44 protein-coding genes and 1 pseudogene are annotated in these 42,788 nt (G+C 31.9%); 33 read left to right on the top strand and 12 right to left on the bottom strand.

Annotated features, from left to right (window positions below):
* From B4I81_RS11145 to B4I81_RS11105, 9 genes are all read left to right on the top strand, one after another.
* The coding region (locus tag B4I81_RS11145; protein WP_291110652.1) for an adenylosuccinate synthase at positions 1-1,131 on the top strand (1,131 nt) is incomplete at its 5' end.
* Positions 1,132-1,194: 63 nt separating this feature from the next.
* A complete protein-coding gene (locus B4I81_RS11140; RefSeq protein ID WP_291110650.1) occupies positions 1,195-1,773 on the top strand; it encodes a hypothetical protein in 579 nt (192 codons plus the stop codon).
* A gap of 93 nt (positions 1,774-1,866) precedes the next feature.
* Positions 1,867-3,558, top strand: a complete 1,692-nt coding sequence (locus tag B4I81_RS11135; protein ID WP_414655103.1) for an OstA-like protein — start codon at positions 1,867-1,869, stop codon at positions 3,556-3,558.
* 84 nt (positions 3,559-3,642) lie between these two features.
* Positions 3,643-4,833: an aspartate aminotransferase family protein gene (locus tag B4I81_RS11130; RefSeq protein ID WP_291110648.1), complete on the top strand. Its 1,191-nt coding sequence runs from the start codon at positions 3,643-3,645 to the stop codon at positions 4,831-4,833.
* Between the two features lie 184 nt (positions 4,834-5,017).
* Positions 5,018-6,412, top strand: coding sequence for a tetratricopeptide repeat protein (locus B4I81_RS11125; RefSeq protein ID WP_291110646.1), 1,395 nt, complete (start codon positions 5,018-5,020; stop codon positions 6,410-6,412).
* A gap of 132 nt (positions 6,413-6,544) precedes the next feature.
* Entirely contained in the window at positions 6,545-7,513 is a 969-nt protein-coding gene (locus B4I81_RS11120) for a DUF368 domain-containing protein (RefSeq protein WP_291110644.1), read from the top strand.
* An 87-nt stretch (positions 7,514-7,600) separates the two neighbouring features.
* Entirely contained in the window at positions 7,601-8,356 is a 756-nt protein-coding gene (locus B4I81_RS11115) for a shikimate dehydrogenase family protein (RefSeq protein ID WP_291110642.1), read from the top strand.
* A 372-nt stretch (positions 8,357-8,728) separates the two neighbouring features.
* Positions 8,729-10,612 (top strand): DUF349 domain-containing protein, encoded by a 1,884-nt coding sequence (locus B4I81_RS11110; protein ID WP_291110640.1) that lies wholly within the window; start codon positions 8,729-8,731, stop codon positions 10,610-10,612.
* Positions 10,613-10,657: 45 nt separating this feature from the next.
* Positions 10,658-11,584: a hypothetical protein gene (locus B4I81_RS11105; RefSeq protein WP_291110638.1), complete on the top strand. Its 927-nt coding sequence runs from the start codon at positions 10,658-10,660 to the stop codon at positions 11,582-11,584.
* 377 nt (positions 11,585-11,961) lie between these two features.
* On the opposite strand, the gene mazG is transcribed toward B4I81_RS11105, so the two are convergent.
* From mazG to ruvX, 4 genes are all read right to left on the bottom strand, one after another.
* Complete coding sequence (gene mazG, locus B4I81_RS11100) at positions 11,962-12,735, bottom strand: nucleoside triphosphate pyrophosphohydrolase (RefSeq protein ID WP_291110636.1); 774 nt, start codon at positions 12,733-12,735, stop codon at positions 11,962-11,964.
* Positions 12,736-12,856: 121 nt separating this feature from the next.
* Positions 12,857-13,288 carry a DUF5606 domain-containing protein gene (locus B4I81_RS11095; RefSeq protein WP_291110635.1) on the bottom strand — a complete coding sequence of 144 codons (432 nt, stop codon included), beginning with the start codon at positions 13,286-13,288 and terminating at the stop codon, positions 12,857-12,859.
* Between the two features lie 103 nt (positions 13,289-13,391).
* Positions 13,392-13,979 carry a peptide deformylase gene (gene def, locus B4I81_RS11090; RefSeq protein WP_291110634.1) on the bottom strand — a complete coding sequence of 196 codons (588 nt, stop codon included), beginning with the start codon at positions 13,977-13,979 and terminating at the stop codon, positions 13,392-13,394.
* Between the two features lie 55 nt (positions 13,980-14,034).
* Complete coding sequence (gene ruvX, locus B4I81_RS11085; protein WP_291110632.1) at positions 14,035-14,448, bottom strand: Holliday junction resolvase RuvX; 414 nt, start codon at positions 14,446-14,448, stop codon at positions 14,035-14,037.
* A gap of 115 nt (positions 14,449-14,563) precedes the next feature.
* Here ruvX and B4I81_RS11080 point away from each other — a divergent pair, with 115 nt between their 5' ends.
* The 4 genes from B4I81_RS11080 to B4I81_RS11065 are packed head-to-tail and all read left to right on the top strand — an operon-like array spanning position 14,564 to position 18,553.
* Positions 14,564-15,379, top strand: coding sequence for a 2,3,4,5-tetrahydropyridine-2,6-dicarboxylate N-succinyltransferase (locus B4I81_RS11080; RefSeq protein ID WP_291110629.1), 816 nt, complete (start codon positions 14,564-14,566; stop codon positions 15,377-15,379).
* A complete protein-coding gene (locus tag B4I81_RS11075; RefSeq protein ID WP_291110627.1) occupies positions 15,380-16,447 on the top strand; it encodes a glycosyltransferase family 9 protein in 1,068 nt (355 codons plus the stop codon). It begins immediately after the preceding gene.
* A 1-nt stretch (position 16,448) separates the two neighbouring features.
* A complete protein-coding gene (locus B4I81_RS11070; RefSeq protein ID WP_291110625.1) occupies positions 16,449-17,504 on the top strand; it encodes a UDP-N-acetylglucosamine 2-epimerase in 1,056 nt (351 codons plus the stop codon).
* A gap of 29 nt (positions 17,505-17,533) precedes the next feature.
* Positions 17,534-18,553, top strand: coding sequence for an NAD-dependent epimerase (locus tag B4I81_RS11065; RefSeq protein ID WP_291110624.1), 1,020 nt, complete (start codon positions 17,534-17,536; stop codon positions 18,551-18,553).
* On the opposite strand, the gene B4I81_RS11060 is transcribed toward B4I81_RS11065, so the two are convergent.
* Together B4I81_RS11060 and B4I81_RS11055 are read right to left on the bottom strand one after the other, a co-directional pair.
* The gene (locus tag B4I81_RS11060) at positions 18,550-19,362 is read right to left on the bottom strand and encodes a glycosyltransferase family 2 protein (RefSeq protein WP_291110622.1); all 813 of its coding nucleotides are present in this window, start codon (positions 19,360-19,362) and stop codon (positions 18,550-18,552) included. The two genes, B4I81_RS11065 and B4I81_RS11060, sit on opposite strands and share 4 nt — an antisense overlap.
* Positions 19,363-19,386: 24 nt before the next feature.
* Positions 19,387-20,151, bottom strand: coding sequence for a lipopolysaccharide kinase InaA family protein (locus tag B4I81_RS11055; protein WP_291110620.1), 765 nt, complete (start codon positions 20,149-20,151; stop codon positions 19,387-19,389).
* Between the two features lie 83 nt (positions 20,152-20,234).
* Between B4I81_RS11055 and B4I81_RS11050 the strand changes: the two genes are divergently transcribed.
* The 7 genes from B4I81_RS11050 (at position 20,235) to B4I81_RS11020 (ending at position 25,029) form a co-directional block, all read left to right on the top strand.
* Entirely contained in the window at positions 20,235-20,588 is a 354-nt protein-coding gene (locus B4I81_RS11050; RefSeq protein WP_291110618.1) for a hypothetical protein, read from the top strand.
* Positions 20,589-20,690: 102 nt separating this feature from the next.
* Positions 20,691-21,128, top strand: coding sequence for a polysaccharide pyruvyl transferase family protein (locus B4I81_RS11045; RefSeq protein ID WP_291110616.1), 438 nt, complete (start codon positions 20,691-20,693; stop codon positions 21,126-21,128).
* A 1-nt stretch (position 21,129) separates the two neighbouring features.
* A complete protein-coding gene (locus tag B4I81_RS11040) occupies positions 21,130-21,696 on the top strand; it encodes an L-threonylcarbamoyladenylate synthase (RefSeq protein ID WP_291110614.1) in 567 nt (188 codons plus the stop codon).
* Between the two features lie 38 nt (positions 21,697-21,734).
* Entirely contained in the window at positions 21,735-22,118 is a 384-nt protein-coding gene (locus B4I81_RS11035; protein ID WP_231842060.1) for a GxxExxY protein, read from the top strand.
* Between the two features lie 26 nt (positions 22,119-22,144).
* Positions 22,145-23,560, top strand: a complete 1,416-nt coding sequence (locus B4I81_RS11030; protein WP_291110611.1) for a CCA tRNA nucleotidyltransferase — start codon at positions 22,145-22,147, stop codon at positions 23,558-23,560.
* Positions 23,561-23,634: 74 nt separating this feature from the next.
* Complete coding sequence (locus B4I81_RS11025; protein WP_291110609.1) at positions 23,635-24,654, top strand: COX15/CtaA family protein; 1,020 nt, start codon at positions 23,635-23,637, stop codon at positions 24,652-24,654.
* Between the two features lie 6 nt (positions 24,655-24,660).
* Complete coding sequence (locus B4I81_RS11020) at positions 24,661-25,029, top strand: hypothetical protein (protein WP_291110607.1); 369 nt, start codon at positions 24,661-24,663, stop codon at positions 25,027-25,029.
* A gap of 3 nt (positions 25,030-25,032) precedes the next feature.
* Here the strand turns inward: B4I81_RS11020 and B4I81_RS11015 are convergent, their stop codons facing one another.
* From B4I81_RS11015 to B4I81_RS11000, 4 genes are all read right to left on the bottom strand, one after another.
* Entirely contained in the window at positions 25,033-25,785 is a 753-nt protein-coding gene (locus B4I81_RS11015) for a LytR/AlgR family response regulator transcription factor (protein ID WP_291110605.1), read from the bottom strand.
* A 66-nt stretch (positions 25,786-25,851) separates the two neighbouring features.
* Complete coding sequence (locus B4I81_RS11010; protein ID WP_291110604.1) at positions 25,852-26,220, bottom strand: 2TM domain-containing protein; 369 nt, start codon at positions 26,218-26,220, stop codon at positions 25,852-25,854.
* A gap of 25 nt (positions 26,221-26,245) precedes the next feature.
* Complete coding sequence (locus tag B4I81_RS11005; RefSeq protein WP_291110603.1) at positions 26,246-27,583, bottom strand: 2TM domain-containing protein; 1,338 nt, start codon at positions 27,581-27,583, stop codon at positions 26,246-26,248.
* 10 nt (positions 27,584-27,593) lie between these two features.
* Complete coding sequence (locus B4I81_RS11000) at positions 27,594-28,214, bottom strand: hypothetical protein (RefSeq protein ID WP_291110602.1); 621 nt, start codon at positions 28,212-28,214, stop codon at positions 27,594-27,596.
* A 200-nt stretch (positions 28,215-28,414) separates the two neighbouring features.
* Here B4I81_RS11000 and B4I81_RS10995 point away from each other — a divergent pair, with 200 nt between their 5' ends.
* From B4I81_RS10995 to B4I81_RS10935, 13 genes are all read left to right on the top strand, one after another.
* Positions 28,415-29,329, top strand: coding sequence for a glutaminase (locus B4I81_RS10995; protein WP_291110601.1), 915 nt, complete (start codon positions 28,415-28,417; stop codon positions 29,327-29,329).
* A 10-nt stretch (positions 29,330-29,339) separates the two neighbouring features.
* Positions 29,340-30,227 carry a tetratricopeptide repeat protein gene (locus B4I81_RS10990; protein WP_291110600.1) on the top strand — a complete coding sequence of 296 codons (888 nt, stop codon included), beginning with the start codon at positions 29,340-29,342 and terminating at the stop codon, positions 30,225-30,227.
* Between the two features lie 81 nt (positions 30,228-30,308).
* Positions 30,309-30,860 carry an IS1096 element passenger TnpR family protein gene (locus tag B4I81_RS10985; protein ID WP_291110599.1) on the top strand — a complete coding sequence of 184 codons (552 nt, stop codon included), beginning with the start codon at positions 30,309-30,311 and terminating at the stop codon, positions 30,858-30,860.
* Positions 30,861-30,961: 101 nt separating this feature from the next.
* Positions 30,962-32,020, top strand: a complete 1,059-nt coding sequence (locus tag B4I81_RS10980) for a nucleoid-associated protein (RefSeq protein ID WP_291110598.1) — start codon at positions 30,962-30,964, stop codon at positions 32,018-32,020.
* A 142-nt stretch (positions 32,021-32,162) separates the two neighbouring features.
* Entirely contained in the window at positions 32,163-32,822 is a 660-nt protein-coding gene (locus B4I81_RS10975; protein ID WP_291110597.1) for a TetR/AcrR family transcriptional regulator, read from the top strand.
* A gap of 11 nt (positions 32,823-32,833) precedes the next feature.
* Positions 32,834-34,144 carry an ABC1 kinase family protein gene (locus tag B4I81_RS10970; RefSeq protein WP_291110596.1) on the top strand — a complete coding sequence of 437 codons (1,311 nt, stop codon included), beginning with the start codon at positions 32,834-32,836 and terminating at the stop codon, positions 34,142-34,144.
* 246 nt (positions 34,145-34,390) lie between these two features.
* On the top strand, positions 34,391-35,287 hold the full coding sequence (locus tag B4I81_RS10965; protein ID WP_291110595.1) for an ABC transporter ATP-binding protein: 897 nt from the start codon (positions 34,391-34,393) through the stop codon (positions 35,285-35,287).
* A gap of 7 nt (positions 35,288-35,294) precedes the next feature.
* Positions 35,295-36,146, top strand: coding sequence for an ABC transporter permease (locus B4I81_RS10960; RefSeq protein ID WP_291110594.1), 852 nt, complete (start codon positions 35,295-35,297; stop codon positions 36,144-36,146).
* 16 nt (positions 36,147-36,162) lie between these two features.
* Positions 36,163-38,184, top strand: coding sequence for a T9SS type B sorting domain-containing protein (locus B4I81_RS10955; RefSeq protein WP_291110593.1), 2,022 nt, complete (start codon positions 36,163-36,165; stop codon positions 38,182-38,184).
* A 44-nt stretch (positions 38,185-38,228) separates the two neighbouring features.
* Positions 38,229-39,239, top strand: coding sequence for a DHH family phosphoesterase (locus B4I81_RS10950; RefSeq protein WP_291110592.1), 1,011 nt, complete (start codon positions 38,229-38,231; stop codon positions 39,237-39,239).
* 5 nt (positions 39,240-39,244) lie between these two features.
* The gene (gene gldI / locus B4I81_RS10945) at positions 39,245-39,802 is read left to right on the top strand and encodes a gliding motility-associated peptidyl-prolyl isomerase GldI (protein WP_291110591.1); all 558 of its coding nucleotides are present in this window, start codon (positions 39,245-39,247) and stop codon (positions 39,800-39,802) included.
* A gap of 6 nt (positions 39,803-39,808) precedes the next feature.
* A complete protein-coding gene (locus tag B4I81_RS10940; RefSeq protein WP_291110590.1) occupies positions 39,809-40,903 on the top strand; it encodes a peptidylprolyl isomerase in 1,095 nt (364 codons plus the stop codon).
* 1 nt (position 40,904) lies between these two features.
* Entirely contained in the window at positions 40,905-41,915 is a 1,011-nt protein-coding gene (locus tag B4I81_RS10935) for a peptidylprolyl isomerase (protein WP_291110589.1), read from the top strand.
* 42 nt (positions 41,916-41,957) lie between these two features.
* On the opposite strand, the gene B4I81_RS10930 is transcribed toward B4I81_RS10935, so the two are convergent.
* Complete coding sequence (locus B4I81_RS10930; RefSeq protein ID WP_291110588.1) at positions 41,958-42,392, bottom strand: hypothetical protein; 435 nt, start codon at positions 42,390-42,392, stop codon at positions 41,958-41,960.
* Positions 42,393-42,437: 45 nt separating this feature from the next.
* A pseudogene (locus B4I81_RS10925) lies at positions 42,438-42,788 on the bottom strand (translational GTPase TypA); the annotation flags it as partial.

Here is a 42,788-nt window from a genome sequence, read left to right as displayed (position 1 = left end):
ATCAAACACGTTTTAAGAACGATTCCTTCTGGAATTTTCCACAAAAACGCAATTAATATCATTGGAAATGGAGTGGTAATCGACCCGGTAGTTTTCCAAAAAGAAATTGAAGGTTTAGCAAAATTCAACATGGATGTTACAGCTAAATTATTCATTTCAAGAAAAGCCCACTTAATTTTACCAACACACCGTTTGTTAGATGCCGCTTCTGAAGCATCAAAAGGAAAAGCAAAAATTGGTTCTACTTTAAAAGGAATTGGTCCAACATATATGGACAAAACGGGTAGAAACGGACTTAGAGTTGGAGATATCGAATTAGAAGATTTCAAAGAAAGATATAGAGCATTAGCAGATAAGCATGAAGCAATGATAGCTTTCTACGATGTAGAATTACAATACAACTTAAAAGAAATGGAAGATGAGTTTTTTGCAGCAGTAGAAGACTTGAAAAAATTAACTTTCATTGATAGCGAAGAATATTTAAACAAAGCTTTAAAAGAAGGAAAATCAATCTTAGCAGAAGGAGCGCAAGGTTCTTTATTAGATGTTGATTTTGGAACGTATCCATACGTAACTTCTTCTAATACAACAGCAGCTGGAGCTTGTACAGGTTTAGGAATTGCACCTAATAAAGTAAAAGATGTTTTCGGAATTTTCAAAGCGTACACAACACGTGTAGGTAGCGGTCCTTTCCCTACAGAAGATTTCGAAGAAGCTGGACAAACAATGGCTAAAGTGGGTAACGAATTTGGTTCTGTTACTGGACGTGCACGTCGTTGTGGTTGGTTGGATTTAGTGGCTTTAAAATATGCCGTTCAAGTTAATGGTGTTACGCAATTGTATATGATGAAAGGTGACGTACTTTCTGGATTTGACACCTTACAAGTTTGTACAGGTTACAACTATAAAGGACAAAAAATTCAACATTTACCATATAATATTGAACCTGAAAATGTAACTCCAATTTTCACCGAAATGAAAGGTTGGAAAGCCGATTTAACAGGCATGACAAGATATGATGAATTACCACAAGAATTAAAAGAGTACATCGAATTTATTGAGAAAGAAGTTGAAGTGCCAATTAAAGTAATTTCAGTTGGACCAGACAGAAAACAAACGATAACAAAATAATTTCTTAAAAACGCTTTCAATTGAAAGCGTTTTTTTTATCTTTACAAGAAAGCACTTTAAATCATGAAGAAAATAGCCGTTTTATTTCTTATTCTTATACTTGCATCATGTTCAGATGACGCAGATGATAATGCAATTCAAAATCCAAATCGAGAATTATCAATCTTAAAAGTTGATTTTTTAACCCATACTTTTGAAGGTGGTAATAGCTTTGAATTTAACAACATTGCTATGACAAACACTTTACCTATCGAAGAAATTTATGTTGCTCCTGGTGATTTTGGAAGTTATACCCTAAAATTTACACCTACAAACGAAGTTATTTTTGATGGTCCAATCGCATGGATGGGAGGCTCTTACGACTTACCATTAGACTATAATCCATCTGATTATGAAACCACTACGTTTAATCCAACTATAAATTTAGATGAAATTGAATATTTCTTGCCTACTGCAGATATTTTGGCAGGTGAAGGATACACAAACTTTGATTATACGAGCGTTTGGAATTCCATCAAGAATCTTCAAGTTACCAATGATTGTTTAAATAATAATGGGAAAATTGGCTTTGTTCTTTACACACCTGGATTAGGCTTATTTCAACCTGAAAACGCTTATTGGTTAGTAATTCTTTACAAATAAACTAATTTTCAAACACCATAAAGTGATAAATTATTCTTAATTATCAGTCGTTTTTAGAGTTTTTACTTAAATTTGGCTCAAAATAAATCCGACTTGAAAAACACATTTTTTTATATCGCCTTTTTAATGCTAACTGTAACTTTTTCGTTAGCTCAAGAAAAGAAAAAAATCATCATAGAAAACTCGGATTTCGTTGATATGAATCAAACCGAGATTCCAGGCGCAATTGTGTTTACTGGAAATGTACGTATTATCCATAATGGCGTAAAAATGTTTTGCAACAAAGCCTATCATTTTAAAGATGAAAATTACATAAAAGCATTTGGAAACGTTCAAATGAATCAAGGAGACACCATTACCATGAACAGCCGTTATGCAGAATACAATGGTGATAAAGAACTTGCTTTTGCTACGGGAGATGTGGTTTTACGTTCGCCAGAATCTACATTGACAACCGATACCGTTTATTTTGACAAGAAAAATCAAGTAGCATCTTACAATACCTACGGTACCATTCACAACAAAGAAAATACGTTGAAAAGTAAATCAGGACGCTATTATGTAGACCAAAAAAAATACAAATTTACAACCGCAGTAACGGTTACGAATCCAGAAAGCACAATCAAAACCAATAATTTAGATTATTACGAAAATTCAGGTCACGCCTATGTTTTTGGACCTTCAACTATTACTAGCAAAGAAAACGTAATTTATACCGAAAACGGATTCTACGATACCACAAACGACATCGGAAAACTCTCCAAAAACTCCAAAATAACGCTCGACAATAAAATAATCGAAGGTGATGATTTGTATTACGACAGAAAGAAAAATTATTCGAGAGGTATTAATAATGTAAAAATTACCGATACAATTAACAACGTAATCGCTACAGGTCATTATGCTGAATTATACCGAAATGCCGCTACCAAAAAAGACTCAATGATTTTAACCAAAAGAGCTTTAGTAAAAACATTGGTGGAAAAAGATACAATGTACATGCATGGTAAAAAAATCATTGTTTCGGGTCCGCAAGAAGATCGTGTAATTCGTGCTTTTAACAACGTTAGATTTTATAAAAGTGATATGAGTGGGAAATGTGATTCGCTCCATTCAAACAATAAAACACAACTAACAAAATTAATTGGGCGCCCAATTCTTTGGAACAATGAGAATCAAATGACGGGTGACATTATGCATTTAATTGGAAATAACAAAACCCAAAAATTAGATTCGCTAAAAGTTCTCAATAACGCTTTTATTATTCAAAAAGATAGTCTTAGTAAAAATGGCTACAATCAGATTAAAGGGCAAAATTTATTTGGAAAATTTATTGAAAGTAAACTAAAAGAAGTCGATGTTGTGAAAAATGCGGAAGTCATTTATTACATGTACAACGATGCCAACGAATTTATAGGTATCAACAAAACAGTTTGTAGTAAAATCAATTTAGAATTAGAGGCTAACAAAATCAATTCAATTACTTTCTTTACAAAAACAGATAGTTTTATTTATCCTGAAGCTGAGTTTCCAGAAAACGCACGAAAACTAAGAGGTTTCCTTTGGCGTGGTGATGAACGCATCTTATCAAAAGATGATATTTTCCCAGCAGAAGAAATTGCATTAGACGATAAAATTCAAATCGACGCCAAAAAGAAAGCAAAAGAAGCTGCAAAACCAATGGAAATTCTTCCAGAAACTTTAGATTTCGACGAAAACAAAAAAGCGAAAGAAAAGAAAATCGAGAAAAAAGCAGACTCAAAAAAGAAAACTGTGAAGAAGTAATAAGCCGTAAGTTTTATGCTAAATATTGTTTAGTAATTCACAACAAAGTTTTGAGCCATTGCTAGAAACCTAAAGCAGATTAAAATGATTGACGATTTTTTTAAATACCAAGCACAAACCTCACCTCACCCATTAGCTATGGAAATTTCTCATGCTAAGGGTTCTTATATTTACGACACAGAAGGCAATGCCTATTTAGATATGGTTGCTGGAGTTTCTGCTTGCACATTAGGACATCAACCAAAGCGTGTAAATGATGCTATTAAAAAACAATTAGATACTTATTCTCATGTGATGGTGTATGGGGAATATGCCCAACATCCAGCAACAGAATTATGTAAGTTGTTAGCAGAATATCTTCCCTATCCACTTACGAAAACGTATTTGGTAAACTCAGGAACGGAAGCTATTGAAGGCGCTTTAAAATTAGCTCGTCGTGTAACAGGCAGAAGTCAATTGATTTCGTGTCATAATGCGTATCATGGGAATACTATGGGAAGCATGAGTGTAATGGGATTTGAGGAACGTAAGCAAATTTTTCGCCCGTTAATTCCTGATGTGGATTTTATTACATTTAATAACGAAGCGGATTTAGAAAAAATCACTACCAAAACAGCTGGAGTTTTATTAGAAACGATTCAGGGTGGTGCTGGTTTTATTGAACCTCAAAACGATTTTCTTAAAAAAGTACGCCAACGTTGTGATGAAGTGGGCACTATCATGATATTAGACGAAATCCAACCCGGATTTGGTCGCACTGGAAAACTTTTCGGATTTCAAAACTACGATGTTATTCCCGATGTGGTGGTTATGGGTAAAGGAATGGGAGGTGGAATGCCTGTAGGCGCTTTCACCGCATCTGAAAAAATGATGGATTTACTAAGTCATGATCCTAAATTAGGTCACATTACCACTTTTGGCGGACATCCTGTCATAGCAGCAGCGAGTTTAGCAACATTACAAGAAGTTACCGAAACTAATTTAATGGCTGAAACTTTAGAAAAAGAACAACTTTTCAAAAAGCTTTTAGTACATCCATTAATCAAAGAAATTCGCGGCAGAGGACTTATGTTGGCTGCAATGACTGATTCTCCTGAAATTACAAATGAAGTGATTTTACGTTGTCATAAAAGAGGTGTTATTTTATTTTGGCTCCTTTTCGAAGGTTGCGCTGTTCGAATTACACCGCCATTAACCATCAGTAATGAAGAAATTAAAAAAGGTTGTGGCATTATTATTGAGGTATTAAATGAGATAGAAAAAGAAATGAAATGATGGATGATGGAAGATGGGAGTTTAATGTTTTTTTTAACTCAAACTAAATTTTGAAATTGATTTTTGACATTGCTCTTGCAATTGTAAATTGTTAATTAAATTGTTTAAAACAATTCACACCCAAAACCACTACCCCAATATTATTCCTTACTTTTAATAAGGATAAAATCATAAAACGAAGCGCATGAATTTGAGTCACGAAGAAGAAGAAAACAGCTTGTCTTTATCTAAATTTGAATCGATGTTAAAAACCAACAAAGTTTTTTTCTTTGATTCGGAAGAGTTTGAAGACATCATTCTTCATTATATGGATACAGGTCGATTGAATTTGGCCAAAAAAGCGCTAAAATTAGGTTTAGAACAACATCCAAAATCTACTGGATTAAAATTAGTTCAAGTAGAAATGTTGGTTTACGAAGACAAACTCGATATTGCTGAAAAGCTTCTTAATGAGTTGTATGCTATTGAACCAACTAACGAAGAAATCTATATTCAAAAAGCCAACATACATTCTAAAAGAGACGAACACGAAAAGGCCATTTCTTATCTGGAAATTGCTTTAAAATATACAGATGATTATGCTGATGTATATTCTATGATAGGTATGGAATACCTGTTTATGGATAATTTAGAAATGGCTAAAGAAAATTTTATCAAATGTTTAGATGAAGACACCGAAGATTATTCAGCACTTTATAACGTGGTGTATTGTTTTGATTTCTTAGATCAAAATGAAGAAGCCATCGTTTATCTAAACCGATTCATTGACAGAAATCCCTATAGCGAAGTCGCTTGGCACCAATTAGGACGCCAATATTACGCATTAAAAAACTACGAAAAAGCAGTTTGGGCTTTTGATTATGCAACTTTAATTGACGAAACCTTTTTAGGTGCGTACATGGAAAAAGCAAAATCATACGAAAAACTCAAAAAATATCAAGAAGCGATTGATTGCTATAATGTTACATTAGAATTAGACGATCCTTCATCATTCGTATTGCTTCGTGTGGCAAAATGTTATGAGCGATTAGGTAACTTTGAATTTGCTTTAAATTATTATTTAAAAACAGTTCACGAAGATCCGTTGTTAGACAAAGGTTGGATTGCGATTACAGATTTTTACATTCGTCAAAAAAACTTCCAAAAAGCGTTGTACTATGTAAATAAAGCGATTGGAATTGATGGTGACAATTCGTTATATTGGAAGCGTTTTGCCGCTGTAAATAGTGCCTTACATTTTTTTGAAGAAGCAGAATATGGTTACCGCAAAGCATTTGAATGTGGTGATATTAATTTAGACACATTCACACTTTGGACAGACGTTTTACAATATTTAGGTGAATTTGAAACTGCTCTTGAAATTCTATTAGAAGCCAGCAATGTTTTACCAGATGAATACGAAATTGAGTACCGTTTGGCAGGATTGTATTTCCTAATGGACGATGTTACAAAAGGAAATCTTCATTTAATTAATGGGATGAAATTAGAATCAAAACACCTAACTTTGTTTCAAGAGTTATTCCCAGTAGTTTGGGAAAGAACAGAAGTTCAGAATACGATATTAAAGTTTAAAAAATAGAAATAAAAAAACATATTAAAAAACTATTTGTCAAGCTGAACTCGTTTCAGCTTCTTTTATGATACAAATTAAGATTCTGAAACAAGTTCAGAATGACAACTGTTAACTTTTGAAAAATTACTATTTATTGCAATGAGAAAACTATTTCCTGATTATTTGATTATTACGCTTAAAGGTTTAGCCATGGGTGCTGCCGATGTTGTTCCAGGTGTTTCTGGTGGAACTATTGCTTTTATTTCTGGAATTTATCAAGAATTGATTGATAGCATTAACAATGTGAATCTTTCTGTCATAAAAACATTAAAAAAAGACGGATTAAAAGCGGCTTGGAAACAAGTAAACGGTAGTTTTTTATTGGCTTTATTAACCGGAATTGGAATCAGTATTTTGACTTTTTCTAAAGTGATAACCCATTTATTGGAAACCCAACCTATTTTAGTTTGGTCTTTTTTCTTTGGTTTAATTATAGCCAGTATTACACTAATTTGGAAAGAAATTACGAGTTGGAAATTAGTTGACATCCTTTTTTTATTGATAGGAATTACGATTTCGTATTACATTACTATTGCTCGACCAGTGAGTTCTCCTGATAGTTATTGGTATTTATTTTTATCCGGATTTATTGCGATTATTGCCATGATTTTACCCGGAATTTCTGGCGCTTTTATTTTACTTTTAATGGGTTCATATGAAACCGTAATTGGAACAATCAATACTTTCAGAGAAGGATTAACTTCAGCCAATTCAGAAATCTTAACACAAGCTTTATTAAAATTAGGCATTTTTGCACTTGGCTGCATTATCGGATTAAAATCATTTTCTAAAGTATTACACTGGATGTTTGCTAATCATAAAAATACCACCCTAACATTGTTAGTAGGATTTATGGTAGGTTCATTAAATAAAGTTTGGCCTTGGAAAGAAGTTTTAGAAACCAGAATCAATAGTCATGGCGAAGTGGTGCCCTATATTGACCAAAGTATTTTACCCCAAAATTTCAATGGTGAACCGCAAATTGCGATGGCTGTTATATTAGCCATTTTAGGATTTATATTGATTTTTGGAATGGAAAAAATGGCAAGTAAACTAGGAAAAAACTAAAATTATTAAAAAAAATAACATTCATGTAACAAATAAAAACATGAGTCTGATTATATTTGATAAATAGTAATTTTTAACTCAATACCAATGAAAAAGAAAACAAAAAAACAGTTGAAATTTGGCTTAATTGGCCAAAATATTAGCTATTCTTTTTCAAAAAAATATTTCAATGAGAAGTTTGAAATTGGTCATTTTGACAATTGTGAATACAAAAATTACGATATTGAAAACATTAAAGAGTTTCCCAAAATAATCACAGAAATTAAAGGTTTACGTGGTTTAAATGTTACTATTCCCTACAAAGAAGAGATTATTCCATATTTGGATAAATTATCAAAAACAGCTAAGAAAATAGGCGCTGTAAACTGCATAACCATTTCCAAAAAGAAAAAACTAAAAGGTTACAACACCGATTATCACGGATTCAAAAAATCGATACAACCTTTATTGAAAGAGCATCATAAAAAAGCATTAATTTTAGGAACGGGTGGTGCAAGTAAAGCCATTGCTTACGCTTTACGAAGCTTGAAAATTGAATATGATTTTGTTTCCAGAACGGCTGATGAATTTCAATACAAATACGAAGAATTAGATGCTTCTATTTTTGAAGAGTACACAATTATCATCAACACTACTCCAGTAGGAACACATCCGAATGTAGACGATTGTCCGAATTTAGATTACAGTTTGTTTACCAAAAAACATATTGCTTACGACTTAATTTACAATCCAGAAGAAACCTCATTTTTAAGAAAAGCCAAAGCTCAAGGCGCCGTGACGAAAAACGGTTACGAAATGTTGGTTTTACAGGCAGAAAAGGCTTGGAAGATTTGGAATGAGTAGATTAGCACGCGGATTAGACAGATTTTCAAGCGCTGATTGCAACTGATTTCTTTTAAACACATAGACACATTAGAAAAACTATGCGTTGAATTTAGGCGTTGCACTTGACATAGAACACATTTAATTGTACGTTTATTCTGAAACAAAACTTCTTCAAAGAACCAATCCCAAGAAAGCCTTTTGATGGCTATCTAACCCCGATAGGAGCGACATCTCGCCTTGGCGAATATAGCGGATAGCGGGAAAATGGATGGCAAGGAAGCCCAAAACACTCGTTTTAAAGAAAATAAGCGATTATTATTCGATTTTTTTTGAATTTACGCAGTGCTTTAGTATCTTCACACCTTATTAGTAACCTTAAGCATTTACACAATGTCAGAAGCAACACATGATAACCTGCAAAACGCAGATGGACAAGACCAAATGGAACAATTAGATGGTGTTACCATTATTAGTCAATCGGTATTAGAGGAAATAGACAATTCTAATGCGGAAGAAAGCGAAGATGATTCGATAAAAGAAAAGCACGAAATTCCGGTATTGGATTACGATGCAATGTCGATGGAAGCCTTAACCGATGAGCTGGAAAAATTAGTCAACAACGAAAAAGTAATGGCAATTAAAGACCATGTAGAAGGGATTAGAAAAGCTTTTTCGGACAAATACCACCATTTTATAGACGAGAAAAAAGAGGAATTCTTAGCTCAAAACAACGAAGAAGGTTTAGATTTTGAGTATCACTTTCCTTTAAAAAATAAGTTTGATGGCATTTACAACGCGTACAAAGCTAGTAAAGCGAAACACTTCAAACAATTACAAAACAATTTAGAGCAAAATTTCGCCGTTCGTGAAAACTTAATTGAAGAGTTGAAAAACTTAATCGATTCTGGTGATTCGAGCATTAGCGATATGTTCAAGAAAGTAAACGACATTCGTGAGCGTTGGAAAAATGCAGGTGCAATTCCAAGAGATAAATACAACATCTTGTGGAACAACTACCATTTTCACATGGAGCGTTTTTACGACATCATGCATTTAGACAAAGAAGCGCGTGATTTAGATTTGAAAAACAATTTAGAGCAAAAGCAAGCTATAATTTCCAAAGCAAAAGAATTGTTGAACGAAACTGACGTAATGAAAGCGTTCCGTGAATTGCAATTGTTACACCGCGTTTGGAAAGAAGAAATTGGTCCGGTTGATCGTGAACACAGAGAAGCGATTTGGAACGAATTCAGCGAAATTACCAAACAAATGCACGATAAACGTGAAGGTTTATATGCTGAAGCAAGAGCAAAAGAATCAGACAACTTAGCGGTTAAAAACGAAATTATTTCGCAAATCATCGCTTTAGGAAACGAGAAAATCGATTCGCACAGTGGATGGCAAGCGCAAATTCAGAAAATGGAAGCGTTGCGTGAAGCATTCTTTAAAGCAGGAAAAGTGCCAGCGGAAGTAACAGAGGAAACTTGGGCTAACTTTAAAAATGCGGTTCGAGCTTTTAATGCGAATAAAAACGTTTTCTATAAAGACATCAAACACGAGCAACACGAAAACTTAAATAAAAAGTTAGCCTTAGTAGAAAAAGCCAAATCGTTACAAGACAGTTCTGATTTCGCTGCTACAACTCCAATTATGAAGAAAATTCAAGACGATTGGAAGAAAATTGGGCACGTACCTCGTAAATATTCGGACAGTGTTTGGAAAGACTTTAAAGATGCTTGTAATGCGTATTTCGACAGAATGCACGAAGCAAGAAATGCCGAAACTAGTGAAGAGGTAGAAGCATTTGAAAAGAAAAAAGCATTCTTAGAAGAGTTGAAATCATTCGCTTTAACGGGCGAACACAAAGCGGATTTAGATGCGATAAAAGCACACATTGCAACTTGGAAAACCTTTGGAAAAGTGCCTTTTAACAGAAGACACATCGAAGGAAAATTCAATAAGATTTTAGATGCTTTGTTTGAAAAACTAAGTATGTCTAAAAAAGACACCGAAATGATGCGTTTTAACAATCGCTTAGAGCAATTAGCAGAAGGCGACGACCGCAGAGCTTTAGAACAAGAGCAGTTCTTCATCAGAAAGAAAATCGACGAAGTACAAAGCGAAATTTTCCAATTAGAGAATAATATTCAGTTTATTAGCAGTAGTTCGAAAGGTGAAAATCCTTTTATTAAAGAAGTTCAGAAAAACATTGAACGCCACAAAGACGACCTGAAATTGTGGAAAGAAAAGCTACAGCAAATTAAAAATATGTAAGATGGAATCCCGGGTTTAGGCTCGGGATTTTTCAAAAAAAACTCTATGAAAAACATCTTTATCCTTTTTATCTTTTTAGTTTCTAACTATTCTTTAAGTCAAATCAATCCAAAAGATTCCACTTTTCAAGCCATTGGCTATTGGGATTTGAACGAAGAGCAACAATACAAAATCACACATTCCAAATACAAAGTAACTGGGAATGATTCTATTTTAAAAAGTAAAGTAGACTTTACACTGAATATTAAAATTACTGACTCAACAGCTAACTCTTACACAATTGAATGGCAGTATTCTGATTTTAAAACCAATGTTAAACATCCCCTACTTTCAAAAATTATCTCTGTAAATGAAAATAGAAAAATTATTTTCAAAACAGATGAAATGGGAGGTTTCAAAGAAATTTTAAATTTAGAAGAGTTAACTAGAGATTATCAAAAGACACTTGATATACTTAAAAAAGAAATTTCAAAGTCTGACAAAGAGTTAGTTGCATTAATTAAAAAATTTGAAACCTTGTACACTGAAAAATCGGCTGTAAATAGTACCACTACAAAAGACATTAATCAATTTTATAATTTTCATGGTGGGGCGTATAAATTAAATGAGGTTTTAGAGGGTGATTTAAAAGTTGATAATCTTTTGGGTGGCGATCCCTTTGACGCAAAAGTTTATGTTGAATTAACCGAAATTTCTGAGGATAACGATTTTGTCGTACTATTACTCGAACAATATGTAAATCAAGAACAACTTGCGAAGGAAGCAATACGTTTTGGAGAAAAAATAACTGAACAAAAAATAAGTGCTAAGGATAAAAAAGATATTGAAAAACTAGAGCACAGCATCATTTTAACAAGTTCTATTCACAATACGGGTTGGCCTTTATATTCAATGCAAGTTACAAATGTAAGTTTAGATGGAAATACTAACGTTGAAATTAGAGAAATTGAAATTATTTTAGACGAAAATTAAAAAGGTAAATCAATTTATTTTTCTAACATGACAATCATTTTCATAACACACTAATATATCGTCTTTACAGAACTTCCTAATCGTTGTGTTTATTTTACCGATTTCCCGTTCCAAAGGAACTAAAAAAAGTGAATACAACTGTTGTAAAATGCCGTTAGGCATGAAATATGGGTAACATAAAGTAATATAGCAGGTAAAAATACCGAAGGGATGGCATAAAAGAGATGCTTGACAGCATTACAAACTGTGCGTGATATGCGTTATGTGATGCTTCGTTACCTCAGCATGACAAACTGCACTTTAAAAACTTTGCGTACTTAGTGCCTTCTTTGTGCTCCTTGTGGTTAAACATGAACACTGCGACTGACCACTGAACACTACAACTTCTTCGCTTCTTCCCAAAAAACATCCATTTCCGCTAGCGTCATATCCATTAACGGTTTGCCTAATTCGGTGGCTTTGCTTTCTAAATATTGGAAACGTTTGATGAATTTTTTATTGGTGCGTTCTAAGGCGTCTTCTGGGTTTACTTTTAAGAATCTTGCGTAATTTATCATGGAGAACAAAACATCTCCAAATTCGGCTTCTATTTTGTCTTGATTGCCGGCTTGTACCTCAACTTGGAGTTCGTTTAGTTCTTCTTGTACTTTGTCCCACACTTGGTGCGGTTCTTCCCAATCAAATCCAACACCTTTTACCTTATCTTGAATGCGACTTGCTTTTACTAATGCTGGTAAACTTTTAGGCACACCTTCTAATACTGATTTCTTGCCTTCTTTCAGTTTTAGTTTTTCCCAATTTTGCTTTACTTCATCTTCGTTCGCAACTACCACATCGCCATAAATATGCGGATGACGATCGATTAATTTATCGCAAATGGAATTCGCTACATCGCCAATATCAAACGCATTGGTTTCGCTTCCTATTTTCGCATAAAACACAATGTGTAACAATACATCACCTAACTCTTTCTTGATTTCTTCCAAATCGTTATCTAGAATAGCATCGCCTAATTCATAGGTTTCTTCAATCGTTAAATGACGTAGACTTTCAAGTGTTTGCTTTTTATCCCACGGACATTTTTCGCGCAAATCGTCCATGATATCTAAAAGTCGGTTGAAAGCTTGTAGTTGTTGTTGGCGTGTGTTCATTTTGGAGTTGAATTGTTAAATTGTTGAATTGTTAAATAGCCTGAAAATTGTTCTTGCTTCTGTAAAAATAAAAAATCCCACGTGGAAAACGCAGGATTTTAAAGTATAATTTTTCCAATGCTTATTCAGCAGCTGGAGCTTCTTCTTCTTTTACTTCTTTAGATAACGCTTCTAACGAAACGAAACCTTTAGGTTGTAACAAATTGTACCAGTTTAAAATTTTCTTGATGTCAGAAGTATATACTCTATCTTCGTCAAATTCTGGTAAAATTTCTCTGAAGTATGCTTTTAATTTTGCATCGTCTTCTTTATGAGACATTGCCATACCGTCGTTTTCTTTCGTAGCAATTGCTTTGAAAACTTCTGCTAAACGCACTTCTTCAGAATACGTATAAACTGCAATTTCTGATAACAAACTTACGTTAGCTCTCATTCCTACAGTTATCTTTTTTCCGTCTAATAAAGATTCGGCAACAAATCCTGTACGTGTTTGAATTTTTAATTCATATAAACCTGGTTTCCCAGAAATAGCTAATATTTTTTGAATGCTCATGTTTCTTACTTATTAAGGTAGGCAAATATATTATTTTAAAGTAAAAAGTGAAAAGTAAAAAGTAAAAAGTTTAAAAGAAATTAAATTTTACTGAATACTGCAATTAACGTCCTTTTTTGTTTACGTATTTCATTTTATAATCAGGTCTTGCTTTACCATCCATGATGTTTTGCAATTTCTTCCCAATTAGCTTCTTTTTCAACATCGATAAGTGATCGGTAAATAAAATTCCTTCGATGTGGTCGTACTCATGTTGGATAACACGCGCGATTAAACCATCATATACTTCAGTCTTCTTATTGAAATCTTCGTCAAAATATTCAATTGTAATGGTATCATGGCGAAAAACATCTTCACGCACATCTGGAATACTCAAACAACCTTCGTTGAATCCCCAAATATCGCCTTCTTCTTTGATGATTTTTGCATTAATGAACGTTTTCTTGAACTCTTTCATTAATGCTGCTTCTTCTTTAGAAACGTCATCACTATCGCTAAAAGGTTCGGTATCTACAATAAACAAGCGAATCGGTAACCCAACTTGTGGAGCCGCCAAACCAACGCCATGTGCATGATACATTGTGTCATACATATTAGTAATTGTTTCTTTAAGATTCGGATATTCTGGTGTAATGTCCTCTCCTACTTTACGTAAAACTGGTTCTCCGTATCCGTATATTGGTAAAATCATAATCTGTAATTTCTAATTTCTAACTTCTGAATTCTAAATTTCGAGTGCAAAAGTACTATTTTTTATAACGTAAATAATCTTGAAGTATAATTGTTGCAGCAATTTCGTCAACCAACGCTTTATTTTGGCGTTGTTTTTTATTTAAACCACTATCAATCATGGTTTGAAACGCCATTTTGGATGTAAAACGTTCATCTACTCTATTCACAGGCATTTCAGGAAAAGCTGCTTGAAATTTTACCACAAACGCATTGATAATTTCGGCACTTTGCGAAGGTGTACCGTCCATTTGCTTAGGTTCGCCAACAATTACACAGGCTACTTTTTCTTTCGAAAAATAATCTTTTAAAAAAGCAATTGCAGTTTCGGATGGAATTGTAGTTAGCCCAAAAGCTATCATCTGCATTTCATCAGTAACGGCAATTCCTGTTCTTTTGATTCCGTAATCTATGGCTAATATTCTTGACATTTTATTTTTTTACAAAAATAACGCATTTGTTTAACAAAATAGGCACCAAACTTTAAACTATTGATTTTTGCTTTCAAACAAATGATTTATCTTTGCATCACAAATTTTTACAATCATGACCAATTTACAAGCTACAATAGAACAAGCATGGGAAAATCGTGCTTTATTACAAGAAGAAACTACGCAAAAAGCCATCAGAGAAGTTATCGAATTATTAGATAGCGGAAAACTTCGTGTTGCAGAACCAGTTGAAAATGGCTGGCAAGTAAACGAATGGGTTAAAAAAGCAGTAGTGATGTACTTCCCTATTCAAAAAATGGAAACTTGGGAATCAGGTATTTTTGAATATCACGATAAAATGTTGTTGAAACGCAATTATGCAGAAAAAGGAATTCGTGTAGTTCCAAATGCAGTAGCAAGATATGGTGCTTTTATTTCAAGTGGTGTAATTTTAATGCCAAGTTATGTAAACATTGGAGCTTATGTAGATGAAGGCACGATGGTAGATACTTGGGCAACCGTAGGAAGTTGTGCACAAATTGGAAAACATGTTCACCTTTCTGGTGGTGTTGGAATTGGTGGTGTTTTAGAACCATTACAAGCCGCTCCAGTAATTATTGAAGATGGTGCTTTCATCGGTTCAAGATGTATTGTGGTAGAAGGTGTTCATGTAGGGAAAGAAGCGGTTTTAGGTGCGAATGTGTGTTTGACTGGTTCTACTAAAATTATTGACGTAACAGGAGATGAACCTATTGAATACAAAGGAGTTGTTCCGGCTCGTTCGGTAGTAATTCCTGGAAGTTATACGAAGAAATTCCCAGCTGGCGATTATCAAGTGCCTTGTGCAATTATCATTGGGCAAAGAAAACCTTCAACCGATTTGAAGACTTCTTTAAATGATGCATTGAGAGAATACAACGTAGCGGTATAAATGAAAATTTTAGTCATACAACAAAAAGTTATAGGAGATGTCTTAATAAGTTCTATTATTTGTAATAATCTTAAAACTGAATATCCAGATGCTCAAATAGATTATTTGGTGTATGACTTTACTTTACCTGTACTTGAAAACAATCCTAATATTGATAATATTGTTGTTTTTGACAGTAAAAAACATAAAAACGGGCTCAATTTAATTTTATTTGCTTTAAAAATTAGAAAAGAAAAATATGACATCGTAATTGATGCATATGCTAAATTAGAAAGTGGAATTATTACATTACTTTCTGGTGCAAATAAAAGGATTGGTTTTAAAAACAAAGGATTACAAATTGCTTATAATACAAAAGTTAACCATGCAGATGAGCCCAAAAGTTTTTACGGATTGGCAATTGAACGAAAAATAAGTTTATTTGAACAATTGATTCATAAAAATAATATTGATCCTTATCCAAAGTTATTTATAACGGATTCTGAAAAAGAAGAGACTAATATTCTATTTAAAAAAAATGGAATTGACGGTGATACTGATAAAGTAATTATAGTAAGTATTTTTGGTAGTGAAGCTTCTAAAACCTATCCTGAGAACTATCTTTCAGAAGTAATTGACTTTGTTGCTGCCAATTTTGATGTTAAAATACTTTTTAATTATACTGAAAACCAAAAAGAAAAAGCAAAAAAACTATTTAACACTTGTAACAAATTAACACAAGAAAAAATTGTTTTTGATTTGATTGGCACCGATTTAAGGTCACTAATTAAAATTGTAAATAACTGTAACCTAATGATTGGTAATGACGGTGGAGCTATAAATATTGCCAAATCACTTCAAAAACCAACATTTACTATTTTTTCACCGTGGATAAAAAAGGAAAGTTGGAGTGTTTTTGAAGATGGCAAAAACAATATTGGAATACATGTTTTTGATTATTTTCCTGAATTAAAACAAGATTTATCAGCCAAAGAATTAAAAGAAAACAACAATATGTTTTACAATAAACTTACTCCAAATTTATTCATGGAGTCACTTTCAAACTTTTTAAAAGATCATTTAAAATAACATGCAGAAATTTTTAATTTACATAGCACATCCATACAGTATTCCAATAGGAAGACCTTTAGATGCCGAAATTAAAAAAAGAGGCTTTGAGGCAAAGTGGTTTGTAGAAATTGAGGCAACTAAAAGTAAATTATCTAAAAACGAAAATCTTCTTAATACAGTTGATGAAGTTATAAATTACAAACCCGATGTCGTTTTAGTTGCTGCAAATGAAGTTCCTCATTTTTTTCCTGGAATTAAAGTACAAGTTTTTCACGGCTTTAGTGTTAACAAAAGAAATAAAGACAAAGGCCATTTTAGAATTAGAGGTTTCTTTGATTTATATTGTACTCAAGGACCGTCTACAACAACTTATTTTAAGAAATTAGAAAAAAAACATAGTTTTTTTAAAGTAGTAGAAACAGGCTGGTCAAAAGTTGATGTGTTATTTCCAAAAACAGAAAGTAAAAAAGATTCAAAACCCACACTATTTCTTGCTTCAACATTTACAACCTCATTAAGTTTAGCTCATAATAATGAAGTTTATAATGTTATAAAAAAATTAATAGAAAATAATGAATGGAATTGGATTATCAATTTACATCCAAAAATGGATGCTGAAATTGTTCAAAAATTTAAACAATTAGAACAATATGATAATGTAACATACATTCCTTTCTTAGATTCATTACTTCCATTAAAAAACGCTGATGTATTAATTGCAGATACTTCTTCAATTATTACAGAGTTTATGATTCAAGAAAAACCAGTTGTTACATTTAATAACAACAAACCGTTTGACTATTTCATAAATACACTTGAAGCTAAAGATTTAGAGAAAAACATTCGCTTAGCTCTTAGCAAACCAAAAGAGTTAATGGATAAAATAAGTGTTTTTATTAATAATGAACATCCTTATTTCGATGGAAAATCTAGTGAACGGATTATTAGTGCAAGTCTTGATTTTTTAAATTCTAAAACCAATACCAAATTAAAGAAAAAACCATTAAATCTTATTCGCAAGTTTAAAATGCGTAAGAAATTTAATTACTTTAAAAATTTCTTTAAAAGCAATTAAATTTTATCTTTGGCTAAAGATTTTTTTACATGAAAATATTAGTAACAGGTGCAGCTGGATTCATTGGGTTTCATTTATGTCAAAAGTTTATTGCTTTAAACCATGAAGTAATAGGGCTAGATAACTTAAATGATTATTATGACCCTAATTTAAAATTAGCTAGGTTAAATGAGCTAGGTATTGTTGAGAAAAACCTTTCTTACAATAAATTATACGAAAGCGCATTAGGTAATAAGTTTAAGTTTACTAAAATTAATATTGAAGACAGAGAAAATCTACCTACTTTATTTGAAAAAGAAAATTTTGATATTGTTATTAACTTAGCTGCCCAAGCTGGTGTTAGATATAGTATTGAAAATCCTTTTGTTTATGCAGAGAGTAATGTAATGGGGTTTTTAAACATCTTAGAATGCTGTAGAAATTTCAAAATAGAAAAACTTCTTTTTGCAAGTAGCTCAAGTGTTTATGGTTTAAATGAAAAAATTCCGTTTTCAACTGAAGATAATGTTGATCATCCAATAAGTTTATATGCAGCCACTAAAAAATCTAATGAATTAATGGCGCATACTTATAGTTATTTATACAATATTAAAACAATTGGTTTACGCTTTTTTACAGTTTATGGACCTTGGGGAAGACCAGATATGGCTATGTTTTTATTTACTGATGCCATTTTAAATAATCGTCCTATTAAAGTTTTCAATAATGGTAATTTATCTCGAGACTTTACCTATATAGATGATATTATTAATGGAATAACTGCTATTGTTGATCAATTTGATACTATTAATTTATCAGATAAAAAGTATAAAATTTATAATATTGGAAACAATGAACCTGTAAAACTAATTGACTTTATTTCTGAAATTGAAAAGAATACAGGAATTACTGCCGAAAAAGAAATGTTGCCAATGCAACCAGGAGACGTAGAAAAAACTTGGGCTAATATTGATGAATTAATTACTGATACTGGCTATACTCCTAAAACAAGTATAAAAGAAGGGGTAGCTAATTTTATAAATTGGTATAAAAACTATTACAAAGTTTAAAGTTTGTAAATTCCGTTATTTACTTTTATAACATTATGTTTCCTATTATATCTTCTAATTGTATTGTTTTTCTCAATGCTTTCTGATGATTTATAAGAACGTTTATGGTCTAAATGAATACAAACTGCACTATAACGAATTTGTTTTGCCTGAATTCCTAAATTAAATAATCGTTCACCAACTTCCCTATCCAAACCACCATATTGCATTTCTTCATTAAATCCGTTTACAGCTAGTAAATCTGTTTTAAAACAAGAAGTATTGTGACCATTGAATGTTTTCTTTGTTGGAGTTACCCAATTTAAAAATTGACAAACCCATTTATTCTCTATTAATTTAGATAATTTAAATGATTTTTCAACACCATTATTAATTAGCCATTTTATGCTAAAGCAATCACCATTTTCAATTTCTAATGGTGAAATACTGTTTGATGTAAACATTGGTAATTTAAAATAACCGCCAGATAAAAAATAGCCTTTTTCTTTATTCTTTAAATGTTTTTCTACAAAATCCTTTCTTGGAATACAATCTCCATCAGTAAAAATTAAATAATCTGAATTGGTTTTTAAAACTGCTTTATTCAGTATTTTACATTTTTGAAATCCTTCATCGGGTTGCCAAACATGTATAATGGGATACTTAAATTTAGATGAAAAAGAAGCAATAACTTCTTTCGTTTTTTCAGTGGAACCATCGTCTGCAATTACTACTTCAAAATCCTTCTCGGTTTGGTTGCAGTAACCTTCGAGAACTTTTGCAAGCCATTCTTCCGAATTGTAAGTAGTAATAATAACAGATACTTTCATCTAATGAATTAAAAAGTGAAAATACTACTTTTTCCAGAACTTTAATTTCTTTTTCAATCTTTTTTTTCTGTAAAACTGATGTTGAAATTCCTGTGTAGCTTTCCACATGGCATTGAAAACCATTTCTTTATTTTCTCCTGATAATTTTGCATATTCATCGCTCATAATAGCAATAATAGCTTCGCTTGATGTTAATTTCGAAAAGTTTTTCATACGCTCTTCAAAAGTCAATTTTTTATCGAAATTGGTTCTATTTAAATCTACTAAATAAAAAGCATATTGTCCATTTCCTAAATCTTTAATCAAAGTATTTCCTGTGGAATGGTCAATAAATTCAATATTAGCTTGGTGTAACTTATAGGTAAAAGCAACAAATTGTCTTAAAACAGCTTCTTTTTTCACCTCATCTTCCATTTTTAATAGTTCTCGATATCTAAAATCGCTCTTTAGAAACTCGCTAACATAATAGCTGTCGTTTAATCCTAGACTATCAAAATTCTCATAATAAGCAATTGGTTTTGGCGTACCAATTCCCTTTTCCAACAATAATTTTGCATATTCAAACGAACGCTTTGCTTTACTTTTTCTAAAATAAGTATACATTATTTTATTGAAAAGATGTGGTTTTTTGAATGCTTTAATACAAATTGTACTGTCTTCTAAATCAAAAATCTTGATGCTATTTCTATTTCCTTCATAAATAAAAGTGCCTAAATTGTAATAGTTAGTAACACAATTTTGGATGACTTCTTTTTTATATAAAAATTCGGGATTAAAAGTACTTTTCATAATGCGAAAATAAAACAATGTTGGCGATTTACCTTCAAATATAAAATAATTTATAGTTTTGTGGTATCAAAAAAAAATCCTTCATGAATATCTTCAAATCCATAAAACGAAATTTAATCAAAAGAAGTGTTATTCATTCTATATTAGAAGCCGAGCAACACAATAACGATGTGATTAATATTCATAGAATCGATAAAAAAAATATTGGAGATTTTTATTGTGCTCCACATCATTATTTTGATGTTTTAAAAGGAAAGAGTCTGGATATTTTTGATTACAAAAGTGAAGATAAAGAAGTTAGAAATCATTTTATTAATGAAATTTCTGAACGTTCTTTAATTATAGGTGGTGGCGGTTTATTAAATCGTGATGGTTTTGTGATGCAAATGAAGATGTTTGAAAAGTTAACTACAAAAGGAAAGAAAATCGTACTTTAGGGAGTTGGTCACAACGAAAAATCGCCAAAAACATACGGTAAAGTTTCAAAATACAATATTGACATCAATAAATTTGGATTAGTTGGAACTAGAGATTACAACATGCCAGGCGAATATGTTCCTTGCGTAAGTTGCATGCATCCTATTTTTGACCAAAAATTTGAAGTTAAAAATGAAGTTGGCGTTGTTTTTCACAAAGACACATTAAAAAAAGAAAGCATTACTAAAAAATATCAAAATTTTGCTACTTCTTCAAACACTACTAATTTAGAAGACTTAATTGCATTCATTGGAAGTTCAGATAATATAATTACTGATAGTTACCACACCATGTATTGGGCTATGTTAATGGAAAAGAAAGTTATTGCAATACCAAATTCTTCAAAATTTTACGATTTTAAACATCAACCTATCATTTCAACTTTTGATGAAGCTTTACATCATTTGAATAAAGGAACAACATACAATGGTCTTTTGGAAGAATGTAGAGAAAGTAATCTTAAATTTGCAGAAAAAGCATTCAATTATTTAAATCTTTAAGATGGAAATCAACACTGAAGTACACAACGCATTTGAAGTCATCAAAAACGGAGGCATTATCTTATATCCAACCGACACCGTTTGGGGAATTGGTTGCGATGCCACAAATGAAGAAGCTGTAAAAAAAATTTATGCTTTAAAACAACGTGAAGAAACCAAAAGCATGATTGTTTTACTTAATGGTGAACGCATGATGTACAACGTTTTCAAAGAAATTCCAGATGTAGCTTGGCAAATTTTAGATTTATCGGAAAAGCCAACTACTTTAATACTAGACAATCCTCGAAATGTAGCCAAAAACATAGTTGCTGAAGATAACACTTTAGGAGTTCGATTAGTTACCGAACCTTTTTGTTTTAAACTAATGGAACGCATGAAAAAACCATTAGTTTCCACTTCAGCTAATATTTCAGGCGAACCTACTCCAAAAACTTTCAAAGAAATTAGTCCCGAAATTATAAAAGGTGTGGACTATGTAGTAAATTTGCACCTCGATAAAGTTTGCAAAAATCCTTCTACAATTATTAAATTGGGTTTAGATAGCCAAGTAAAAGTGATTCGCAAGTAAAAAAAAAGCACCGCAGATTCGCTGATTAAAATAGTTTTATGGAAGAATTTTTATATAAAGACAAAACTTATCAAATTATTGGAATTCTATTTGAAGTCCATAAAAATTTAGGAAAAGGTTTTTCTGAAATTGTATACAAAGACGCCATTGAATTTGAGTTGCAACAAGCAAACATTCCATACGAAAGAGAAAAAGAATACGTAGTAAACTATAAAAACACTGTATTGAAACATAAATTTTATGCTGATTTTGTAGTTTTTAACGAAATAATATTAGAAATAAAAACTGTCGATTGTTTTAACAATGCTCATTACAATCAATGTTTAAATTATTTGAAAGTTTCAGGAAATGAATTAGCACTTTTAGTTAATTTTAATTCTGTATCTCTTGAACACAAAAGAGTTGCCCTTTCAAGAAAATAAAAAATCTGCGAATCTGCGGTAATAACATGAATTACAAACAACATTTAGAACATAACATCTTCAAAATCATTTCGCAAGCAGCCCATGAGCTTAACTTGGAATGCTATGTGATTGGTGGTTTTGTTCGCGATATTTTACTTGAACGAGATCACAAAAAAGACATCGACATCGTTGCCGTGGGTAGCGGAATTGAACTAGCATTAAAAGTATCCGAGTTGATTCCATTTCATCCAAAAGTACAAGTTTTTAAAAACTATGGAACTGCAATGTTGCGCTACGATGACATTGACGTGGAATTTGTGGGCGCTAGAAAAGAATCCTATACTCATGACAGCCGAAATCCATTAGTGGAAAATGGAACCTTAAAAGACGACCAAGAACGAAGAGATTTCACGATAAATGCTTTAGCTTTTTCATTGAATTCTGAAAACTTTGGTGATTTAGTTGACCCTTTCAATGGTGTGGAAGATTTGAAAAATAAAATCATCAAAACACCTTTAAATCCAGATATTACGTATTCTGATGATCCATTGCGTATGATGCGCGCCATTCGTTTTGCTACGCAATTGAATTTCGAAATAGAATCAAAATCTTTAGAAGCGATTTCAAAAAATAAAGATAGAATCAACATCATTTCAGGCGAACGAATTGTTGATGAATTGCACAAAATTTTAGCTTCAGATAAACCTTCTATCGGATTTTTACATTTATATCAAACCGGCTTATTAGATATTATTTTACCAGAATTAACAGCTTTAAATAATGTCGAAGAAGTTGAAGGTCATACGCATAAAAACAATTTTTATCACACTTTAGAAGTGGTGGATAATATTTGTCCCAATACCGATGACGTTTGGTTGCGATGGGCTGCATTATTACACGATATTGGTAAAGCACCAACTAAAAGATTCAACAAAAAACAAGGTTGGACGTTTCACGGACATGAATTTTTGGGTGGAAAAATGGTCAAAAAAATATTTGAACGTTTGCACATGCCGTTGAATCATAAGATGAAATTCGTGCAAAAAATGGTTATGATGAGTTCGCGACCTATTGTAATTGCGGAAGACATTGTTACCGATAGCGCAGTTCGTCGTTTAGTTTTTGATGCAGGCGAAGATATCGATAGTTTGATGACTTTATGTAAAGCCGATATCACGACTAAAAATCCAAAGAAATTTCAGAAATACCACAAAAACTTCGACATCGTAAAAGAGAAGATTGTAGAAGTTGAAGAAAAAGATAGAGTTCGAGTTTTTCAACCACCAATTTCAGGCGAAGAAATCATGGAATTATTTGGTTTAAAACCATGTAGAGAAATTGGAGTTTTAAAAGAAGCCGTTAAAGAAGCTATTTTAGAAGGCGAAATTCCGAACGAATACGAAGCTGCAAAAGATTTTGTCTTAAACAAAGCTTCAAAAATGGGAATGAAAAAAGTATAAAAATTATAATCTGTTAAAGCACTTTTCAAATACGCATTACGTAAATTTGGGGTGCTTTTTGAATATCAAGAAAAATGAAAACAAATAAATCAGTCATTTATTGGCTACTTTCGGGATGTGTTTTGTTATTTATCATGGTAACTGTAGGTGGAATTACTCGTTTAACCAACTCCGGTTTATCCATGACTGATTGGCATTTAATTAACGACACCTTCCCTCCTATGTCGGAAGAAAAATGGGTAGAAGCATTTGAAGAATACAAGAAATTTCCTGAATATCAATTAATCAATAAACATAAAGATTTTCAATTAGAGGATTACAAATTCATTTTCTTTTGGGAATGGTTTCATCGTTTTATTGGTCGTATTATTGGTGTGGTTTTCATTATTCCTTTCGTTTACTTTTTAATCAAAAAACAATTAGATGCAGCAACTATCAAAAAATGTTTCATCCTTTTGGGAATGGGAGCATTTCAAGGATTTTTGGGTTGGTTCATGGTAGCCAGCGGTTTAAAAGACATGCCAGATGTGAGTCATTTCAGATTAGCGATTCACTTAACGTTTGCTTTTATTACGTTTGCTTATACACTTTGGGTTGCTTTGGATTTAATTTATCCTGAAAGAAAATTACCTGTTGCTGAATTAAGAAAAATCGCCCGAATTGCTTTAGTAATTCTAATCATTCAAATTATTTATGGTGGATTTGTTGCTGGTTTAAATGCAGGATTAATTCACAATCATTGGCCGTTAATGAGCGACGGACAATTCTTCCATGAAAGTATTCAGTTAGAACAATCGAATTTACTTTTAGCATTTACAGAAGGAAAAAGTGGTGTGCAATTCATTCACAGAACATTCGCTTATGTGGTAGTTGGAATGATTGTTTTCTTATTCATGAAAAGCAGAAAATTTGTATTAGACAAAAGACAAGATAACGGAGTTAAAACGTTGTTGGTTTTTGTATTTATCCAATTCCTATTAGGAGTTTTCACCTTGTTATTTCACGTGCCGCTTTGGTTAGGATTAGCACATCAAATTATGGCGTTCTTTTTATTGACTGCCATGACGTTTTCTTTGCATAGGTTTTCAAAATAAATTTTAATGAAAAAAGCTATTCTTATAATCAATATGCTATTTTTAGTTACTTTTTTTTCAAAAGCACAAAATAATGACGATTTAATTTTTAAAGACGGAAATCAAACAATTAAAATTGAGTTTGAAACTAAACAACCTTATTTAGAATTAAATAAAAATACTAAATTTATTGTTTCTGTTGAAAATATTGAGTTACAAAAAACTTCAATAATTGGTAGAGGAATTAGAATTTTAGGTTCAAATAATAAAACTGGTTTTGAATGTTCTGTTTTAGTTGATGAAAATGGGTTAGAAAATGGAAAGTTCAAAATGCGTTTAATCTATTATAATAAAGATGAATTAAAAACACATATTTTCATAATTCCTGTAAAATGATTTCTACCCAATCCACTCCTTAAAATCCCCAACTCGTTCTCTTGCTACAATTACCTCATCGTCTTTGTAAGTTGGTAAAATAATTTTCAATCTTGAATTGGAATAGACTTGAATCTCTTTTACTGCTTTTAGTGGAACTATGAATTTACGACTTACACGATAGAATTCTTTTGGATTGATTTCGGCTTCTACAACTTCTAAAGTGGAATCGATTAAATAATCGCGATTGTCTAAAGTGTGAATATAAGTTCCTTTGTTTTCGCTGTAAAAACATTCTACTTCATCAATTGAAATCACTTTTAATTGTTGGCCAATTTTTACTGAAAATCGCTTTTTATATTCTTTTTCCACTGGATTGACTAACATACGCTTAATCGCTTCAAAATCCAATGAAATATTTTGTGCTTGAGTCCTAGCTTTGAATTTATTGACTGCAACTTCTAAATCTTCTTCATCAATTGGTTTCAATAAATAATCGATACTATTTAACTTAAAAGCTCGTAACGCATATTCATCATAAGCGGTTGTGAAAATCACGGCGCTTTTGATATCGATTTGTTCAAATATCTCAAACGACAAACCATCAGACAATTGAATGTCCAAAAAAATCAAATCAGGATGCGGATTATTTTGAAACCATGAAATAGCTTCTTCCACAGAATGTAACATCGTATTTACTTGCAATCCTAATTTTTCAACCTTGCGTTGCAACAATCGTGCTGCTGGTTTCTCGTCTTCGATAATTAATATATTCATTGTTTTTTTGTTTCAAGTTTCAGGTTCTAGTTTTGTCTGCTAACAGCGACTGAAAACTGTGACTAATTATTCCCACTTATTCGCTTTTTCTTTCTCCATGAATTCTTTAATCTTGCGTTCTTCCCAGTTTTGACCCATAATAAAATCAGGTAAAAATACTGATAAAGCATGGGCTAACAAACCTAATCCCCAAAAGAAAGCGGTGAAGAAATTATGGGCTTGAAAATAACTTTCGCCATCTTTTAAGTTTTGAATATTGATTATCACAATCATAATGTTGATGACTAAATAAACTGCCGCGTGTGTGTAAAAACCTTTTATTTTCTTTACTCTTTTAACCGCTTGATAATATCTTGCTTCTTCGGCATTTGATGGAATAAAGCTTTTAAACGCTTCTTTATCCATTCTACTATTGATTCTATCTTGTAAACTCATGATTTCTTATTTTTTTAAAATTTAATTATTCCCACTTATTGCTTTTCTCTTGACCTTTTTTCAAAATCTCTTGAATTTTTCGTTCTTCCCACGAACTTCCGTAACCAAATACTTTTAATCCATGAAATAACAATCCTAATCCCCAACCTAACATCGGAAACCAAAACCATTGAAATTCAGAAAAAGTTCTAAAATTGATAAACACTAAAACCGGAATTACGATGCAATAGGAAATTAAACTTCCGTAAAACTCTTTTATTTCTTTGACTCTTCTTGATGCTCTGTCATAAGCCGTTTGTTCATTATAATTGTATGTTGTTTCCATAATACTAATTTGTTTGGTTAAAATCGGTAGAAATACTTTGAACTCTTTTTCGTTTTCTTCTACCAATACTTTTCTTTTGGTTAAAATTCCGTAGCGATTCACAATATTTTGTAATCCTACGCCTTTTCGGTCTTGTAAAACTTCTTTCTTTTGAAGATTGTTAGTGATGACTAACTGACCATTTTCAATACTAATCTTTACATGTAGCGGTTTTGCTTCACTAACTACATTGTGCTTGATGCAATTTTCTAATAATAGTTGTAATGATAGCGGAACCACTTTAGCTTCTTCATTATCAAATCCTTCTGGAATTTCAAATGTGATGCTGTTTTCAAATCGCATTTTCAGTAAATTCATGTACGTTTTGGCAAATTTCAATTCTTCAGCAACCGAAACTAATTCTTTGTCTTTTTGTTCCAAAACATAGCGATACACTTTGGATAGCGAAGTCGTAAATTTCTGAGCACTTTCAGGATTTTCCTCTATTAACGAACTCAATACATTCAAACTATTAAAAAGAAAATGCGGATCGATTTGATTTTTTAAACTTTCAAATTGTGCCGAAGCCGTTCCAGCAATAATTTTCTGTTCCTTTAATTTGTTTTCCTGATATGATTTGTAGAAATAAACCAAGTGAATTACCAACGAAACTATAATCGTAATCACCATTGCTACAACATAATTAGCAGGCATTTCGTTTTGAATAAATTCTTGAATCGTTTTGTCTTCAAAGCCAACGTCTTCTAACATTCGCAAAAAGAAAATAGCCAATCCCGAAACAAAAAACGAAGCTAAAAATCCGATTAATAATCGTTTTAAATGAAATCTATTCTTTTCAAAATGTTTATCTAATTGAATAAAAATTAATGCATTGGCAATATAAAGTACCACACTGTACAACATCGTAAAAATAAAATTCCACTTTAATGTTGTAAGACTTGGCAAACTTCTAGTGATTAATAAATTCACGCCTTGAAGTATCGCAAAAATTACAATTCCAATTACTATTGCTTTAACTATTTCTCTTGAATATTTCATTTTAAAAATTTTATTTACAAGCCTTTACAGCTTCTTGTGCTTTGTCTAATCCCCAACTTGGATGAAAAGCCGATTCAGGTTTAAAAGTAGCAAAAAGTTCGATTGCTTTTTCAATTTGGGCACACATTGGTTGCGTATCTTGTCCAAAATATTGCGCCATACCTTTTTCAAACGAAGCCTTTTGAAACACAACTCTCGGGTTTTCAGGAGCTATTTTATTCGCTTTATTCAAAATATACATTACATCGCCCGATAATCTTTGTCCGTTTGTCATTGGATCATATACAATCCAAGCGGTGTGAATCATAGCTTGCATTACTAAAATTTCTGGATTGTCTTGTGCTAACTCGTTACAAACATCTTGTGCTTTTTGAGCTGTTTTCAGTAAAGACTCCATTTTAGTTTTGTCTTTTTCACCAAACGCTTGTGTTGTTGTGATAAAAGCGACGTAATAATTTGGCAACCAATTTGTTTTTTCAACTGAAGCAATTCGTTCTAATTGCGCAACCGCTTCTGTTGGTTTTCCTTCTTTCCAAGTTTGTAAGGCTTTTTTCATTCCTTGATCAAACTGAGTTTGCGCTGATACAATTGAAGCGACAAACATTGCGATGATAGTGATTAATTTCGTCATGATAAATTTTTTTTAATGGTTAAACTGTTCGTTTTTTGATTTTGATTTTGTTATTGTTCTTGCGCTTGAACTATCTTATTTTGATGAAGCAAAGTTGCAACAGAAATCGCACCCATAAAATTGAAACTAACCGAACTGTCATTTTTTGAGGATGAATTGTAACTTTCCCGATTTTAATTACTTTTACCAAAATTAGATTCATGGCATACCAAGATATTTTAGAGAGAATTTATAACGAAGTCATCCAAATCGAAAACACTGGAAAAGTAGCCGATTACATTCCAGAATTAGCAAAAGTCGATGCGAATAAATTCGGAATTGCATTAGTAGATAAACATCAAAACGTATTTACAAAAGGCGATGCTTTGGAGAAATTTTCAATTCAGAGTATTTCAAAAGTTATTACTACTTCGCTTATATTTTCTAAAATTGGAAACGATTTATGGGAACGCGTAGGGTATGAACCTTCAGGAAATTCGTTTAATTCGTTGGTACAATTAGAAAATGAAAATGGTATTCCAAGAAATCCGTTTATCAATGCGGGTGCTTTGGTTGTTGCCGATTTAATGTTAGATCATTTTGAAAATCCAAAAGAATTCCTTCTTGATTTCGTAAGAGAACTGACCGAAAATCCAAATATCAATTACAATGAAAATGTCGCTCAATCCGAAAAAACTTTTGGTTACCGAAATGCAGCTTTGGTGAACTTTATCAAATCCTTTGGAAACATCAAAAACGAACCCGAAGCGGTTTTAGATTTTTATTACCATCAATGTTCTATTGAAATGACTTGCGTTGATTTAGCCAAGTGTTTTCAAGTATTTGCGAATAATGGTGTCATTCCAAAAAGCGATAAAAAATTCCTTTCGACTAGCAAATGCAAACGCATGAACGCCTTAATGCAAATGTGTGGCTTTTATGACCAAGCGGGAGAATTCACGTTTAAAGTTGGGCTTCCTGGAAAAAGTGGTGTTGGCGGTGGCGTAGTTGCTGTTTTCCCAAATCATTACACGGTTGCCGTTTGGAGTCCGAAATTAAACAAAAAAGGAAATTCTTTTTACGGCTTAGAAACCTTAGAGCGATTGACGACTGAAACTTCATTATCCATATTTTAAACTAAAAAAAATGAACAAAGTAATTTTACTCCTTTTAATCTTACCAATTACATTAGTTGGGCAAAATTTTAAAAACCAATTTCAATCTAAATTCAACAATGAGGATTATAATGCGAAAGAAGTCAAAGAAATTCTTGAAAAATGGGAAAAAAGCAATAAAAATGATGTGGAGTATTTCATAGCAGCCTTTAATTTTTATTTCAGAGAATCACAACAAGAATTACTTCAATTGTCAAAAGAAGAGCCTACAAAAAATCAGGACGCATTGGTTTTGACTGATTCTTTAGGAAATAAATCAGGATACCTGCATTCTTATGTTTCTAAAAATGATTCGTTATTCGCCATTTCACAAAGTATTATCGATAAAGCTATTTCATTATATCCGAATCGATTAGATTTACGTTTTGGAAAGATTCATACCTTGGGTGAATTTGAAAAATTTGATTTATTCAGTAACCAAATACTAAATACAATTGATCACTCTAATAAAATCAAACACAAATGGTTGTGGTCAAATGATAAAATTTTAGATGATCCTGAAAACTTCTTTATTGATGCTATTCAAGGATACCAAAACACGCTTTTCCAAGCCGAATCAGATGAAAATTTAAAAAAAGTAGCAAAAAGGATGTATGATACTTTTCCTAATGATTTGTATGTAATTTCCAGTTATGGCGTGACATTTTTAATTGAAAATAAAAATAATGAAGCGTTAGAACTTTATTTAAAAGCAGAGAAAATAAATCCAAATGATACCATTGTACTGAGTAATATCGGATTGATTTACGAACGTCTTTCTGATAAAAAAAATGCTATAAAATATTATCAAAAAATTGAAAAGGTTGGTGATGAACAAGCTAAGGAAATGGCTAGAAAAAAAATCAACGACCTAAAATAAAATCTTATCAACAAATCGCAAAAGCAAAAAAGTTTCTCATAAATAATAATTACTTTTGCTGTTCTTAAAATTTCAAAGATTATGATTTACAAATTCCGAGTAATTCTCGATGCCGAAGAAGATATTTTTAGAGATATTGCCATTGAAAGCGACAACACCTTAGAAGATTTACACAATGCTATCGTAAACGCTTTTGGCTTTGATGGAACTGAAACAGGTTCGTTCTTTACATGTGAAGACGACTGGACTTGGAACGAAGAGGACGAAATCCCAATGTTTGACACTGGAGAAGTTCCAGGTGAAATGAAAACTATGGTAGACTTCAAAATTGAGGATTTAATGCACCAAGACAATACCAAAATGGTCTATGTGTATGATTTCTTTAACATGTGGACATTCTTCTTAGAATTAGCAGCAATTGAAGAAGAAAAAGAAGGCGGTGAAACGTATCCAGCTTTATTATTTTCTCATGGCGAATTACCAGCCGAAGCAGGTCAAAGTGGATTAAGAGGCGATTTATCAGACGAAGATATCTATGGTGACTTTGAAGACGATTTCGATGATGATGATTTCGACATGTTTGATGGCGATGACAGCTTCGAAGACATGGGATTTGAAGAAAATTGGAATTAGCCCCCTAGCCCCCAAAGGGGGAATTTAGGAGGAATAAAACACAACGTTTCTAACTCCTCCCCTTTGGGGAGGTTGGGAGGGGCAAAACTCAAACTATAAAAATGATCAACTTATTTAACGCACATATCGAAAACCTATCTATTCATAGAGTAGGAAATAAAAGTAGAAACGAAGCTATTTTCTTATCTGAAAATCCATACGGATTGAATGATGAAATCATGCCTTTGTTGAAGGAATTTTTCTTTAAACCTTTCAGAGAAAAAGAAGAAAACTACTTTCAGTTTGCTCATGAAGTAGATTTAGAATATAACGAAATGTACAATTTTGCAACAGAAGTTTTCAATAACCCTAGCGAAATTCACAACGTTTCAAAAAAAATTACGAAACACCTTTTTGAGCAATCAAATCATCCACATATTAAAAACGGAGAAGTGTATGTTGCATATTTCACACACGTTTCAATTGATAATAATGTAGTAGATGCTATAGGAGTTTTCAAAAGTGAAGTTCAAACCGATTTCTTACAATTCGAAGAAAACGGAAACAACTTAGAAATGATTTTACAACAAGGAATCAACTTGAATAAGTTGGACAAAGGTTGTATTATTTTCAATTACAAAAAAGAAGAAGGCTACAAAATTTTAACTGTAGATAGCAACCGTTATGATGCACGTTATTGGTTAGAACATTTCTTATCAGTTGATGCGTTTCAAGACGAAAACTTCATGACGAAGAAATACTTAAAATTCTGTCAAGAGTTTGCCAAAGAAGTAGTTTTACCTGCCGAAGACAAACAACAAGAAGTGTTGTTCATGAACCGTGCTATTAATCACTTTGCAAAAAATGATGAATTTGAAGAAACGGCTTTCTTAAACGAAGTAATGCAAAATCCAGAATTCATTCCAGAATTCAAAAATTACAAAGTAGATAAAGGTGCAAAATACAGCATTGAAGACGTTTCAAGTTTTCCAATTGCAAATGCTGCCGTGACGGATGTACGTCGTACCTTAAAAAACACAATTCAATTGGATACGAATATCCAAATCAAATTGGATTTCATCAACCCAGAAAGTGCGGAGAAATTCGTAGAGAAAGGTTGGGACGAAGAAAAACAAATGTATTACTACTTGGTTTACTTTAATAAAGAACAGAAATCGTAAGGTATTTACATACAAATTATTAAACCTCAATCACTAATTCGTAATTGAGGTTTTTTTTGAAAGAACTTTAACAAAATATTTTGTTTAACTTTTTTGATTTTAAATTAAACATTCTGTACCTTTGAGAAAAATATTTAAAATCATGGCAAAAAAGAAAGAAATAAACAAAGAAGGCATTTTAAGTTTATACATCGATTATTTCTTAGAACACAACAAGCAACCGCAATCGGTTTATTTGTTTGCCAAACATGCTGGTTTTGAGGAAGGTTTATTTTACAAACATTACGCTTCTTTTAACCAAATTGAGCAAAACTTTTTCACTTCGCTATTCGATAATACATTAGAATTATTAGGAAATAGTGATGAATTCGTTTCCTACGATGCTCGCACGCAATTGTTGAGTTTCTATTTCACTTATTTCGAAATGTTAACTGCTAATAGAAGTTTCGTGGTAGCGTTATTGAAAGAAGACAAAAACAAATTGAAAAGTTTGTCAAAATTGAGTGAATTAAGAAAAAGCTTCAAACAATTTTACGACACTTTAGACATTGAAAAAATCGATTTAAAACAAGAAAAGTTAATCGAAATTCAAGAGAAAACCATGAGCGAAATGGCTTGGTTCCAATTCTTATTCACTTTGAAGTTTTGGATTGAAGATACGTCAATTTCATTTGAAAAAACCGATATTTTCATTGAAAAATCTGTCAATACCAGTTTTGACTTGATGGATACTACTCCATTCAAAAGTCTAATTGATTTTGGAAAATTCATGTGGCACGAAAGAGGCTCATTTAAAATGTAAGCGAAAACCATATGAAAACAATCGATAGTATCCCAACATCAAAAATCCAACGTGCTTCTAAGTTGATTCAAACCGGAGCTAAAGTGGGCGTAAATTATCTCAAATATTACGGAGATAAAATCACCAAAACCGAAGAAGAAGCAAAAGAATCGCTGAACAAAAATAACGCTGCCGACATTTACGACAGTTTAAAGCAACTAAAAGGAAGTGCTTTGAAAGTCGCACAAATGTTAAGTATGGATAAAAATATCTTACCAAGAGCTTACGTGGAGAAATTCTCGTTGGCGCAGTTTTCGGTTCCGCCGTTGTCTGCTCCTTTGGTAAATAAAACCTTTAAAAATTACTTTGGTAAGCAACCAAACGAAATATACGATACCTTCAATGCCACTTCAATAAACGCGGCTAGCATTGGTCAAGTGCACCAAGCTACCAAGGATGGGAAAAAACTTGCTGTGAAAATTCAATATCCAGGAGTGGCAGAAAGTATTAGTTCGGACTTGGCTTTAGTGAAACCTATTGCCATTAAAATGTTCAACATAAAAGGAAAAGATTCGGATAAATATTTCAAAGAAGTTGAAGACAAATTGATTGAAGAAACCAATTACATCAACGAGGTAAAACAAAGTATGGAAATGGCGGAAGCTTGTAAAAACATTCCAAATTTGGTTTTTCCAAAGTATTATCCAGACTGGTCATCAGAGAAAATCATTACGATGGATTGGATGACAGGCGAACATTTATCAGAATTTACCGCTCATAATACTGATGCTGAGAAATCAAATATTTTAGGCCAAACGCTTTGGGATTTTTACATGTTTCAAATGCACAATTTGAGAAAAGTCCATGCTGATCCACATCCTGGAAACTTCTTAATTACTAAAGATACAAAGTTAGTAGCTCTAGATTTTGGTTGTATCAAAGAAGTTCCAAATGATTTTTATGTACCGTATTTCGAATTAGCGAAAAAAGAAAACTTGAACAATCCAGAATTCTTCCAATCGAAATTATACGAATTAGAAATTTTAAGAAAAGAAGACACGAAAGAAGAAATTGAATTCTTCACCGAAATGTTTCATGAATTATTAAGTTTGTTTGCACGACCTTTCCATGTTGAAGAATTTGATTTTTCAGACGAAGAATTTTTCGGTCAAATTGCCGATTTAGGTGAACGCTATTCCAAAAATACCGAATTACGCAACATGAACGGAAATCGAGGTTCGAAGCATTTTATTTACATTAACCGAACTTTCTTTGGTTTATACAATTTAATGCACGATTTAAAAGCAACTAAAGTTAAAATCAACAACTTTATTCAATATTAACTTTTGCCCCAAGCAATACCTTTAAATCCCTAATCGAGCCATAAGATTAGGGATTTTTTTTTGGGGCGTTACCATAAAGGTCGGGCTATTCGCTATATCTTTTATTCCGCTTTAGGCTCCATAAAAGGATGCCGCTGCTATCCCTAACGCAAATTCGAATTCTGTTGAAGATTGGTTACAAAAACTTTCATCCGTAACAAAACTAAAATTCGTTCGTCTTATCTATAAATCAAAAAACGAACAAACTTGGAAACCATTTTAAAAATCTCGAATCTCAACAAGATTTTCAATAAACACTTGCATGCCGTTAAAAATGTTTCTTTCGAAATCAAAAAAGGAAATGTTTACGGAATTTTAGGTCCAAACGGCTCAGGAAAATCTACTACTTTAGGAATTGTATTAAATGTTGTCAACAAAACTTCAGGCGATTTTGAATGGTTTGGCGGAAAAGTTGCAACGCATGACGCCTTGAAAAAAGTAGGTGCCATCATCGAAAGACCCAACTTTTATCCTTATATGACCGCTAAAGAAAATTTGGAATTGGTTTGTAAAATCAAAGTAACGCCATTTTCAAAAGTGGATGAAAAGTTAGAATTAGTTGGGCTTTTAGAACGTAAAAACGACAAATTCAGAACCTATTCGTTAGGAATGAAACAACGTTTAGCCATTGCTTCTGCCCTATTAAACGACCCAGAAATCCTAATCTTAGATGAACCAACAAACGGTTTAGATCCGCAAGGAATTCGTCAAATTCGAGATATTATAAAAGTAATTGCATCACAAGGAACAACCATTTTATTGGCTTCACATTTGTTAGACGAAGTGGAAAAAGTGTGTAGTCATGTGGTAGTTTTACGAAAAGGCGAAATGTTGTATCAAGGAACCGTGCACAACATGATTGAAAACAACAGTTTCTTTGAACTAAAATCAAATGATATTATTCGATTAAAAACCGTTTTAGACCAACATTCTTTTATAGAAAACACTATTGAAGAAGATGGAAAACTAATGGTTTATCTAAAACAAGACATTGCCGCTCAAGATTTGAATTCGTATTTATTTGAGCAAAACATTGTCTTAGAACATTTGGTAAAAAGAAAAAACAGCCTTGAAGAACAATTCCTTGAATTAACAAAAAACTAACCATCTGATGAAAAGATTACTTTCTATAGAATTTCAAAAAATTTGGAAAAACAAAGCCAGTCGTGTTTTATTATTAACCTATTTTATTTTACTAAGTTTCATTGCCTTAATTGCCTCAATAAAATTTAGTATTGGAACTTTCGAGATTAGAATTGCTGACCAAGGGATTTTCAACTTTCCCTATATTTGGCATTTTAACACTTATGTTGCGGCATTTTTCAAGATATTTTTAGCCATTGTAATTGTTTCTATGATGGCAAATGAATACACTTACGGAACGCTAAAACAAAATCTCATTGACGGATTAAGCAAAAAAGAATTTATATTTTCTAAGTTTTTAGTTGTTGGCTCTTTTGCTGCTGCTTCAACAATTTTTGTTTTCATAATGTCTTTAATTCTAGGTTATTCCTTCTCATCATACAATGAGTTATCAATCGTTTTCAGTGATTTAGAATATTTATTAGCTTTTTTTATCAAACTTTTTGCTTTTTTCTCCTTCTGTTTGTTCTTAGGAATTTTAGTAAAGCGAAGTGCTTTTGCTTTGGGGTTCTTGTTCGTTTGGTTCGTAGGTGAAAACATCTTTTATTGGTTATTAAAATTTGTAATTTTAGGTGGTGATGATAAACATAAAAACTTTGGAGATACAATTATTCAATATTTTCCAATAGAATCAATGAGTAATTTAATCAAAGAACCTATTACTCGATTAAGCGCAATTAAAACAATTGAAAATGCAGTTGGAGGTGCTCAAACCGCTAAAGATTACAGCATTCATTTCTCACAAATTAGCATTGTTTTAGTCTGGACTTTTATATTTATTTTAACATCTTATTACATTCTTAAAAAGCGCGATTTGTAGTATCTTTGCAGATGATATGAGTAGATTAAAATATATCATTTTCTGTTTGGTTTTTGGGCTTGGAATCCAATTTGGAAACGCTCAAAATATTTCGGTTGATGAAAGTTACACCCCACAAGATTTAGTTGAAGATATTTTAATCAACAGCCCTTGTGCTAACGTTTTTAATGTGAGTGTTTCTGGAGGAAATTTTGCTTCAGGCGAAAAAAGTTTTGGCTATTTTGATGCTACAGGAACTACATTTCCTTTTCAAAATGGTATTATTCTTTCCACAGGAAAAATCAATAATGCTCCCGGACCTAATATTTATCTTTCTGATGACGGTGGTGGCATAGGTTGGAATGGTGACTCTGATTTAAATGATGCTTTAGGATTAAGCAATACTTTTAATGCTACTATTTTAGAATTTGATTTTATTCCTTTAGGAAACAGAATTAGTTTTGATTATATTTTTTCATCCGAACAATACCTAACAAATCCATCTTCTAATCAATGTAACTATACTGATGGATTTGCATTTTTATTAAAAAGAAACGGAGAGACAAATTATCAAAATTTAGCAGTGGTTCCAGGTACCAATATTCCTGTAAAAGTGAATACTGTGAGAGGCTCTGGAACGATTTGTCCACCAGCCAATCAAGCCTATTTTGATGCTTTCAATGACACGAACCATCCCACTAATTTTAATGGTCAAACCAAAATTTTGAAAGCAGAGTCTGATGTTATTCCAGGAGAAACCTATCACATTAAATTAGTTATTGCCGACGAAGGAAATTATCGTTTTGATTCGGCTATTTTTCTTGGTGGTGGAAGTTTTAATTTCGGAATCGATTTAGGTGACGATCGCTTAATTGCAACAGGTAATCCACTTTGTCCTAGCGAAACATTAACTGTTGATGCTACTCAAGCTGGAGCAACTGGATACCAATGGTTTAGAAACACAAACACAATACCTGGCGCAACTAATCCTACTTACACTATTACATCTGCAGGAGATTATACGGTAAACATTTTTTATGGCACCACGTGTTCTCCTCCTTCCAATACACTTAAAATCGAATACGCAGAATCATTAGTAATCAATCAAGATTTATTTACAGAATGTGATGCTGATACTAATCAAGATGGAAAAACAGTTTTTGATTTAGATGTTATCAAAAATCAATTATTCACAAACCTTCCTACAGATTATAACATTTCATTTTTTGAAATACCTACAAGCACAACAGCTTTACCAACAAATTATACCAATACAATTCCAAACAATCAAACCATTTATGCTAGAATCATGAATATTCAAGGTTGTTATTCAGATTATCCTGTGAATTTAGTAGTAAATACATTTGATACTATTTTAGCGGATGAGACTATTGGCCTTTGTGAAAATTCTATATTAAATTTAGATGCTGGAAGCGGTTTTACCTCTTATGAGTGGAATACAGATCCACCTCAATTTACCCAACAAATAACCGTAAATTCTGGCGGAAGTTATGAAGTTACGGTAACAAACTCATTTAATTGCTCCAAAACAAAAACATTTACAGTTGAAGCTTCTGGAATTGCAACGATTGAAGATATAATCATTAACGATTTTCAAGAAAACAACTCAGCTACTATTCAAATTTCAGCCTCTAGTTTAGGTAATTATGAATTTTCACTAGACGACATTAATTATCAAGATTCTAATATATTCACCAATTTATTAGAGGGCGAATACACCGTTTATGTTAACGATAAAAAAAAATGTGGTGTTGCTAAAAGAACATTTTACATTTTAGATTATCCAAAATACTTTACTCCTAATGGCGATAATTATAATGATACTTGGTATATCAAAAATTTAAGAAAAAGAAATTTACAAAATAGTACAATTAGTATTTTTGATCGATATGGAAAATTAATAAAACAGTATAATGCTAATACAGAGGCTTGGGATGGAACATTTAATGGAAGTAATTTACCTTCAAATGATTATTGGTTCACATTGGAATTAACAAACGGAAAAACCATCAAAGGGCATTTTACATTAAAACGTTAGGCATAATAATTGCAGAATAGCTTACAAAATAATATATTCGCAGTATGATGCAAATACACGAAATTGAAGCTATAAAATTACTTTTAGCTACACCAAAAAAAATTACAATTGTGCCACATAGAAATCCAGATGGAGATGCTATGGGTTCAACTTTGGGCTTATATCACACATTAAAACAATTACAACATGAAGTAATTGTAATGGCTCCAAATGAATTTCCAGAATTCTTAGCTTGGCTACCTGAAAGCGAAAAAGTCATTATTTTTGAACGTAGTTTTGACACTTGCAAAGCTATTTTAGAAAAAACAGAATTACTTTTTACATTAGATTTTAACGCTTTGCATCGAACTGGTGACCAAATGGAAAATGCACTAAAAACGCTAACAGTTCCAAGTGTGATGATAGACCATCATCAAGCTCCAGATGGATATGCTACTTATACTTTTTCAGATACTACTTATGGCTCAACTTGTGAAATGGTATATGATTTTATTTACCAATTAGGTTTTGAAAACCTAATCAACAAAACAGTTGCAACATGTTTATATACTGGAATTGTTACTGATTCTGGAAGTTTTAGATTTCCTAAAACAACCAGTAAAACACACAAATGTGTCGCAGATTTAATTGATAAAGGCATAAACAATAGTGAAATTCACAATCTACTTTTTGATAACTCTTCTTACAATCGTTTATTATTATTAGGAAAGGCACTTCAGAACTTAAAAATACTTCCTGAATTCAAAACAACATACATTACCTTAACTCAAGATGAACTAAATGAATTTGGTCATCAAAAAGGAGATACAGAAGGAATTGTAAATTACGGTTTAAGCATAAAAGGAATTGATTTTACAGCCATTTTTATTGAACATAAAGAAGAAGGAATTATTAAAATTTCATTCCGTTCTCAAGGTGATTTCGATGTGAATCAATTTGCAAGAAATCACTTTAATGGTGGAGGGCATATTAATGCGGCTGGAGGAAAATCTTTTTCCTCCCTTGAAGATACGGTACAACAATTTATTGCTATTTTAGCAAAAGAAAAAAATTAACGAAAATGAAAATTCAAAATTTATTCCTTTTTGGTGCAATCATTTTAATAGCTAGTTGTTCGCAACAACAACAAGCTAGAAAACCAATAACGCACTCTTCTGGAACTTTTATAAAAGAATCTATAGAGCGTAATAAAATTTTAATTGCAGACGAAGAAGATTTAATAGCTGAAATAATTAAAAATGATTCACTAAAATCATATATTGCTTCAAATAAAGGATACTGGTACAAATACGAAACTAAAATTGAAGAAATTTCGCCTACACCAAAAAGAGGTGATATTGCTTTTTTTGATTATGAAATCAAAGATTTAAAAAGCAGAATCATTTACACAATTGCCGATACAAAACCTCAAGTTTATTATGTAGACAAAGAAAACATTATGATGGGATTACGTGATGGAATTAAATTAATGAAAAAAGGAGAAACTGTTACATTCTTATTTCCATCACACATGGCATACGGTTATCATGGAGATGACAAAAAAATTGGTTCTAACGAACCCTTAATTTGTACAGTAAGTTTAAACGATATTAAATTAGATCCACAAACTAAAAAATAATCCCAAATGAAAATTAAAGCCCTTTTACTACTAAGTTTTGTTACACTATTTGCTTCATGCACTAAATCATACGACAACCTGCAAGAAGGATTATATGCTAATATCGAAACTTCAAAAGGAAGTATAGTCGTAAAATTAGAATTTGAAAAAGTTCCCAATACTGTTGCCAATTTCGTAACATTAGCCGAAGGTAAAAATCCATTTGTTAGCGAAGAATTTAAAGGCAAACCTTTTTACGACGGATTGAAATTTCATCGAGTTATTGCTGATTTCATGATTCAAGGTGGCGATCCAAACGGAGATGGTTCTGGTGGTCCTGGTTATAAATTCAAAGACGAATTTCATCCCGATTTAAAACATTCTAAAGCAGGAATTTTATCAATGGCAAATGCTGGTCCAAGTACCAATGGTAGCCAATTTTTCATAACTCACAAAGAAACACCTTGGTTAGATAATTTACATACTGTTTTTGGTGAAGTCGTTGAAGGTATAGAAATCGTAAATGCAATTGAATCTGACGATTTAATTGAAAAAATCCAAATAATTAGAATTGGAAATAATGCAAAGAAATTTGATGCAGTAAAAATATTTAAAAATTACTATGCTTTAGTAGAAAAAGAAATTATTGAAGCTGAAGAAAAAGCAAAACAAATCATTGAAGAAAAAGCAAAAGAAATTACCATACTAAAAACATCCGGTACAAAAACAAAATCAGGTTTAATTTACAAAATCATTAAAAAAGGTAGTAATAATAAACCTTCAAACGGAACACAAGTTAACATAAACTATGCTGGATTTTTAGAAAATGGTCAGCTTTTTGACACAAGCTATGAAGATATTGCGAAATTATTTGGCAAATATAATATTCAAAGAGCACAGCAAGGCGGTTATACTCCAATTCCATCAACAATAGGTAATTTGCAATTTATACCCGGTTTTATTGAAGGAATTAACATGATGAATTTTGGAGACAAATTAATGCTATTTATTCCATCAGAATTAGGATATGGTCAAGAAGGTGCTGGTGATGTTATTCCTCCTAACGCAAATATTGTATTTGAAATTGAACTCTTAGAATTTAAACCATTAAATAACAAATAAAATGAAAAAAATTTCTAATTTATTAGTACTAATAATTAGCTACACCACACTCAGTATAGCACAAAATAAAACACAAGAAGGAATTTTTGCTGAATTTAATACATCAAAAGGAAAAATTGTTGCAACTTTAGAATACAAAAAAACACCTATTACAGTTGCTAACTTTATTTCGCTTGCAGAAGGCAAAAATCCAAAAGCAGATGCAAAATTTAAAGGAAAACCATTCTATAATGGATTAAAATTTCATAGAGTTATTGCTGACTTTATGATTCAAGGTGGTTGCCCAGAAGGTACAGGTACTGCTGGACCAGGATATAAATTTGAAGATGAAATTGTTGCTGATTTAAAGCATTCAGGTAAAGGAATTTTATCAATGGCTAATGCAGGACCAGCTACAAATGGAAGTCAATTTTTTATTACCCATAAAGCTACACCTTGGCTAGATGGCAAACATACTGTTTTTGGTCATGTAATAAGCGGCCAAGAAGTAGTTGACAAAGTTGCCCAAAATGACGTGATTACTTCTATAAAAATCATCAGAGTGGGCAAAGAAGCTAAAAAATTCAATGCTGAAAAAACTTTTGCTGATTACTTTGTAAAAAAAGAAGTTGAAGAAAAATTGGCTGCTGAAAAACAAAAAGAAGCAAAAGAAAAAGCTTTAAAAGAATTTGCTAATGCTGCCACAACTCCTAGCGGTTTAAAATATATCGTTTTACAAGAAGGAACAGGTAATAAACCAGTTGCAACTAGTAACGTTAAAGTACACTACACTGGAATGTTCTTAGACGGAAAAGTTTTTGATAGTAGTGTACAAAGAGGTGAAACAATTGATTTTGGTTTGAACCAAGTAATCAAAGGTTGGACAGAAGGCGTTCAATTAATGTCAGAAGGTTCAAAATATAAATTTTATATCCCTTCAAATTTAGCATACGGCGAAAGAGGCGCAGGTGGTGTTATACCTCCAAATACAGATTTAATTTTTGAAGTTGAATTAATTAAAATCAATCAATAATAAATAAGCCGCTAAAATAATTTAGCGGCTTATTTATTGCTATTAAAATTTCCAATCGAAATCATCTTCTTTTTCTTTGAAAACTGCACCAAGTTCAATCTTAACTATTTCATTATAATCTAGGTGAAAAAACAACCAGTTTTCTTCGTTAAAATAACTTAATATTCCTTCGGAAGTATCTGACTCAAAGTATTTAACTTTATTCTTCTCCAAAATTGGATATACTTCACTCCAATTTTTACCAATTAAAGAAGTGTTGAACAACTTCACCATTGAATTAGAAGTCGTCATATAACCTAATCTAAAGTCTTCTTCTTTGTAAAAAGTTAAACGTAACTTTCTTGAATTGTATATGAAAACAACATTTTCGTCTTCATCTTTGTAACTTGAATCAGGTTTACCCAAAATTTTAATTACATCATGCTCTTTCATTCCAAAAAGCAAATTGTCAATTCCATATTTTAATTTTATTTCCATTCTATATAATGCTAAAAAATCCCGACTTTCATCGGGATTTAAAAATTATGCTATTTTGAAACGTTTTCTATCGTTTTCATTCAAATAGATTTTACGTAAACGTAACGATTTTGGAGTTACTTCTACATACTCATCTTTTTGAATGTACTCTAATGCTTCTTCTAATGAGAATTTGATTGCAGGAATAATTCTTGCTTTATCATCATTTCCAGAAGAACGTACGTTTGTTAATTTTTTTGTTTTAGTTACATTCACCACCATATCATCTCCACGTGAATTTTCACCAATTACCTGACCTTCGTAGATATCTTCATTCGGGTCAACGAAGAATTTACCTCTGTCTTGTAATTTATCAATAGAATAAGGAATTGCTTTTCCGTTTTCCATAGAAATTAA

Origin of the sequence: Flavobacterium sp. UBA6195 (assembly GCF_002422095.1) — a bacterium.
Taxonomy (GTDB): Bacteria; Bacteroidota; Bacteroidia; order Flavobacteriales; family Flavobacteriaceae; genus Flavobacterium.
The sequence above is the reverse complement of the archived record's forward strand: the minus strand, read 5'-3'. Positions and strand labels throughout refer to the sequence as shown.

Bases quoted from the DNA above. Each gene is read 5' to 3' on its own strand.
- B4I81_RS10930 (WP_291110588.1), bottom strand. From the start codon at position 42,392: ATGGAAATAAAATTAAAATATGGAATTGACAATTTGCTTTTTGGAATG.
- B4I81_RS11050 (WP_291110618.1), top strand. From the start codon at position 20,235: ATGAATATCTTCAAATCCATAAAACGAAATTTAATCAAAAGAAGTGTT.
- B4I81_RS10985 (WP_291110599.1), top strand. From the start codon at position 30,309: ATGATTTACAAATTCCGAGTAATTCTCGATGCCGAAGAAGATATTTTT.
- B4I81_RS11095 (WP_291110635.1), bottom strand. From the start codon at position 13,288: ATGAGCATTCAAAAAATATTAGCTATTTCTGGGAAACCAGGTTTATAT.
- B4I81_RS11035 (WP_231842060.1), top strand. From the start codon at position 21,735: ATGGAAGAATTTTTATATAAAGACAAAACTTATCAAATTATTGGAATT.
- B4I81_RS11125 (WP_291110646.1), top strand. From the start codon at position 5,018: ATGAATTTGAGTCACGAAGAAGAAGAAAACAGCTTGTCTTTATCTAAA.
- B4I81_RS11075 (WP_291110627.1), top strand. From the start codon at position 15,380: ATGAAAATTTTAGTCATACAACAAAAAGTTATAGGAGATGTCTTAATA.
- B4I81_RS11130 (WP_291110648.1), top strand. From the start codon at position 3,643: ATGATTGACGATTTTTTTAAATACCAAGCACAAACCTCACCTCACCCA.
- B4I81_RS11070 (WP_291110625.1), top strand. From the start codon at position 16,449: ATGCAGAAATTTTTAATTTACATAGCACATCCATACAGTATTCCAATA.
- B4I81_RS10940 (WP_291110590.1), top strand. From the start codon at position 39,809: ATGAAAATTAAAGCCCTTTTACTACTAAGTTTTGTTACACTATTTGCT.
- B4I81_RS10975 (WP_291110597.1), top strand. From the start codon at position 32,163: ATGGCAAAAAAGAAAGAAATAAACAAAGAAGGCATTTTAAGTTTATAC.
- B4I81_RS10950 (WP_291110592.1), top strand. From the start codon at position 38,229: ATGATGCAAATACACGAAATTGAAGCTATAAAATTACTTTTAGCTACA.
- B4I81_RS10995 (WP_291110601.1), top strand. From the start codon at position 28,415: ATGGCATACCAAGATATTTTAGAGAGAATTTATAACGAAGTCATCCAA.
- ruvX (WP_291110632.1), bottom strand. From the start codon at position 14,448: ATGTCAAGAATATTAGCCATAGATTACGGAATCAAAAGAACAGGAATT.
- B4I81_RS11000 (WP_291110602.1), bottom strand. From the start codon at position 28,214: ATGACGAAATTAATCACTATCATCGCAATGTTTGTCGCTTCAATTGTA.
- B4I81_RS11105 (WP_291110638.1), top strand. From the start codon at position 10,658: ATGAAAAACATCTTTATCCTTTTTATCTTTTTAGTTTCTAACTATTCT.
- B4I81_RS11115 (WP_291110642.1), top strand. From the start codon at position 7,601: ATGAAAAAGAAAACAAAAAAACAGTTGAAATTTGGCTTAATTGGCCAA.
- B4I81_RS11055 (WP_291110620.1), bottom strand. From the start codon at position 20,151: ATGAAAAGTACTTTTAATCCCGAATTTTTATATAAAAAAGAAGTCATC.
- B4I81_RS10970 (WP_291110596.1), top strand. From the start codon at position 32,834: ATGAAAACAATCGATAGTATCCCAACATCAAAAATCCAACGTGCTTCT.
- B4I81_RS10960 (WP_291110594.1), top strand. From the start codon at position 35,295: ATGAAAAGATTACTTTCTATAGAATTTCAAAAAATTTGGAAAAACAAA.
- B4I81_RS11140 (WP_291110650.1), top strand. From the start codon at position 1,195: ATGAAGAAAATAGCCGTTTTATTTCTTATTCTTATACTTGCATCATGT.
- B4I81_RS11015 (WP_291110605.1), bottom strand. From the start codon at position 25,785: ATGAATATATTAATTATCGAAGACGAGAAACCAGCAGCACGATTGTTG.
- gldI (WP_291110591.1), top strand. From the start codon at position 39,245: ATGAAAATTCAAAATTTATTCCTTTTTGGTGCAATCATTTTAATAGCT.
- B4I81_RS11120 (WP_291110644.1), top strand. From the start codon at position 6,545: ATGAGAAAACTATTTCCTGATTATTTGATTATTACGCTTAAAGGTTTA.
- B4I81_RS11110 (WP_291110640.1), top strand. From the start codon at position 8,729: ATGTCAGAAGCAACACATGATAACCTGCAAAACGCAGATGGACAAGAC.
- B4I81_RS11020 (WP_291110607.1), top strand. From the start codon at position 24,661: ATGAAAAAAGCTATTCTTATAATCAATATGCTATTTTTAGTTACTTTT.
- B4I81_RS11060 (WP_291110622.1), bottom strand. From the start codon at position 19,362: ATGAAAGTATCTGTTATTATTACTACTTACAATTCGGAAGAATGGCTT.
- def (WP_291110634.1), bottom strand. From the start codon at position 13,979: ATGATTTTACCAATATACGGATACGGAGAACCAGTTTTACGTAAAGTA.
- B4I81_RS11030 (WP_291110611.1), top strand. From the start codon at position 22,145: ATGAATTACAAACAACATTTAGAACATAACATCTTCAAAATCATTTCG.
- B4I81_RS10990 (WP_291110600.1), top strand. From the start codon at position 29,340: ATGAACAAAGTAATTTTACTCCTTTTAATCTTACCAATTACATTAGTT.
- B4I81_RS11005 (WP_291110603.1), bottom strand. From the start codon at position 27,583: ATGAAATATTCAAGAGAAATAGTTAAAGCAATAGTAATTGGAATTGTA.
- B4I81_RS11045 (WP_291110616.1), top strand. From the start codon at position 20,691: ATGCCAGGCGAATATGTTCCTTGCGTAAGTTGCATGCATCCTATTTTT.
- mazG (WP_291110636.1), bottom strand. From the start codon at position 12,735: ATGAACACACGCCAACAACAACTACAAGCTTTCAACCGACTTTTAGAT.
- B4I81_RS10980 (WP_291110598.1), top strand. From the start codon at position 30,962: ATGATCAACTTATTTAACGCACATATCGAAAACCTATCTATTCATAGA.
- B4I81_RS11040 (WP_291110614.1), top strand. From the start codon at position 21,130: ATGGAAATCAACACTGAAGTACACAACGCATTTGAAGTCATCAAAAAC.
- B4I81_RS10935 (WP_291110589.1), top strand. From the start codon at position 40,905: ATGAAAAAAATTTCTAATTTATTAGTACTAATAATTAGCTACACCACA.
- B4I81_RS11080 (WP_291110629.1), top strand. From the start codon at position 14,564: ATGACCAATTTACAAGCTACAATAGAACAAGCATGGGAAAATCGTGCT.
- B4I81_RS10955 (WP_291110593.1), top strand. From the start codon at position 36,163: ATGAGTAGATTAAAATATATCATTTTCTGTTTGGTTTTTGGGCTTGGA.
- B4I81_RS11010 (WP_291110604.1), bottom strand. From the start codon at position 26,220: ATGAGTTTACAAGATAGAATCAATAGTAGAATGGATAAAGAAGCGTTT.
- B4I81_RS11065 (WP_291110624.1), top strand. From the start codon at position 17,534: ATGAAAATATTAGTAACAGGTGCAGCTGGATTCATTGGGTTTCATTTA.
- B4I81_RS11025 (WP_291110609.1), top strand. From the start codon at position 23,635: ATGAAAACAAATAAATCAGTCATTTATTGGCTACTTTCGGGATGTGTT.